The organism is Caldivirga sp. (genome assembly GCF_023256255.1).
In the GTDB taxonomy this organism is placed as follows: domain Archaea; phylum Thermoproteota; class Thermoprotei; order Thermoproteales; family Thermocladiaceae; genus Caldivirga.
Window position 1 is genome coordinate 1 of the sequence record NZ_JAGDXD010000015.1, and the last position, 55,990, is coordinate 55,990.

At 41.8% G+C, this 55,990-nt stretch carries 52 protein-coding genes, 1 tRNA gene and 2 pseudogenes; 31 read left to right on the plus strand and 24 right to left on the minus strand.

Features of this window, described 5'->3' with window-relative positions:
* Nucleotides 1–60: 60 nt before the first annotated feature.
* The 3 genes from Q0C29_RS02375 to Q0C29_RS02385 all read right to left on the minus strand — a co-directional run bounded on the left by Q0C29_RS02375 (nt 61) and on the right by Q0C29_RS02385 (nt 1,538).
* A complete protein-coding gene (locus Q0C29_RS02375; RefSeq protein WP_291999061.1) occupies nt 61–363 on the minus strand; it encodes a protein kinase in 303 nt (100 codons plus the stop codon).
* A 216-nt stretch (nt 364–579) separates the two neighbouring features.
* Nucleotides 580–658 (minus strand) — tRNA-Arg (locus Q0C29_RS02380).
* 91 nt (nt 659–749) lie between these two features.
* Nucleotides 750–1,538: a bifunctional 2-polyprenyl-6-hydroxyphenol methylase/3-demethylubiquinol 3-O-methyltransferase UbiG gene (locus Q0C29_RS02385; protein ID WP_291999062.1), complete on the minus strand. Its 789-nt coding sequence runs from the start codon at nt 1,536–1,538 to the stop codon at nt 750–752.
* 188 nt (nt 1,539–1,726) lie between these two features.
* On the opposite strand from Q0C29_RS02385, the pseudogene Q0C29_RS10820 reads away from it, so the two are divergent.
* The 3 genes and pseudogenes from Q0C29_RS10820 (at nt 1,727) to rpsJ (ending at nt 3,193) form a co-directional block, all read left to right on the plus strand.
* Nucleotides 1,727–1,980: pseudogene (locus tag Q0C29_RS10820) on the plus strand (VapB-type antitoxin).
* A complete protein-coding gene (locus Q0C29_RS02390; protein ID WP_291999063.1) occupies nt 1,968–2,345 on the plus strand; it encodes a type II toxin-antitoxin system VapC family toxin in 378 nt (125 codons plus the stop codon). Before Q0C29_RS10820 ends, Q0C29_RS02390 begins: the two are co-directional and overlap by 13 nt.
* Before the next feature lie 536 nt (nt 2,346–2,881).
* Complete coding sequence (gene rpsJ / locus Q0C29_RS02395; protein ID WP_291999064.1) at nt 2,882–3,193, plus strand: 30S ribosomal protein S10; 312 nt, start codon at nt 2,882–2,884, stop codon at nt 3,191–3,193.
* Nucleotides 3,194–3,225: 32 nt separating this feature from the next.
* Here rpsJ and Q0C29_RS02400 read toward each other — a convergent pair whose 3' ends face one another.
* Complete coding sequence (locus Q0C29_RS02400) at nt 3,226–3,507, minus strand: ATP cone domain-containing protein (protein WP_291999065.1); 282 nt, start codon at nt 3,505–3,507, stop codon at nt 3,226–3,228.
* 187 nt (nt 3,508–3,694) lie between these two features.
* Complete coding sequence (locus Q0C29_RS02405; RefSeq protein ID WP_291999066.1) at nt 3,695–6,475, minus strand: DEAD/DEAH box helicase; 2,781 nt, start codon at nt 6,473–6,475, stop codon at nt 3,695–3,697.
* Between the two features lie 47 nt (nt 6,476–6,522).
* Here Q0C29_RS02405 and Q0C29_RS02410 point away from each other — a divergent pair, with 47 nt between their 5' ends.
* From Q0C29_RS02410 to argF, 3 genes are all read left to right on the plus strand, one after another.
* Nucleotides 6,523–6,879 carry a hypothetical protein gene (locus Q0C29_RS02410; protein ID WP_291999067.1) on the plus strand — a complete coding sequence of 119 codons (357 nt, stop codon included), beginning with the start codon at nt 6,523–6,525 and terminating at the stop codon, nt 6,877–6,879.
* Between the two features lie 95 nt (nt 6,880–6,974).
* Nucleotides 6,975–8,042, plus strand: coding sequence for a radical SAM/SPASM domain-containing protein (locus tag Q0C29_RS02415; RefSeq protein WP_291999068.1), 1,068 nt, complete (start codon nt 6,975–6,977; stop codon nt 8,040–8,042).
* Nucleotides 8,043–8,088: 46 nt separating this feature from the next.
* On the plus strand, nt 8,089–9,030 hold the full coding sequence (gene argF, locus Q0C29_RS02420; protein ID WP_291999069.1) for an ornithine carbamoyltransferase: 942 nt from the start codon (nt 8,089–8,091) through the stop codon (nt 9,028–9,030).
* Between the two features lie 50 nt (nt 9,031–9,080).
* Here the strand turns inward: argF and Q0C29_RS02425 are convergent, their stop codons facing one another.
* Nucleotides 9,081–9,437: a hypothetical protein gene (locus tag Q0C29_RS02425; RefSeq protein WP_291999070.1), complete on the minus strand. Its 357-nt coding sequence runs from the start codon at nt 9,435–9,437 to the stop codon at nt 9,081–9,083.
* 216 nt (nt 9,438–9,653) lie between these two features.
* Between Q0C29_RS02425 and Q0C29_RS02430 the strand changes: the two genes are divergently transcribed.
* The 7 genes from Q0C29_RS02430 (at nt 9,654) to Q0C29_RS02460 (ending at nt 19,075) form a co-directional block, all read left to right on the plus strand.
* Complete coding sequence (locus Q0C29_RS02430; RefSeq protein WP_291999071.1) at nt 9,654–11,468, plus strand: glycoside hydrolase family 15 protein; 1,815 nt, start codon at nt 9,654–9,656, stop codon at nt 11,466–11,468.
* A gap of 61 nt (nt 11,469–11,529) precedes the next feature.
* Complete coding sequence (gene tes / locus Q0C29_RS02435) at nt 11,530–13,239, plus strand: tetraether lipid synthase Tes (protein WP_291999072.1); 1,710 nt, start codon at nt 11,530–11,532, stop codon at nt 13,237–13,239.
* Nucleotides 13,240–13,302: 63 nt separating this feature from the next.
* Nucleotides 13,303–13,542 carry a hypothetical protein gene (locus Q0C29_RS02440; RefSeq protein WP_291999073.1) on the plus strand — a complete coding sequence of 80 codons (240 nt, stop codon included), beginning with the start codon at nt 13,303–13,305 and terminating at the stop codon, nt 13,540–13,542.
* A complete protein-coding gene (locus Q0C29_RS02445; RefSeq protein ID WP_291999074.1) occupies nt 13,539–14,339 on the plus strand; it encodes a hypothetical protein in 801 nt (266 codons plus the stop codon). The genes Q0C29_RS02440 and Q0C29_RS02445 overlap by 4 nt, the downstream gene beginning before the upstream one ends.
* Before the next feature lie 32 nt (nt 14,340–14,371).
* Complete coding sequence (locus Q0C29_RS02450; RefSeq protein WP_291999075.1) at nt 14,372–16,054, plus strand: thermopsin family protease; 1,683 nt, start codon at nt 14,372–14,374, stop codon at nt 16,052–16,054.
* Nucleotides 16,055–16,112: 58 nt separating this feature from the next.
* On the plus strand, nt 16,113–17,279 hold the full coding sequence (locus Q0C29_RS02455) for a GNAT family N-acetyltransferase (protein WP_291999076.1): 1,167 nt from the start codon (nt 16,113–16,115) through the stop codon (nt 17,277–17,279).
* Between the two features lie 71 nt (nt 17,280–17,350).
* Nucleotides 17,351–19,075, plus strand: coding sequence for an MFS transporter (locus Q0C29_RS02460; RefSeq protein ID WP_291999077.1), 1,725 nt, complete (start codon nt 17,351–17,353; stop codon nt 19,073–19,075).
* Nucleotides 19,076–19,090: 15 nt separating this feature from the next.
* Here Q0C29_RS02460 and Q0C29_RS02465 read toward each other — a convergent pair whose 3' ends face one another.
* Together Q0C29_RS02465 and Q0C29_RS02470 are read right to left on the minus strand one after the other, a co-directional pair.
* The gene (locus Q0C29_RS02465) at nt 19,091–21,058 is read right to left on the minus strand and encodes a molybdopterin biosynthesis protein (protein ID WP_291999078.1); all 1,968 of its coding nucleotides are present in this window, start codon (nt 21,056–21,058) and stop codon (nt 19,091–19,093) included.
* 145 nt (nt 21,059–21,203) lie between these two features.
* Nucleotides 21,204–21,917 (minus strand): DUF973 family protein, encoded by a 714-nt coding sequence (locus Q0C29_RS02470; protein WP_291999079.1) that lies wholly within the window; start codon nt 21,915–21,917, stop codon nt 21,204–21,206.
* Between the two features lie 451 nt (nt 21,918–22,368).
* Here Q0C29_RS02470 and Q0C29_RS02475 point away from each other — a divergent pair, with 451 nt between their 5' ends.
* Complete coding sequence (locus Q0C29_RS02475) at nt 22,369–22,995, plus strand: hypothetical protein (RefSeq protein WP_291999080.1); 627 nt, start codon at nt 22,369–22,371, stop codon at nt 22,993–22,995.
* 150 nt (nt 22,996–23,145) lie between these two features.
* Here the strand turns inward: Q0C29_RS02475 and Q0C29_RS02480 are convergent, their stop codons facing one another.
* On the minus strand, nt 23,146–25,290 hold the full coding sequence (locus tag Q0C29_RS02480) for a beta-galactosidase (protein WP_291999081.1): 2,145 nt from the start codon (nt 25,288–25,290) through the stop codon (nt 23,146–23,148).
* Nucleotides 25,291–25,445: 155 nt separating this feature from the next.
* Between Q0C29_RS02480 and Q0C29_RS02485 the strand changes: the two genes are divergently transcribed.
* Together Q0C29_RS02485 and Q0C29_RS02490 are read left to right on the plus strand one after the other, a co-directional pair.
* A complete protein-coding gene (locus tag Q0C29_RS02485; protein WP_291999082.1) occupies nt 25,446–26,237 on the plus strand; it encodes a sugar isomerase domain-containing protein in 792 nt (263 codons plus the stop codon).
* 4 nt (nt 26,238–26,241) lie between these two features.
* Nucleotides 26,242–27,201, plus strand: coding sequence for an ROK family protein (locus tag Q0C29_RS02490; protein WP_291999083.1), 960 nt, complete (start codon nt 26,242–26,244; stop codon nt 27,199–27,201).
* Here Q0C29_RS02490 and Q0C29_RS02495 read toward each other — a convergent pair.
* The 3 genes from Q0C29_RS02495 to Q0C29_RS02505 form a co-directional block, all read right to left on the minus strand.
* Nucleotides 27,194–30,217, minus strand: coding sequence for a hypothetical protein (locus Q0C29_RS02495; protein WP_291999084.1), 3,024 nt, complete (start codon nt 30,215–30,217; stop codon nt 27,194–27,196). The two genes, Q0C29_RS02490 and Q0C29_RS02495, sit on opposite strands and share 8 nt — an antisense overlap.
* A 65-nt stretch (nt 30,218–30,282) precedes the next feature.
* Complete coding sequence (locus tag Q0C29_RS02500) at nt 30,283–30,636, minus strand: hypothetical protein (RefSeq protein WP_291999085.1); 354 nt, start codon at nt 30,634–30,636, stop codon at nt 30,283–30,285.
* 129 nt (nt 30,637–30,765) lie between these two features.
* Nucleotides 30,766–31,635: an SMP-30/gluconolactonase/LRE family protein gene (locus tag Q0C29_RS02505; RefSeq protein ID WP_291999086.1), complete on the minus strand. Its 870-nt coding sequence runs from the start codon at nt 31,633–31,635 to the stop codon at nt 30,766–30,768.
* Between the two features lie 204 nt (nt 31,636–31,839).
* Between Q0C29_RS02505 and Q0C29_RS02510 the strand changes: the two genes are divergently transcribed.
* From Q0C29_RS02510 to Q0C29_RS02530, 5 genes are all read left to right on the plus strand, one after another.
* On the plus strand, nt 31,840–32,130 hold the full coding sequence (locus tag Q0C29_RS02510; protein ID WP_291999087.1) for a hypothetical protein: 291 nt from the start codon (nt 31,840–31,842) through the stop codon (nt 32,128–32,130).
* 444 nt (nt 32,131–32,574) lie between these two features.
* Entirely contained in the window at nt 32,575–33,765 is a 1,191-nt protein-coding gene (locus Q0C29_RS02515) for a mandelate racemase/muconate lactonizing enzyme family protein (protein WP_291999088.1), read from the plus strand.
* A 77-nt stretch (nt 33,766–33,842) separates the two neighbouring features.
* Entirely contained in the window at nt 33,843–35,249 is a 1,407-nt protein-coding gene (locus Q0C29_RS02520; protein WP_291999089.1) for an aldehyde dehydrogenase family protein, read from the plus strand.
* A gap of 72 nt (nt 35,250–35,321) precedes the next feature.
* Nucleotides 35,322–35,930: a DUF2848 domain-containing protein gene (locus tag Q0C29_RS02525; RefSeq protein ID WP_291999090.1), complete on the plus strand. Its 609-nt coding sequence runs from the start codon at nt 35,322–35,324 to the stop codon at nt 35,928–35,930.
* 39 nt (nt 35,931–35,969) lie between these two features.
* The gene (locus Q0C29_RS02530) at nt 35,970–36,449 is read left to right on the plus strand and encodes a hypothetical protein (RefSeq protein ID WP_291999091.1); all 480 of its coding nucleotides are present in this window, start codon (nt 35,970–35,972) and stop codon (nt 36,447–36,449) included.
* Between the two features lie 5 nt (nt 36,450–36,454).
* On the opposite strand, the gene Q0C29_RS02535 is transcribed toward Q0C29_RS02530, so the two are convergent.
* From Q0C29_RS02535 to Q0C29_RS02555, 5 genes are all read right to left on the minus strand, one after another.
* Nucleotides 36,455–37,423, minus strand: coding sequence for a hypothetical protein (locus tag Q0C29_RS02535; RefSeq protein ID WP_291999092.1), 969 nt, complete (start codon nt 37,421–37,423; stop codon nt 36,455–36,457).
* The gene (locus Q0C29_RS02540) at nt 37,423–37,731 is read right to left on the minus strand and encodes a hypothetical protein (RefSeq protein ID WP_291999093.1); all 309 of its coding nucleotides are present in this window, start codon (nt 37,729–37,731) and stop codon (nt 37,423–37,425) included. The genes Q0C29_RS02535 and Q0C29_RS02540 overlap by 1 nt, the downstream gene beginning before the upstream one ends.
* A gap of 243 nt (nt 37,732–37,974) precedes the next feature.
* Nucleotides 37,975–38,997 carry an aldo/keto reductase gene (locus Q0C29_RS02545; protein WP_291999094.1) on the minus strand — a complete coding sequence of 341 codons (1,023 nt, stop codon included), beginning with the start codon at nt 38,995–38,997 and terminating at the stop codon, nt 37,975–37,977.
* Between the two features lie 246 nt (nt 38,998–39,243).
* Nucleotides 39,244–40,590, minus strand: coding sequence for an NfeD family protein (locus Q0C29_RS02550; protein ID WP_291999095.1), 1,347 nt, complete (start codon nt 40,588–40,590; stop codon nt 39,244–39,246).
* Nucleotides 40,591–40,630: 40 nt separating this feature from the next.
* A complete protein-coding gene (locus Q0C29_RS02555; protein WP_291999096.1) occupies nt 40,631–41,443 on the minus strand; it encodes an SPFH domain-containing protein in 813 nt (270 codons plus the stop codon).
* Between the two features lie 81 nt (nt 41,444–41,524).
* Between Q0C29_RS02555 and Q0C29_RS02560 the strand changes: the two genes are divergently transcribed.
* From Q0C29_RS02560 to thiE, 6 genes are all read left to right on the plus strand, one after another.
* Complete coding sequence (locus tag Q0C29_RS02560; RefSeq protein ID WP_291999097.1) at nt 41,525–41,857, plus strand: hypothetical protein; 333 nt, start codon at nt 41,525–41,527, stop codon at nt 41,855–41,857.
* A gap of 161 nt (nt 41,858–42,018) precedes the next feature.
* Nucleotides 42,019–43,230, plus strand: coding sequence for a redox-regulated ATPase YchF (locus Q0C29_RS02565; RefSeq protein WP_291999098.1), 1,212 nt, complete (start codon nt 42,019–42,021; stop codon nt 43,228–43,230).
* A gap of 164 nt (nt 43,231–43,394) precedes the next feature.
* Complete coding sequence (locus Q0C29_RS02570) at nt 43,395–44,441, plus strand: asparagine synthetase A (protein ID WP_291999099.1); 1,047 nt, start codon at nt 43,395–43,397, stop codon at nt 44,439–44,441.
* An 8-nt stretch (nt 44,442–44,449) separates the two neighbouring features.
* A complete protein-coding gene (locus tag Q0C29_RS02575) occupies nt 44,450–45,841 on the plus strand; it encodes a glutamate synthase-related protein (RefSeq protein WP_291999100.1) in 1,392 nt (463 codons plus the stop codon).
* A 78-nt stretch (nt 45,842–45,919) separates the two neighbouring features.
* Nucleotides 45,920–46,720, plus strand: a complete 801-nt coding sequence (gene thiM / locus Q0C29_RS02580; RefSeq protein WP_291999101.1) for a hydroxyethylthiazole kinase — start codon at nt 45,920–45,922, stop codon at nt 46,718–46,720.
* On the plus strand, nt 46,717–47,334 hold the full coding sequence (gene thiE, locus Q0C29_RS02585; RefSeq protein WP_291999102.1) for a thiamine phosphate synthase: 618 nt from the start codon (nt 46,717–46,719) through the stop codon (nt 47,332–47,334). The genes thiM and thiE overlap by 4 nt, the downstream gene beginning before the upstream one ends.
* Before the next feature lie 234 nt (nt 47,335–47,568).
* Here thiE and Q0C29_RS02590 read toward each other — a convergent pair whose 3' ends face one another.
* Genes Q0C29_RS02590 through Q0C29_RS02600 form a run of 3 tightly spaced genes read right to left on the minus strand, consistent with a single transcriptional unit; the run spans nt 47,569 to nt 49,118 of the window.
* Complete coding sequence (locus Q0C29_RS02590; protein WP_291999103.1) at nt 47,569–48,171, minus strand: DUF3501 family protein; 603 nt, start codon at nt 48,169–48,171, stop codon at nt 47,569–47,571.
* Between the two features lie 16 nt (nt 48,172–48,187).
* Nucleotides 48,188–48,658 carry a rubrerythrin family protein gene (locus tag Q0C29_RS02595; RefSeq protein ID WP_291999104.1) on the minus strand — a complete coding sequence of 157 codons (471 nt, stop codon included), beginning with the start codon at nt 48,656–48,658 and terminating at the stop codon, nt 48,188–48,190.
* Between the two features lie 58 nt (nt 48,659–48,716).
* On the minus strand, nt 48,717–49,118 hold the full coding sequence (locus Q0C29_RS02600) for a Fur family transcriptional regulator (RefSeq protein ID WP_291999105.1): 402 nt from the start codon (nt 49,116–49,118) through the stop codon (nt 48,717–48,719).
* A gap of 142 nt (nt 49,119–49,260) precedes the next feature.
* On the opposite strand from Q0C29_RS02600, the gene Q0C29_RS02605 reads away from it, so the two are divergent.
* Nucleotides 49,261–50,247 carry a hypothetical protein gene (locus Q0C29_RS02605; protein ID WP_291999106.1) on the plus strand — a complete coding sequence of 329 codons (987 nt, stop codon included), beginning with the start codon at nt 49,261–49,263 and terminating at the stop codon, nt 50,245–50,247.
* On the opposite strand, the gene Q0C29_RS02610 is transcribed toward Q0C29_RS02605, so the two are convergent.
* From Q0C29_RS02610 to Q0C29_RS02625, 4 genes are all read right to left on the minus strand, one after another.
* Nucleotides 50,240–51,031, minus strand: a complete 792-nt coding sequence (locus Q0C29_RS02610) for a nucleotidyltransferase family protein (RefSeq protein WP_291999107.1) — start codon at nt 51,029–51,031, stop codon at nt 50,240–50,242. The two genes, Q0C29_RS02605 and Q0C29_RS02610, sit on opposite strands and share 8 nt — an antisense overlap.
* 116 nt (nt 51,032–51,147) lie before the next feature.
* Nucleotides 51,148–51,348, minus strand: a complete 201-nt coding sequence (locus Q0C29_RS02615) for a hypothetical protein (protein WP_291999108.1) — start codon at nt 51,346–51,348, stop codon at nt 51,148–51,150.
* A gap of 149 nt (nt 51,349–51,497) precedes the next feature.
* Complete coding sequence (locus Q0C29_RS02620) at nt 51,498–51,731, minus strand: hypothetical protein (protein WP_291999109.1); 234 nt, start codon at nt 51,729–51,731, stop codon at nt 51,498–51,500.
* 239 nt (nt 51,732–51,970) lie between these two features.
* Nucleotides 51,971–52,828, minus strand: a complete 858-nt coding sequence (locus Q0C29_RS02625; RefSeq protein WP_291999110.1) for an SDR family oxidoreductase — start codon at nt 52,826–52,828, stop codon at nt 51,971–51,973.
* Between the two features lie 151 nt (nt 52,829–52,979).
* Between Q0C29_RS02625 and Q0C29_RS02630 the strand changes: the two genes are divergently transcribed.
* The 3 genes and pseudogenes from Q0C29_RS02630 to Q0C29_RS02640 form a co-directional block, all read left to right on the plus strand.
* The gene (locus tag Q0C29_RS02630) at nt 52,980–53,996 is read left to right on the plus strand and encodes a hypothetical protein (RefSeq protein ID WP_291999111.1); all 1,017 of its coding nucleotides are present in this window, start codon (nt 52,980–52,982) and stop codon (nt 53,994–53,996) included.
* A gap of 304 nt (nt 53,997–54,300) precedes the next feature.
* A complete protein-coding gene (locus Q0C29_RS02635) occupies nt 54,301–55,383 on the plus strand; it encodes an AAA family ATPase (protein WP_291999112.1) in 1,083 nt (360 codons plus the stop codon).
* 192 nt (nt 55,384–55,575) lie between these two features.
* A pseudogene (locus tag Q0C29_RS02640) lies at nt 55,576–55,990 on the plus strand (hypothetical protein); the annotation flags it as partial.

A 55,990-nucleotide genomic window follows, 5' to 3' on the forward strand; every position in this document is an offset into this window, starting at 1 on the left:
CCGTGTTGAAGTCTGAAACCTTCGGTATTGAGTCCCTTGTGAACAGTATGTTCTCAGGCTTCAAGTCACCGTGAACAATACCCTACTATGTATGAATCTTAAAGCCTCAGCAATACTTGACGCTAGTTTAATACATTCAGCTTCACTAATGCCTCTGTTCATTAAATCCCTTAATGTTAATTCACCATACTCATAGACGAGAACTGGGGGATCAATACCATAACCAATTAAACTAATAATATTTTTATGATTTAAGTTCAATAAGATGTTGAGTTCATTCTTAAAGGCATTAAGACCCCTGACGGCAGTAGGCTTAATGCCGCGTTCAACATAATCCCTGAGATTAATGGGAACCTTAAACACAAGCCTAGAGCCATTATAATCAATAACATAAGCGCAAGAAAAACCACCACAGGCAAGAAATCTTAAGCCTCTGTTCCTTAGTAATCTTGGCTAGGTCCAGTAGGCTGCAGTCAACCACGAAACCACAACAACGCAGGGGTATATACGCCTAACGTAACTATAGCCACGTCGAAATGTAACAAGTTGAAAGAAACATTCAATCCCAAGACCTTAATCTGGCGGGCCCGGTGGGATTTGAACCCACGACCTACGGCTTAGGAGGCCGCCGCTCTAATCCATGCTGAGCTACGGGCCCACTGAATCTAATCATCTGTGCAGGGGTTTATGAATATTTTCCTTCATAAGTGGCTTTTAAGCGCTCACCATGATTAACTGCGGCTTTACACTTAAGTGTAGGTAAACACCGCGAAAAGCCTGCCCCCAGGTTTATATGGTTTCTCACCAATGTCCGAGTACGTCTCGATGAGGCTCCATCCCGCTCTTAAGGCTAACTCTCTTAATTCACTCAGTGAATATATTCTTAGTAATAGTTGGGTATTGGTTATGAGTCTTAAGGTGTACTCATCCTTATCTCTAATGTAATAACTCCAGTCAACCTTAACACTACTCAATGCCTGATTTAGCTTAAACCTTTGTATGATTAAGTGATTCCCAATTTCATTAATAATGCTTTTTCCTGCATTATTAATGTAGTACTCCTTATCAACAGTATCTATTATTAGTAATGAACCTGGTTCTGAAACATCATGTACTTGTTTAAGTATTGAGATATCTGTTTCATAATCATAGTAGCCTATTACTGTTGTGAACATAAATAAGGTAACATTAAATGGAGCGTAATTCTTAACAACACTGCTTAACTCCCTAGCGTCTCCCAGTAGGAAAACCACGTTATCATTAATCCCCTCCCTGGCGGCCCTCTTAATGGCCTCATTAATGAAATCCAGCGATATGTCTAGGCCTATTACTTTGAAGCCTAACTTAGCTAAAGGTATAGCCACCCTACCTATCCCACTTCCAACATCCAGTATCCTGCAGTTCCTTAACCCCCTCCTACTTAAGTAATCGGCAAGTTTAACTGCCGTTTCCTCGCCCTCCTTTAGCATTGCCTCACTGCTTAATACCTTTACGTAAAGTTCAGCATTCCTTATGAAAAAGTCATTAACCCACTCCACCGGTTTAAGCTTGTTTAAGTTTAATTAATTTATTCCCTATTAACAGGGTTTCGGCTAGAGGAAGCCTTTAGATTTCAGAAACGCGTACTCAGCCGTGCATTATAAATCACTTTTAATAAGACCTTTCAGTGTGTAGTACATTTATTACATGGACGTAAGGTTATAATATACGACGAGAATAATGAAATATGCCAATAATTAGTATAAGATAAGAGTAGATGATGAGTTGAAGAAAAAGATGGACGAGCTCAGCTACATTAACTGGAGTGAGGTAATAAGGAGGAAAATTGAAGAGGTCATTGAAGAGGAAGAGAAAGAAAGAGAAGGATTATAAGAGAATTGCCGAAGCCTCACTTAAGTCATGCGAATTCTCTCTGAATTACGGGGAAAGAAGCCTGAGGAAGTTATAAGGGAATGGCGTGATAAGAATTGGCAGTTATAGATGCCTCAGTAGTGATAAAGTGGTTCGCTAACGAGAATTACAGTAAAGAAGCACTTTTACTAAAGGAGGCTTACGTTAAGGGTTTAGAGGACTTATCGGCACCATGTATCCTCCCCTTCGAGGTATTAAACGGGTTAAAATATACTTATAATCTGGGAGAAAAGGAATTACAAGAGGTAGGTAAGATCCTATCCGATTTTCAAATAACCTTCTATCCCCTTGATGAGATATTAAACGATACAGTCTCCCTATCCCTCAAGTACGGAATAACTATTTATGATTCGGCAGTTAATATAACAGTGGATGCAATTCAGGTTACACTTATAAGCCATGTTTCAAGTTATTACGGGTCTGAAAACGACTAAAATTACTGGGCTTATCCTTACCGTAGTCACCTTTAATCCTAAAGGAAACCATTCCTTCTCCAGATGCCATAACACTTATCGGTATCACAGTCTCATCTTCTCTTCATATGTAAAATTAATGATAACTAGATTAACAGAGTTAGTTAAAAAGTCGGACTTTCAGTGGGGTTTCATGAATTTGTATTCAACCTCTTGTCCTCATTCCCCTTGTCCGGCTCCCCAACCTAGGCATGGGGAAGAAGGAGGAGTGATGAGGCCAAGTGACTAATAGCCACGAAAAACAACTATTAATCGCAATGAAGGCTGAACTCTAATCCCTTACCGCTTTACATTTGATTATACATGCCTATTGAAGGTGTTCAACATTGATAAACTTCCAGCTTAATAATGCATCTAAGTTGAAAATTGAGGAAGGATAATTGACCGTAAACGTGGTTAAATGACTAGCATACTAAAAATAGGTTCTATGCCTCATGGTGTAGGTGTCATATCTTAGTGTTCAGAAATGTTTTAAAGGGGTTTCCTATCAGTGGCCTGTGCCTAGGATTGTGAGAATTAGGATTTGGGGGACTAACACTGATTCGGTTGATGGGTTGGCTAGGGATATTACCGGTATAGCTAAGAAGCTTGGAATTAGGGTTAGGGGACCAATACCATTACCCACTAGGCGACTTATGGTAACTGTGAGGAGGGCTCCAAGTGGTCAAGGCTACCACACGTATGATCATTGGGAAATGAGGATACATAAGAGGGTTGTGGACATGGATGCTGATGAGAGGGCCCTTAGGCAATTAATGAGACTTAGAATACCTGAGGATGTTAAGGTTGAGATTGAGTTAATAGGTTAATTTTAAATTTAAATTAAGCACTCCAAATTAACCTAGGTCTCAATCTCCTTCTCAGTTGCCCTCCTCTTAACAGCCCTATCAAAAACAATCCAATTCCTATACCATTCCTCATTAGCCTTTCTTAGCTCTGTTAATATTGCCTTTGTTAAATCCTTAGCCGATACCTTATCACTATCAATGAACCTACACTCAATTCGTCTAGCAATTTCCCTAGCTTTATCCAAGGGAGCCCCAGTCTTAAGTATACTGACAACTATCTTCTCCACTACGAAGGGTTCCTCAGTTCCATCCCTTTTAACCACTGTATTTACCATAATTCCGATAAACGCTATAAGCAAATATAAATATTTCTACTACATTAATTCATAAAGTATAATAGATATGCTGCTTCACTTTTAGTATTATCAATTCAATATCATGGTCCCCGGGATTACAGTGAAGGTATTTACTAAGCTAATTTGTGAACGGAGGTAGTTCAGTAACTTGGTTCAGTAACGCTCATTAATTAGCCCAGAATGCCTTTGTTCTAACGTAATCTCTTTCAGCCTCAAGAATGTTTAGGAATAATTCATCATCATTACTAATGTTGCTCAGTATTCTCTTAACAGTGGTTGTACCAACACCATAGGCTGAGAGCGCTATTAAGCCTCTGTAACCGTGATCCATTATTATCCTAGCCCTCTCCCTAAGTTCATTAAGGTACTCCTCCTCATCAGTGCTAAGTTGTAGACCCCTCCTAGCCCTCATTACTAGCTTAATGGCCTTATCCACATCCTCATCTCTATGCTTAAGTATTGTTAAGGTCTTCATACCGCATTTCGGGCATTTAAGCTCCATTCTAATTACACTACTTACCTTACCTGTCACGTGCCATCCGCATCGTAGGCATAGGAGCGTCACCTCCTTATTCATTATCCTCTTCTTAATAGAATCAACGATTATGTTCCTAGGAACCTCATCAGTGGTTATTGACCTAGTACCTAAGCCACCCATTACCATTAACGCTAGTTTAGATGGTTTCCTAGCCAGAAAGTTTAACTTAATCACCCCCTCCTTAACACCATTAATGAAGTGTTTGAGCGCGTTTAAGTCAAGCTTATCCACTTCAATCTCATTAATAACCTCATTATCCAGCAGTGATCCATTATAAACCCTAGTTAACCTATCAACATTAACGTCAATAGTACCCTTAGGTAATACCCCCATTCTTCTGGCTACATGAATGAACCTGTACCTATACAGGTTACTATTCTTAATAACATTCCTCAAAGTCTCCTCAACATTCTTAACATCCTCCTGAAGCGCACTCCTTATGACCTCAGGGTTAATTGGCCTGGGGGTTTTCATAATAACCCTATAGGGATCCCTAACGTAGGAGATTGAGAGGGCAAGCCTACCCGTTAGGTAGCCTGTTAAGTATAGGCCAAGGGCCTCATTACCCTTAGTGCCTAGGCAGGAGTGAATAACTATTAGGTTGCTTGAGTACTCTATTAATACTTCATTAGTGTCAGGGTATTTACCCCTTAGGTCATTTGACAGTTCCTTAACATCATTAAGGAGTTCATTGGTATCCATTAACTTAATTCTATTAATGTTAACTAAGGTACCATTAGATAATAGCCTTCTTCTCAATTTACAAACCTCCTGAGCCACTTCATAGGAGACTGGTATTTCATCACCAATCCACTCAGGTAACTCACCTTCGCCGCTCCTTAATTCATCCAATGTAACGATTCCCTCATCCTTATCAATAGCTATAACCCTCCATAATCTACCAGCTAGGACTATTACCTTATTCTGCTCTAGGGTTAAGGCGAAGTCCTCATCAAGTTCACCTATTGTTGACTTATCCATGTAGTTGATTGCCTTAAATCTCCTCTCATCAGGTATCATTGACACGTTTTGAAGATAATAAACCCTTAACCCCCTCCTATTCTTTAAGACACCATCGTAACTACCTATTAGTCTTAATTCCCTTGAGGAGAATTCAATGAGTTTCATTAAGTCACTTAGCGATAGTGAGGAGTAGGGATGCGCCCTCTTAATGATCCTGTAGGCATCATTAATTGTGACTGATCCCCCATGGTCAAGTATTATACCAGCGAGTTGATGAAGTAGAACATCCATAGCCCCTGCATGGTATGGGTAATCACCCTCCAATTCACCTTCAATAGCCCTCCTGGCTAATACCAGGGATTCGATGTAGTCATCAGGTGTTACAGTGAACACATGCCCCTTAGCAACCCCACCAACCTCATGACCACTCCTCCCAACCCTCTGAATTAACCTATCACTCTGCTTAGGACTCATGTACTGTACTACGGCTTCAATGCTACCAATGTCTATGCCTAACTCAAGGCTTGATGTTGATACAACCACCTTAATTCCCCCACTCCTAAGCCCCTCCTCTACCGCCTCCCTCCTTTCCCTACTTAAGGAGCCGTGGTAAACCTCCACGCCATTAATAATCTTCTTTAATTCAGTACCCAGGAGTTCAGCCATATCCCTAGTATTAGTGAAGAGGAGTACTGAGCCCTTATACCTATTAACTACTTCACTAATTCTTCTGGCTGCCTCCTCAACATCCCCATCAGGCCTTAGATAATGTATTGTTAACTCCATGGTTCTTGAAACATCATTAACATTAACAATCCTCACCCTCCTCCCAACTCCACCCACCAATGATGATGCCAACTCCAAGTCACCTATAGTTGCTGAGAGTGCAATCCTCTGAAACTCACCAGCCAACTCCACTAGCCTCTCAAGGCCAACTGACAATTGAATCCCCCTCTTACTGCCGAGGAGTTCATGAACCTCATCTATTATGACCCAGCCAACACCCCTAAGCCAATTCCTCATTACTGGTGAAACTAATAGTATTTGGAGGGTTTCAGGTGTTGTTATTAGTATTTGAGGTGGACTCCTCCTCTGCCTATTCCTCTCACTACTCGTTGTGTCCCCGTGCCTCACAGCTATGGTTAAGCCAAGTAACCCACTCAGTTTACGTATTCTCTGCTCCAAGTCCCTATTAAGTGACTTAGCTGGCGTAATGTAGAGGACCCTTACTCCCTCCCTCACCCCTGAGTTAAGCAGCATTGAGAGCACAGGCAGTAACGCTGCCTCAGTCTTCCCTGTACCAGTGGGTGATGATATTAACGTGTGTTCACCGGTTAAAACTATGGGTATGGCTAACTCCTGAACCTTAGTGGGCTTCACATAACCTAATTCCTTAACAGCCTCCTTAACCTTAGGATGCAGTAATTCGAATGAATTAAGCACCATGAGGTTAACCCAATATCCCTTAAAAAACCTACTCAGTTTAGGCAAATATGAAGATTGAGTTTAAGAGTGAGGAGTGGGGTAGGATCATAATTGTTAATGGGATTGAGGTTGGTAGAATTGTAGATAATGTTATTTCCCTAGACATATATTCCCCTCAATTCACCGAATCAGGGAACAGAATTGACTTAGGTTGGGCTGGCTCCCTAATGTACAGTAGGGTTAACATGGGTAATCACGTGGTTGAATTAATTGGCCATGAACATGATGGTTTAAGGGAATTAATAAGTGTAAGAGTAATATTAAATGGGGAGGTTAATGATGACGAATTATCATTAATTATCTTGAATATGATGAGGCAATACATGGATAAGGAATTACTAGGTATGATTGAGCGGCATTCATGATTGATTTCAGTAATGGGAATGATATCTCCTAATTATTTCACTTAATTTAATGCAGCCTCATTAAGATTTATATACAGTAATGTGTTCCACTGATGATGCTTTGGCTAGTATTCACCACGGGCGCATGCAACTTAAGGTGCAGCTACTGCGGTGGCTCCTTTAACCCAAAGGTAGTGCCCTGGAGGATCAATTATAATCCAGTTAAGCTGAAGGAGTTGATTGAGAAGGATAATAACGCCACTGTAATATTCTATGGTGGGGAACCACTACTTAATCCACGCTTCATAATGTGGATGATGGATAACGTTAAGGCTAATAGGTGGGGGATTCAAACCAATGGAACATTAACTGAATTACTGCCCAGTGAGTACTGGAGAAGGATGAGTGTCGTGCTTCTATCAATAGATGGTAGAAGGGAGGTTACTGACGCTCACAGGGGCTTCGGCGTGTATAATCGTGTTGTTAAGGCCTTAATGAGGCTTAAGTCAATGGGCGTTAATAGGTTAATAGCTAGAATGGCGGTAACGCGATTAACGGACATATACATTGATGTAACGCATTTACTTAATGTTGGCTTCAACTTGGTTCACTGGCAACTGGACGTTATATGGGATGGTAAGTGGGATGTATTAACGTGGGCTAAGTCAAGTTACCTACCTGGGGTGAGGAGGCTTGTTGAATTATTTCTAAGTAACCTAAGGGAAGGCAGGGTCATCGGTATAGTACCCATACTTGGGGTTTTATCAGCATACCTACATAAACCATACAGGGGACCACCCTGTGGTGCAGGGTATAGTTCAATTGCTGTTTCGACTGATGGTAGGGTTTTATCATGCCCAATTGCTGTTCATGAGGATTGGGCAGTGTTAGGTAATGTTAACACGGGCTTTAATTTAATTGGCATTGAGTCTCAGTTACCTGAAATGTGTAAGACATGTGAGTATAGGCAATACTGCGGTGGTAGATGCCTATACGCCATTAAGGAGGGTGAGAGGTACTGGGGTTTAGATGGCGTATTGACTGTTGATTACGTCACTAAGGAGACCATAAGAACCATACTTGAGATTGGGCCTGAGGTTAAGGAACTAGTAAATAGGGGTGTGGTTAAATTAAGTGACCTATACTATGACCCAATCCTGGACTCCACCGAAGTCATACCGTAGGCATTAAGGAATAACACTTAATAGTGTGGGTGGATTTAATTAAGGCATGTTGAATCAATTAAAGGGTAGGAGTCTACTCAGTTGGCTTGACTACACACCACAGGAGGTGTTAATGTTACTTAACCTGTCTAAAAGCATGAAGGAGAGGTATTACTTGGGTGAAAGGTACATTGGTGTTCACCATGGTAAGACACTTCTCATGATATTTGAGAAGCCTAGTACAAGGACAAGGATTAGTTTCGAAACAGCCGCGTGGCAACTCGGCATGAAGACTATTTACAGTAATCCCCAGGAGCTTCAATTAGGTAGGGGAGAGACTGTTGAGGATACCGCTAGGGTGGTTTCAAGGATTGTTGATGGTATAGCAGCCAGAGTCTTCAGCCACTCAACATTAATTAAATTTACCCAGTACTCTCAAGTACCTGTTGTGAATGCCTTAAGTGATGAATGCCACCCAACCCAAGTATTGGCTGATGCGTTAACTTTATGGGAAGTTAAAGGTAAGGTTAATGGAATTAAATTAGCTTTCGTAGGTGATGGGGATAATAACATGGCCCATAGCTTAATTGCAATAGGGGCTAGGTTGGGATGGGATATTAGGATAGTGTCGCCTAAGAGGTATTGGCCAAGTAGAAGGTATGTTGAGGATGCTGAGGATTTAAGTAAGAGAACCGGTACAGTACTTACTGTGACGGAATCCATTGAGGAGGGGGTTAAGGGTGTTGATGCAGTTTACACTGACGTATGGGTATCAATGGGTATGGAAAAGGAGACTGAGGAGAGAATGAAACTGTTTAAACCATACCAGGTTAACCAAGGTTTAATGAGTATTGCAGGGGAGAAAGCCGTATTCATGCATTGTTTACCAGCTCATAGGGGTCTTGAGGTTACTGATGATGTAATTGACTCGCCTAAGAGTGTCGTGTGGCAGCAGGCCGAGAATAGGCTTCACACAGCTAAGGCTATATTAGCTGCCTTGATTAGGTAAGGTAGGATGAGGTTATTTTAAAGGAAATGCCCTAACTTAAATTTAAAACATTAAATTAATTTATAGGCCTTAACCATGAACTGCCTAATCTTCGGCATTGCATTCTCCACATGCCAAACAGGATTCACGAAAACTATTAACCAACCCTTATCAGTCATGTTGAAGAAGGCGATTTTGAAGTTTGAGTATTTTATGAGAATGTAGTTAAAGGAGCCGAGGAGGTCATCGGAAAGCTTTCGAGATCTTTGAGCAACCTCTAGGAGGCTCATGACGTTTCTAAGGGATTTTAATGTTAATGTTGTTGGTAAATGATGTATTATTGGAATATTATTGGAATCTATTATGGCTGCTCCAACAATCATTTCTCCATCTATAAGCTCACTGAGCATAAGCTTCTTAAGCTCCATCTGCGGTGTAGTCTGCTCCGCAGATTTAGCATCTGGTGATACATATATTACAATACTTCACCACCTCTACTAAATATTTTACACACGCAGCTTAATAAACTTTTAGCTCAATGAACCGCCATGACGCCGCCCAACAATAATCCAGCGTATATTTAACGTGTAGTTCAATAAAATAACTAAAGAACATTTAATAAGCTTACGCTTAATAGCTGGTTAATGACTGAGGTTGTTTATGAGCAAAGCATTATAGGTAACGGTAACATGCTTGCTGTTATCGGTGGTAAAGGCGAGTTAAGGTACTTATTTTACCCAAGTAAGTCATTTCCACAGAACATTCACTCATCATTACCTGGAATATATAGGAGAGGTTACTTCAGTTGGTTGACGGATTGGGGTGATATTAGACAGAGATACGCTGCCCCAGGGGTTTTGGAGACCGTGTTCAGGAGTGGGGATGCTTCAGTTAAGGTTACTGACTTCGTGCTTCATAGTGAAAGTGTCCTTATCAGGAGGTTTGAATTCAGCATACCGGGTGAATTCAACTTCATATACTACACTTCCCCTCAATTATGGGAAACCCACACCGCTGATGCAGCATACTTTGATGAGAGGTATGGTGCAGTTGTTGACTATAAGAGGGGTCTTACCCTAGTTGTCTCAGGGGATAAGATACCTAATGGGTATCAGATTGGTCAATTAGGTTCAGGTTCAGATGCGTTCACTGATGCCTATGATGGTGAACTCAATATGAATAAGCTAAGCATATATGAGGGTTTTAGGGGAGTCAACTTCGCGTTAATGTGGAGGCTTAGGGATGAGGAAACATTAACAATGTACTTCGTCCTAGATAATAGTGAGGAAGCTGCATTAAGGGAGTTAGCTAAAGTTAAGGCCATGGATTGCTGCGTACTAGGCCATAGTGTCGCTGATCACTGGAATAATTGGGTTAGTAAGATTAGGCTGAGTGGTGTTGTTAATGAAGATATGGTAAAGCAGTCCGCATACGTAATTAAGATGCTTCAAGACTCAGGAGGAGCCTTCATAGCAGCACCAACCGTGTGGCCAGATTATAGGTATTGTTGGCCTAGGGATGCTGCTTACTCGGCAATGGCACTAGACGTACTTGGTTACCATGATGAGGCTGTTAAGTTCATTAATTGGGCTGTTAAGTCCCAGGGCGAGAATGGAGCCTTCTACCAGAGGTATTACGCTGAGCCAGGGCTTAAGGCCCCCTCATGGTCATTTCAAATAGATGAAACAGCTTCAGTAGTGCTTGCCACTTATGTTCACTTCAAGTTAACCCTAGATAGGCAGCTTCTCAAGAATGCTTGGATAATGATTAGGAAGGCTACGGAGTATTTAGCAGCTAATGTGAGTGATGATGGGTTAACAACCCCCACCGTTGGGCCTTGGGAGGAGCACTTAGGTGTTCATACATATACTAATGCATCAGTATACGCTGCGTTATCGGCAGCTTCTTATTTAGCCAGTGAAATGGGTGATAGGAATAGGGCAGTTGAGTGGGGTAGGTACGCTTCAGTTATTCGTTCAGCTACACTTAATCAAGCCTGGAATGGTAGATTCTTCGCTAAGATGATTAAGCCAAAGTTTAATATACCTGACTCAGCAACACTTGGGTTAATTTTTCCATTCAACATGATTAATGTTAATGATGATAGGATGAAGATGAATGTTGATACTATTGAGAAATCATTCAAGTATAAGGCTGGTGGCATAGGTAGAAACCCTGAAGATAAGTACTATGGTGGCAACCCATGGATAATAACAACCCTTTGGCTAGCCATATACCATAAGCTAGCTGGTAACGTTGATAAAGCCCATGAATTGATAAAGTGGGCTTCAACTCACAGTACTAGTACGGGTATGCTTCCGGAGCAGGTTGATAAGGATTCAGGGAGGCCTATCTCAGCGGTGCCTCTAGCCTGGTCACATGCAATGTACATAGTAGCCGAGGTGATCAACAATGATTTATTCAATAAAATCACTCCACCACCTATTAATAGTAAGTGATACTTCTCAGAGTGTTAGTGGTGTGTAAAGCTTATTAATAACCCAGGGCTTGATGCAGTTAATGCAGGAACTAGTAACCAAGAAGGCTACTGAGGAGCTTACTGTCAAGCCCCTTGTTAATCTAAGCCGTTTCAAGCTTCCTAAGGCGTTCACTAGGATTATTAATGACCAGAGCCTTCAGACAATGTATAAGAAGAGGTTTAACCTTCCTGAGCCATCTAGAGTAATTAAGTTATCAACCTCAGTATGCCCAGTCTGCAATAAGCAAATACCAATGGTCGTGTATGAGCATGATAATGTGATTTGGCTTAAGAAAAATTGTCCAGAGCATGGGCAATTCCTTGACATTTACTGGGGGGATGCTGAAATGTACTACTACTTCCTTCAGTGGGATGACCCAAATTACATTGGTAAGGGTTTAATTAACCCTAACACTGATATAACCTACTACGAGGAGGCTGGAGGTTGCCCCTTCGGCTGTGGCTTATGCCCAGTACATAAGACTAATACTGCATTGGCTATAATTGACGTGACTAACAGATGCAATATGAAGTGCCCAGTGTGCTTTGCTAACGCAGGGGTAGCTGGTTACGTATACGAGCCATCATTAGCCGATATAGAACGTATGATGAGGATACTGAGAAGTCAAGGACCATGGGCTCCTAATGCACTTCAATTAAGTGGTGGGGAACCAACTCTTAGAAATGACCTACCTGAGATAGTTAGGATGGCTAAGAAGCTTGGTTTCGATCATGTTGAGGTTAATACTAATGGTATTAGGATAGCTAATGATATTAACTTCTATAAGGCATTACTTGATGCAGGAATGTCCACCATATACCTTCAATTCGATACAATAGATCCTAGCAATAAGGGTGTGTGGAGGCATAGGCTTTATGACCCAAGGGCGTATGCTGAATTGAAGAAGAGGGTTATTGAGAACGCTAGGAAGCTTGGCCATAGATCAATAGTGTTGGTTGTGACGATGGCTAGGAATTATAATGAAAATGACATGGGTAAGATAATTGACTTCGCTGTGCGGAATAGGGATGTGGTTAGGTGGATTAACATACAGCCAGTGGCCTTCGCGGGTAGAGCTAAGGAGTATTCACCAGAGGAGCTTAGGCAATACAGGATAACAATACCTGATGTGATAATAAATACTGAGAAGCAGACTGGAGGTAAGATCAGTAGGTGGGATTGGAGGCCAGTTAATTGGCCAGTAGCCCTCGGTAAGTTAGTTGAGGTACTCACTGATTCGCCTAAGCCACTCTTCACCAATAATCCAGTCTGTGGGGCTTCAACATTCATATATTATGATGAGGATACTAAGGACATAATTCCAATAACAAGGCTTGTTGATGTAGATGGGTTTGAGGCTGAAATATGGAGGATATATAATGAAGTAAGCAAGGGTGGGGTTCATAAGGCCATTGGAAGCGTAAAGGTTCTTAAGTTACTTAAATATGTTAAGCATAAGGCGGTTAAGGACCTGCTTCAGGAGGTCCTACTTAAGAGGAGTTATGATGCCTTAGGTAAGTTCATGTTCAACGTAGTTGGAATAGGCATAATGCACTTCATGGATACAATGAATTTCGATGTTCAACGTGTACAAAGATGCGACATTCATTATGCAGTACCTGATGGGAGGATAATACCATTCTGCACCCTCAACAACTTCCATAGGGATAGGATTGAGAGGAACCTTAAGATGGATGCTAAGGATTGGTTAAAGCTGAATCCAGGTAAATTCGTAACAGGCTTCGCCTAATATCCAGCAATTGCCTCAGTTTATTAAAGGTAATTTTTTAATACCAGATGCATATTCTTAACTATGGATGCCAAAATAATGCTTATGATTGGTGCAGTGATTAATGTAATTGGGTATGCCGCATCAATGCTAGGTTACGTAATAATTGGCCCTGTAGTTTATGGATTAGGCATTATAATATTAGTGTTAAGTGCCTTTGCTTCACCTAAGGGTAAGAGTAGTGAAGGTAATACGACTTCAAGTGAGCCTGGGCCAAGTGATATTAAGAATAGGGGTATTAGGAAGCCGGGTGAGGACTATTGACCATTATTACCACTATAGTCAGCGGCTCCAAGGGAGGTACCGGTAAGACTACGATAGCCGTTAATACGGCTACACTAGCCGCATATAGGCTTAGGGGTTCTTCACCATACCCAGTCGTGCTTCTTGACTTGGGTGTTGACAATGGTTCAGCATCTAAGGTTCTACTAGGTTCATTAACCAAGGTTAATTACACTATCTCAGATTACTTAACAGGTAAGATAAATAGTCCACTTTACGCACTGTACCTTAAATCATGGGTGATCAATAATGATGAAATGAGGCTTGTCTTCTCAGTACCAGGCAGCATAGTGGAGGGTTTACCACTATTTAAACTAAGGTACATAGTAAGGGTTATTACGGAATACTTGAAACCAATAATGCTGGTTATTGATACACCCTCAGTTGGCTTCACAAGGCAATTCCTCGAGCCTGTAATAAGTGAATCAACACATGTTATACCAGTCACTACAGTTGACCATAGTTCCATCGAGTCCCTATCATCAATAGTGAGCTTCATTAAGGGTATTAAGAGTGACTTAACCATACTACCACCAGTACTAAACATGTTTGACTACAAGTACCCGGTGGATCCAACAACAGGTAAGGAATGGGTTAAGGTAGTTGAGGAGATTATTGGTATAAAGCCATACACCATCGCCTACGATAGATTACTTTACATCACTAGGCAAGCCATGGATGTTGAGGTTCTTAAATTATCGCCGAGTGAATCACCAGCATTAAGGGATATAATCAAATACTTTAATGATGTTGTGTGGCCGCTTACTGCTAATCGTTAAAGTAATTTAAACTCAACTTAACACGGTTAGTAATGATTATAATGTTGCTGATAGCCGCATTAATGCAGCCCCAGTTAATTAACGTGATCCCAGTATCATTCAATATGACTATTGGTTCAGGAACACCAATGTATGGTTTAGTAATTAACCCTAACTCATCATACGTAACGTACGTTAATGGGCCAGGGTTACTTTACGTAATTGCTAATGCATCATTAACAATAGTGGCTCAAGGCGTGAAACAAGAGAGTAACGGCAGTGCCTTACTATTTATTAAGCAGGGTGAGTCACGTATATCGTTTATCAATGAGAATAATTACACGGTTTACGTATTCTACATGTTTCAGCATAACAGTTCAGGTGGGGTATTCTACTCCTATAATCCAATCGGGGTTGCTGACTATGGCGTAGCGTTGTATTATGATGAACCATTGCTGGCTTACTCATATGAAACAAGCGAAGTAGTGGGCGTGGCCTCCATTAGGAGTCTTAGTGCAGTCGATGTTAAGAGTGGATGCGGAGTTAAGGCTAGTGATGGGTATATTGATATTCAATTAAATTCAATAGTTAAGGCTGGTTATGGATACTATATAGTTCAGGACGTTGTAGTATTTAATGGAACAGCAGCATCAATTATTGATAATGTGTGGAACATAACGTTACCCAATGCTACCCTAAGTAATTTAGTGGGTTTAGGATCAATTAGTAGCTTTAACGGTGAACAATACTACGCATACAATAAGGATATAGGTGAATTAAAACCACCCTTTAACTTAACGCTAGCCATAATGGTTAATGGGGATGATTCAGCACACTTAAGTTTCGGTTATGGTATTCAGGGATCATTAAAGTGGTTTGATAATGTTACGATTATTAATGCAGGTAAGCCAAGCATTATAGTTAATGGTTCAAGCTATGTCAAATACGGAGTACCCATTGACACTGAATTAGTAATAACTGGGCCAGTGTGTGGAATAGGTGCTGTGGTTAAAAGCATTAATGCAACCTTTACACTACTTCACAAGGTTAATGAATCATACTACCCAGCACCTTACACTTGGGGTATTGGTACACTGACAGGTGAAGCAGTGGCTAATGCATCATCGTCAGTAGGTAAGAGTATTAATATTAAGATTACCAGTAACACCTACGAGTACCCTGGACCATTATACCACTATGTGCCTGTCATCATAACGACTATTAATGGTTCAGAATCAATGATGGTTCCTAATGGATATGTACTTAACTTAACCTTAAGTGGATTATTTGCTAATGGTTCATCAATAATTAAGCCTATTGGGTTCATAATTAATGAAACTCAGGTTATTAAATCAAGCAATATAAGCGTTATTATTAATGGACCAACTGAGGTAAGTACTATGTATAGTCAATTATTTAAAGTGACTTTAATTGGATTAAAGGGTAATGAAACACCATTAGTGTACTGGTATCCTAAAGGATACGTACTTAGGCTTAAGGAGCCAAGGTACATGGGGTTAATGATGCTTAGAGGCTACTTACTTAATAATAATACGCTAGTTAAGTACCCTGAGGCTACATTAGTCATCAATGGTTCATTAACGATTAAGGTTTTGTGGAGTAATGAGGTAAGCATGGGAGCCTTAATGGTAATGTACATAGTATTACCTTTATTATCATTATTAGTGACAATGATATTGTTTACGCTTACTTTAAGTGATGCGAATTGGTCATAATTATGTTAACTATAATGCTATGTTAAATTTTAAATTACTGTACACCTATGGGATATTGATGATTATTAGGAATGTTAGGGAGGAAGAGTGGGATGACTTCATGAAGCTACTTGAAAGAAGTTATGGCTTCTCAAGCGGTTTCTTTCCAAGGTACTATCCTTATATTTATGGTGCTGAGTGTAGGGATTTATCATCATTCTATGTCGTTGAAGATAATGGTAAGTTGGTTTCGCATGTTGGCTTATTTAAAATGAAGGCCATCAGCTTCGGCCACAGTATCATAATGGGTGGTATTGGAGGTGTTGCAACACTACCTGAAGAGAGAGGGAAGGGATACATGACAGTCCTACTTAACCACGTGATTAACGTGATGAAGAGGGATGGGATACCATTATCAGTACTATGGGGTGATAGGCAAAGGTATGGTGCCTTTGGATGGGAAGTTGCCGGTCAAAAACAGGCTTTATACATTACATCACGTTCATTATCTAGGTCAGGAATTAGGCCTATTGAGCTTAACAGTGTTGAGTGGGATTATGCAGTACCATTAATGAGCAAACACTATGAATCAGTGCCAGTAAGAGTTGAGAGGAGGTGGGAGTGTTATAAGGATTATAGAAGCCTGGACCCCGCATCACTGGGTGATCCACCATTAAAGGTTTGGGTTAGTGAGCATGGTTATGTAATTAGCCAAGGTAGTGGTACCGTAAGGGGAGTATTAAGTAAACCAAACATAGTTGAGGTAGCTTCCTTAAGTAACCATGAGGCAGAGTTAGTGGGTGGATTCATGAAGTCTGCATCAGTTAATGAGGCTGTGGTTCATGTTAATGCATTTGATGAAGCTAGGCTTGGGAGGTTACTTAAGATCGTATCATACTACGTAACGCTCCCTGAGGGGGTATTTAGGATAAATAATGTCTATGCACTGCTTAAGAGCTTCGAGCCTTTGTTGAGTAATAGGGCTCAGGAGCTTGGGTTAAAGGACTATGAAGTCACCTTAGGACTTATATTCAATAATGAAGTGGATAAGGCCACGGTATTTATAAGGGGTGGTTCAGTTTACATTAGTTCAAGCGAGGAGAGTAGGAACTATGTTGAATTAGGTGAAAGGGATGGAGTTAGGTTAATTTTAGGTGGACCAATGAGTTACGTGGCTAAGGGGCTTAAGCCACTGGCTGCACTATTACCAATCCCTATTCACGTACCATTTCTTAACTACGTTTAATCCCACACTATATAGGTTATTATTTAAGAAGAGAAAGGTTTTTAAATGACAGTGGATTAGACGTTAATCATATGTCTAATGACCCTTCAGAGCTAATTAGTGATGAGAGGCGAAGAGCAATCTTAGTTAATTCATTCCTAGGGTCATTGATGGCATCAATGACGATGTCTGCAATAATAATAGCATTACCCGATATATTGAGGGGTATTGGTGTTGATCCAATGTCACCACTTGGCTTCACATCAATGCTTTGGTTAATGTTCTCATACCCACTAATGGTTGCTGTGGCTGTACCAATAGTGGGTAGGTTATCTGACATGTATGGTAGGGGCAAGATGTTCACAATAGGTGATGCTGTTTTCACAATACTCTCAACGCTATTAGGCATAGTGCCAGGATATGGGTTAATAGCGGCATTGCAAATGATCATCTACAGGTTCATTCAAGGCTTAGGCGGATCCATGATGTTCACTAATAGTGCTGCAATAATAACTGACGTTTACCCACCTCACAGGAGGGGTGTGGCAATGGGTATTGTGAGTATAGCCTTCAGTGCAGGTAGTATAATAGGCTTAGTAATAGGTGGTGTGTTGGCTGTAATCAACTGGAGGCTCGTCTTTCTCGTCAACACACCGATAGGCATAATCAGCACCATATGGGCTTACTTAACAGTATATAAACTACCGTTGGGTATTAGGAGAGTTAAGGTTGATTACCTAGGCGCATCAATGCTTGCGGCATCGCTTGTTCTTCTTCTCCTAGGCATAACATTCGGTATGTTACCTTCAGGCAATTCATCAATGAGTTGGGGGAACCCAACCGTGTGGGGGTTAATAGGCGGTGGCTTACTTCTCCTAGCATTACTGATACCAATCGAAATGAGGGTTGAAGAACCCATACTTAAGATTAACCTATTCAAGATAAGGCCATTCACATTCGGAGTATTAAGTGCATTATTCCTATTCCTAGCCCAAGGTGCAAATGTGTTTGTACTATCATTGTTATTACAGGCAATATACCTCCCAATGCATGGCATACCCTACTCTGAAACCCCATTACTAGCCGGCATATACCTAATACCAAGTAGTGTAGCTAATGCAATATTTGCTCCAGTTGGTGGTAGATTAATTAACAGGTTTGGAGCCAGGATTGTTTCAACAATTGGTGCATTATTACTGGGGATTAGCTTCGAATTATTAACTACGCTCTCAATGAACTTCAACTATACGTTATTTGCAGCTGACCTATTCCTAATGGGTGCTGGTTCAGGCTTATTCCAATCCCCCAACTTAGTCTCAATAATGAGCTCAGTACCCCAGGAGGATAGGTCAGCCGCATCCGGGTTAAGATCAAGCATGCAGAACATAGGGTTATTAATGAGTTTCGCCATATTCCTAACACTTATATTATCTGGTTCAGCATCATCATTATCGTTAGCACTAAGTAAAGCTTTAATCAGTGTTGGTGTTCCTCAGAGTGATGTGGCTGCATTATCAAGGATACCTCCAGCCTACGCGTTATTCGCCGCCTTCATGGGTTATGATCCAATAAAGGTGATGCTTAATGAGGCAGGCATTAAATTGCCTGGGACCATTTACGCTGCGGTGACTCACCCATCATTCTTCCCAAGCGCTATAGCTCCAGCCATGGCCATGGGTTTCGAGTATGCTTACCACATAGCCGCAGTAATGGCTTTTGCAGCCGCAGTGTTCTCATACTTAAGGGGCAGGGAGCATATTGTTCACCAGGTTAAGCTGCTTGAAGGTCAAAATGGTAAAAGGCACTTCACTGAGTAGTATTGGCAAGCTTACTTAAACTATGAATTCACCCGTATTATCCAGTACCTTATAACCCGGTATTAAGCTTAACCTTCTTCTAAATTCTTCATCCTTAAGGATGCTTATGAATACCCTTACGCTATCCTTACTTAGTTTACTTAATGGCACAGCGAAATCATACCTTTCCCAAGCCAATGGTATGAAGTCTAAGCCGTACATTTCCGCTGCCGCCCTTATTCCTACTCCAGCCTCTGCCCTACCCTGCGCAATGGCTGCTGCTACAGCCGTATGCGTCTTAGCCTCATGGTAATAACCCGGTATTGACTTAGCCAGTTCCTCGAAGTTTACTCCATTCCTCACTGCGTATTCCCTAAGCAATTTATCGAACAGGAACCTAGTCCCAGCACCCTTATTCCTATTCACAACCCTGAGCTTAAGCCTAATTAAATCTTCGAAATCCCTAACCCCTCTTGGATTACCCTTAGGCAGTATTATGCCTTGCTCCCTCATGTAGCCGGCCACTAGCCTTACCTTACCTTCACCATACTTCCTCACGAAGGGTTCATTATACTCACCCGTTTCCTCATCAATCAAGTGAATACCGGCCACGTCAGCCTCCCCCCTAATAGCCGCCTTAAGCCCCTCTAAGGAACCTATGTTAATGACCTTAGACGTAACCCAGTTAGGTAATAGGGGTATTAGGGATGAGTCTAGGGCCACATCATGACTACCCATAATGTAGAGGTTCGCTGGCCTATATTGATGAGTAAATAACTTAACCTCAATCCATTCCCCCTCCTCTAGGAATTCCCTATTTTCAGGAACTTCAATGTAACCCTCCGCGTAGGCTAAGGTTGTTATTGCACCTGACTCGGCAGGTAGAGGGTATGCCTTAATACCGTTCTCAGTCTCAACTAGGCTAACTGGGTTAAGCCCCCTCCTTCCTCTTGCCCCCTCAACCCTAATAGCCATTTGAGCTCTAATTACTGATTGAGTTAGACTCAAGCACTGCATTTTAGCCAGTACTGGTTTAACAATTATGTTAAATATCATTAGGGCACTGCTTGGATAACCAGGTAATCCGATTACAAGCTTCCCTTCACGGCTGACGGCAGCAATGGTAGGTTTACCTGGCTTAACATTAAGACCATGAACAATTACACCCGGTGGACCAATCTTATCAAGCACCCTGTAACTTATGTCCAATGCACCTGCCGACGTACCCCCTGAAAGCAGGACAAGATCGGCCTTACTTAGTGCCTTCCTAATGGCCTCCTCCATCTCTAATTCATCATCTTTAACAATACCCATCAGCAATGGTTCACCCCCAGCCTCCCTAATACCGTGAGCTATAGTGTATGTGTTTATATCGTATATCTTACCCATGCTTAAGGGTGAACCTGGTTTAACTAACTCATTCCCACTTGATATTATGGCAACCTTAGGTTTCTTAAACACAGGTACCTTATCAATACCCACAGCAGCCAATACACCAACCTCCCTTTCCTTAATCAGTGTGCATCTTCTAAGGATCATTTCCCCCATCATTATGTCTGAACCGGCTGACATTACATTATCCATTGGCGTCACTGATCTATATACCGTTAAGGTATTATCCTCTACCTTAGTATACTCAACAGGTATTACGGCATTAGCCCCTGGGGGCAATGGAGCTCCTGTCGCTATTTCCACTGCACTGCCCTTCTCAACAAATGGTAAAGTGGAGTCACCTGCATTTATGCCTAAACCACTTAACCTAAGCTTAACTGGGTGTAGCTCATCAGCACCGAACGTATCCTCAGCCCTAAGGGCGTAACCATCCATGGTGGCTCTATCGAATGGTGGAACATCAACCTTAGCATAAACATCCTCAGCTAAAACCCTCATGTAGGAGTCCTCTAGATTAACGTACTCTACTTCACTATTTTTAATGAACTTACTTACTATTGTTAAAGCCTCCTCAGGAGTCTTTAACTCGTGAAAAATCACTCTCTTAGGCATGTTATGCATCAATCTAGGACGCTTTATAAATCATTCCAGCTAAACTACGTGTTGTTAATCTACGTTACCGTAATTCCACGCATTTAAATTAGTTAATATGACCTGCTCCTTAGGGCAGTACAGGATAGGGGAACTATCTATGAAATTAGCGCGTAATTGTCCTTGCAAGTGATGTTAAACCTACTAGGAGCATTATAATGCCTATAAATACTATTAAACCCCCTATAACAAGGAACATAAATAATAGTAGTATGAAGGTAGTATTAATTGCATTGTAGGAACTGTAAATCATGGGTACATATGAAACTACACTAATTGCTAATATTAATCCAATTATGGTTGCTAATGAGCCAGTCTTTACAATACTATTTCCATTATCAGAACCTAACTTATAGAGCACCACGAACACTAATAGCCAACCAACCAGGTTAATTAATGAACCAGCAGCGCCTAGGTATGTTAGTGAATTAACCTTAACAGGTAATGCCTGCATCATGAATCCTGGGATGTTACTTACTTTATATGAGTTCTCTAAAGTTTGAATGTAGTACACAGCTCCAACTATTGAGAAAGGCAGTGAGACTAACTGAAGCACTGCACCGTAAACTCCAAACCTATAGACGCTCCCCAAGTTAGATAATTGCCTGAATCCAATATACTCCAGTATGGATACTATTACTACTAGTAGTGAATTGACGGCTAATGCAACGTAAAGTGGCCCCTCTATGTTAATGTAATATTGAGGTTTATTGACTATGGAGCTAGCAATATATCCTACAAGTACGATTACTAATAATATTGTGCCAAGTAGGTAAATTAATATGGCATTCCTAACCATGATTACGCCATTTCCTACCATTTCCATTTATAGTACGGAATTAATTTATAAGTTTTTTCCACCGAACGTACATTCTTTCCTCAGCAAAGCTTAGCCAATATGGGAACCATTAAATAAGAGATAATGCCAGCACTTAGAACTTAACCCTCATCTTGACCAATAGTCACTTCGCTTCATTACCCTTGTTTTTCTTCACGCCTGGATTTAAGTATTCTCCCTAACCTCGTGATTGCTTCGTAGCCAGCCATATGCCTCTTGTTTTTCTGACTTAAGAGGATCTACGACCAACAAGCTATGAGCTAACCCCCAAGATACAGCTAATGTCAATGATTCTTTACCACCAGTGGTTACAATTATTCCACTTAATTGAGTTAAAATAACTCATCACAGCATCTCTACCATAAACAACAGTATTAGCTCCTTAAGGTATCATGGGTTAAAATTTAAATTCGCTATGTCTTAAGGTTGGCTTATGAATGTGGGCATATTTCTGGCGGCACTAGGAATAAGTATGCTTGAGCTTTCTGAGGCTGGTGCTGTAACTGCTGTTTATCAAGGTATATATAAGGGTATTAAACCTACACTTTACGCAGTAGCTGGTGCATTACTGGTTCTTGTACCTACTTTTACGGTAGGAAGATACATAGTGTACTTACCACTTGACTATGTCCTAGCAGTTTCAGCAGTAATACTATTTTACTTTGGCTATAGGCTACTTAGGAGCGCTAGAAGGTACTTTAAGGGAATTAGGAGGGGTAGTACTGAGGAGGAGAAGGGGGATTTGGTCGTTGTTTTCACTGTTTCTGCTGTTGAGGCCTTTGAGGCTGCATTAGTATTGATAGCATTGATACCTAAGGGTTACCTATCAGCATTAACTGGAACGCTCATTGCAGCTATAGCCGTTGTAGCCTTAACCGTGGCGCTTAAGGACCAGATATCTAGGATAAGGCTACCACACCTTAAGTACGTGTTATCAGCATTACTGTTTAGCCTTGGGACACTCTGGGCAGTGGAAATATTCATGCCGATAAGTGATTTATTCCTCCTAGCATTCTTCTTCATTTATCTAACCGTTAATTATGGATTATTAAAAATCTAAATCCAAGCTTAAGTGTAGGGGAAAGTTTAAAAATCGTGAAGAATCAAGAAGCCGAGACCTGAGGACTAGGCTCCGCATAAGCCTCGCACGCGGGAGATCCCGGGTTCAAATCCCGGCCGGTCCACCATGTTTTATTACAATCAGTAATGCTTATCTTACCAAGCCTACTACAACTTGTCTACCCTTCAGGGTTAATTGAACTTCATTATTAATGATGTTTATTGATGCTCCAGTTACAAGGTCCTTAATTAATGCGTTACCTACGTTAAGTACGTTTTCATTGATTCTCACCTTAACTAGTTGATCATTATAGGAATGATTAATTATAAAGAGTAGGTGATCAATCCCGCTCTTCAATACTCTTACCTCAACGTAACCCTGTTTAGTTGACTTAACATCAACAGGTGGTTGAGCCATGGCCATCCCTATAATTCCATTCACTAGCTTTCCAACTCCACTATCTGGCCCATTAACCTCATAAGATAGGCCAATACTTGTACCAACGTAAACTGCTTTCCCATTACCATAATCGTTAATCGTTATTGAAGGTTTATCTAAGTTAAGTTCACTAACCCCCACCTCATGGGCTTTTGAGTTAAGCCAACTAACGTAATTAGAGCTAATTATCAAGTCACCCACCTTTAAACCTGGTATTAAATCGCTTGTAATCCTTAGGCTCACTTTATCAACGCTTACATAACCATCCTCGCATCCTCCAATAACTTCACTTAAGCCGTATGCTGGGGTACATGAATCAATGTAGCCATCATTCCTAATTGCGGCGAATCTTGAATCAACCAGTAGTAACCCACCATTACTTACAAAGTCCCTTAGGCTTAAGGCGGCCTTAGGAGTCATCACTAGTGATAATGGAGCCACAAGTACCTTGTACCTACTAATTAATCCATTTTCAACCTGCCTAATGGATACTAAGTCTACATTATGATTACTGTTAAAGAGAATCCTATAGACACCCAGTATTGATTTTGATAATACATCACTACTATGCCTTTGAGCAATCCAAAGCCACTTATATGACTCAATATTATAGAGTATGGCTATACTTGAGTTAATTAACTTAGCCTTTAGGAATAGGTCACTATATTCGTAAATCACCCTGGCTGTTTCCCCAGCTTTCCTAGCCCTATCGGTTAATGAACCATCAGGGTTAATTAACCCGTATCCACCTGACTCGAAGCCAAGCATCATGGGGTACCAATGATATATGTTTATTGCCTTAGCTTCATGGGCGATGGCCTGCCACATCCAAAGAGCCACATCATCTGGTGTTACTGGTTCAGTAGCCTTAAAACCACCGACACCTTGACCAGCCTGAAGTTCCCCTATCCAGTAAGGCTTACCACTGGCTGATGCGGCTGACCTAGCTGCATCAAGTACTAGGGCATCAAGGACATGGTCAGGCTTAACCCTACCAGCGTGCTTAGGGTAAAACGATGTACCCCATGCATCAACAACACTGGCCATCTCCCAGTCATCAGGTTCACCGAAGAGTGGATTACTGAATACTGATGTACCACCGTGACTATGGCTAACTACTGGATGGCTACTATCAATGCTCCTAATTACCTTAACCCTCCACTCAAGGTCCTCCCTGAGTTTAATGATGTTGAATGTTAACCAGTCTATGTTATCCCTAGCGAAGTGAAGGGAAACGAAACGTGGTGGTTCAACATCATTAAACTCAAGGTAACTCCTATGCCAAGCCTTATTTAATTCATTAATGCTACTGTACATGGTCCTTAACCAGTCCCTGAACCTACCCTTAGAGTAATTGCAGTAGCAGAATAGCCCACGCCAACCAGTGGGTTGGTAAATCCACTGTATAACATTAGGCTCACTCCAAAGGTCCCAAGCATAGAAGTTAGGGTACTTGACCACTACCTGGGCTAGTCTCCTCAGGAATTCCTCAGCCCTTGCTCTAACGCCAGGATTATCAAGGCATACGCCTGGACTGCCCTGAGGCATTATGGTGCTTCCTGACTCTGAGACGTACAGTGAATCAGGGTGAAGCTTAGGCAACCAATCAGGGGCGAATTCAAGGTAAACTTGAAGAATGACCTTTAAACCAATGTCCCCAGCAACCCTAAGTAGGTTCTCAACATTGTTGAAATCATACTCCCCAGGTCTCGGTTCAGTATCCCTCCAATTCACCCAGCCTCTAACGTACTTGAACCCAGCATCCTTAATGTTATTTAAATCCCTCTTAATGGTCTCCTCATTAAACGGTGGTGTAACACTACCTATGCCATACCATACAGAAACTGGGAATGACATTAGCCCACTGATGAGGGTAGAAATTAATATGTATTAACTACAATATGTTGCAATTACTACTTAAATATTCAGGACTCAATTAGGAGTATGATGCATGCGGGCGTTGGTTTTGAAGGTGAGAACCTTAAACCCTGCTTCAGTTCAGGTGATCACTCATGAGTATTCCTAATGAGTATTGGCGTAGCTGGATAAGTAATGTTAAAGGAATTATTGATCACATTACCGGTACTCAATTACAGAACATTAATAAGGCCAGTGGCATAATTACTAGCGCCATTGAGAGTGGGCATGCGTGTTTCCTCTTCGGTTCTGGGCATGCTGCAATACCGGTGATGGAAATGTTCCCCCGGTATGGTTCAACCTTAGGCTTTATACCAATAGTGGATTTACCTCTAGTATCATTCCTAAGGATGGTTGGGGACTTAGGTTATCCTCAATTCGACTTCATAGAGAATTCACCTGAATATGGGCGTAGGATAATGGAGAACTACAGTGTGCATAAGGAGGATTGCGTCATAGTATTCTCCCACTCAGGTACAACACCGATATCCGTTGAGATTGCTATACAGTTTAAGAATAGGGGTGCCCCAGTGATTGGCGTAACTTCACTTACTCATGCTAGGTCAGCTAAGCCCCGTCACCCATCAAACTTAAGGCTACATGAAGTAGCTGACGTAATTATCGACACTGGTGTACCAGCCGGTGACGTGTCCTTAACTATAGATTTAGAGGGTAAGAGACTACGCATTGGGCCGCTTTCAACTGTCGCATTCACCATAGTGGCCAACATGCTTCTTTTAAATACCATTGAGAAACTAATCAATAGTGGTCATGAAATCCCCATCTTCCCGGTTAGGGGCTTTGATGCAGACGCGGACGCTAGGATGAGTCTAATTCTTAGTAAGCATAGGGAACTATACATTAAGCATATAGCCACTGGTGATTAGTTAAGTGGCTAAGGCAACTATAGTTATTGACATTGGTGGATCCAAGATTGCGTCAGCGTTGATTTACCAAGATGGTAATGTTGAGGATTATAGGGTTGAGGACATTGATAGGAGGGGAGGTGAATATGTTGTGGACCAGGTTATTAAGGTGATTCAACACTACTATAGTAATGTTAACGGAGTTGACCTAGTAGGTGTGGGAATCAGCATACCTGGAATAGTGAAGGGAAATGGGCTAGTTTGGGCACCTAACATAAGGGGTTGGAGAAACATTAATGTTGCCTCAATAATTAGAAGAAGGTTAAGCCTAAGCAACTTAGTCATGGTTGATGATAGGGTTGCTAACATTATAGGTGAGTATTGGCAGGGTGAAGCTAAGGGGGCAAGTAATGCAGCATCATTAATGATTGGTACTGGCGTAGCGACTGGATTATTGATCAATGGTAAGCCATTAAGGGGGAGTAGTGGCGCATCAGGTGCAGTGGGTTGGTGGCTATTAGGTAAGAGGGTGCCTAAGCATAAGTCCTACAGGGGATTCCTAGAGAATGAAGTCTCAGGCCCAGCAATATTCAGGAAAACATACCTGCACTGCCTACGTGCACGCAGTGAGTCTTGTCTCAGCACTCTTAGGAACTGCAATCCACCCAATGCGTACTGTGTTTTTCAAATGCTTGACCAAGGATTAACATTAATTAAACCCGTGTTAGAAGGAGCAGCAGTCATAGTGGGTATTACTGTGGCTAACTTAATTAGCTTGATAAATCCTGAGGTGGTAGTATTAAGTGGTGGTGTAGGTGTGGAAATTGGGAGAAGATTCATGGACATAATTATTGAAACTACCAGGAAAATCGCGCAACCGTATTCACTCAAGAGGTGTAGGACAACCGTGTCTAGGCTGGGTTACTTATCAAACCTATATGGAGTGGCTAAGTTAGTACTCGATAATTCATCATTGGTTAACTAGGCGTATTATGCCTTGATGAGCGCATTAATGCCGTAATAATGATCACTATTACTACCACCGCTATCAATAAGCTTAGTACCACAATGCTCATAGTGGGAAGTTGTGGTTTTAAGTATATTGCAGTGATTGTTACATTACCGTTAACCATTACTTTAACGGTATCATTACTTACAAATAGTACATTGCCACCATTAATAATCCATCCACTGAACCTGTAATCACCCACGGCTTCAGGTACCTTAATTAATGCCAGTGAGCCATTGTAGAGTTTAAGCCTAGCCGCATCCATGGTAGTCTTGTTGATTACATCGATAAATTCATTGGCGTAGATGCTTATGGGCACAGTCTCATTGCCGGCGGAGACTATTACGCTTAATGTGTAGAGGGGTTGAGGCCTTATCGCCATTTCTAACCTATACCAAGCCTGGTAAACCCAGGTTGGTACATCACCTGTTGCGCAGGCCTTTAGGGTTGCTGGACCCCAGTACTTAACCACGTAGTCCTCATCTAGGAAACTTGAGTAGTAGTGGTCACTATCTATAATGTGCATTATCATCCACTCCACTATTGTTGAATTAGTCCCAAGCCTACTCTTGTTCTGGAGCCAGCAGTTGAGGGCCTCATTAGCAATACTCCACATTAACTGTTGGGTTGGCGTCGAGTCCCATATTGCTGCCGTCCCAGCCCAGGTTTGAGGTGGGATGTAGGTTAAATTATATGTTGCCCTGGCATGCTCAATGGCTTGACTAACAGTTACAGTCTCAAGCACCCCAATTGACTGGGTTTGATTCAGGTAGTTGAGTAGGTAGTTGAAGAATAGTGCAGCCAAGGGCGGTGACTTAGACATTATTATCCAATTCTCCCCATCAGTAGCAACAGTAACTATACCGTTGGGGTTTTCAATACCCTTAAGCACTAGGTCAACTACCATTAACCTGGCGTTTAACTCGGCCTGTCCTGGATTATCCTCGTTATTAACCGTGAAGGACAGTAGGTTACTGATGAATGTGTCCCTGAAGAGTACTATCAACCTGGAACCATTGACCATTATGTAGTAGGGGACGTATATGCCATGAAGTTCACCCACAGCACCGCTGTACTCATACTGCTGGTCAAGCACAATAACCTTAACACCAACCTTAGCCAGCATCGGTACTAACTCATCACTCCACCACATCTCCGGGACCCAGAAGACAGTTGAGTTAACCCCCATGACAAGCCTAGTTACCTCAACCCCAAGCCCAGCATCATCGCTGAGTAAGCCAAGCCACTGGGGGCCGAAGTAGGTCACTAGGAATCCCGCTATTGGGTGGTCGAAGAAGCTTGTGGCTAACTCAACTTGCCCCCTATTGGCCATGAGTTTAAACATCCATATGGTCTCATTAACCAATTGCATATATGGATTCATGGGGCCTAGGGGTGGTATGTAGAGTAATCCGTTTGGCGTCTGCTCATAGATTCCGTAGTTTAACCCATACCACCATTGCCAAAGCAATGGTGGTGATAACTCAATTGTCCAATGCACCAATGGATACTGCGAGAGTAGATACGCCTGAACGTAGTAGACCCCATAGTTGAAGTACGGCTCAAGTTCACTGGCCCAAACATGGTAAAAGGCGTATGGTGTGCCCATGTATATACCGTTGGGTGTGTAACCAGTGCCCTGGTGATCATGGAAGACGAAGACTACGTAAACCCTATCAACTGGTGTCGAAATAGCCATTAGGCTAAGTGATCGTGTTGAGGCACCGTTGACATTTAGGAATGCATCAACTACGTAGGCACCCAGCCTAGTTGGTGCCGTGAAGTTAACCTTAAACGTGTTAACGCCTGGATTCAACAACACACTGAGGCTCCTTGACCAAACAACCTCACCACTGGAGTATAATTGCCCTATGCTGCTTATTAATTCATCACCCAAATACAGTATTGTTACGTTAAGCATTGCCTCGGTGGGTTGCCTCAGGTTGCTTGATGCATTAATGTATATTGAACCAGCCATACCGGGTAAGTAAACTACCCTATCCGTGTATACACTTAGGCTAAACTGGGATTGTTGAATCAAGTCCTCGCAGGTATCATAGAGTGATGTTAGGTTAACTTCAGTTAGCTGGCTACTGTTGAATGGGCCACCGTAGACAAGCGCCACGAAGGTCACTGAACCCCCGGGCCTAAGTAGGAATTGGGGATACTCAATCCTAACCTCAAGGCCATTAAAATCTGACTCAAGCCACACACTGTACGTTGTGTTGAATGGTTTAATAGCTAATACCAATCCCCCTGGGTGAACTGGGTTTATTAAGGCAACCCATTGAACGTCCTGGGCCATGTACCTGACCCAATTCTGCCAATTACCAGGACCCCATAAGTACACTTGACTACCATTAGCGTACGCTTGGTAATCATTATTAACCGTGGTCCCAACAACGCCAGTATCGGCTAGGGTATAGCCTATGGGCGCCCATGTGGGTGCTGGGTTAAGCGTAGTTGAGCCATTATTAATTATCTCAGATACCCACAGGAAGTAGTACTTTCCCCAGCAGAAGACTAGGTATTTAATGACTGTTAGGTTAACACCGCCCAACTGCTGATCTCTAGTAACGTTAAGTGTGAATTTAACCACAGCCACTGAACCATTATTGAAAACCACGTTGTAGCCCCATAGGCTAGTCGTTAAGGTACCAGGCCAATCCTCAGCAGGTATCCAGTCGTACAGTGGATAGGAGTGGTTAAGGGTGCCCCTAGGTGGTGAGTAGGCAGCTAATTGCCCATTATTATTGTATATAAGCCAATTAGACACCCTCACACCCCTAAGGTCTATGATCAATGAGGCTACACCCACGTTAACGCTTAAGGAATCCGCATCTTGAGTGATGCTTATTGATCCACCACTTGTACACTGCATTAACTGTAGGTATTGGTTAACCCAACTGGGTAATTCCTGGGCATGAGTGATGAGATTGGGTAATGTAATTATTAATACTAATGCAAGTAGTATTAGTTTAACGATTTCCACGACTTAACAAATACGTGTTAAGACTTTTAAGTTTTATCATTAACATTAAGGTATAGGTTACTCCCCTACTGGGCCCCAAGCATCTTTGCAACATCATATATGATCTGTGGCCTCCAGTAAATCGAATTACGCTCCCTGACTATTCCTATTATCCAAACTATTATGAAGACAAGCCCTACTAATATATTTAATGCCCTAATGATTATGAATAGGGGTAATAGAATCATTGTTGCTAGAGATAGTAAATCTAATATCACTGAGACTACTATTATTACTATGCCGAATGAAATGCTTAAATATGACCAATGTTTAACGTAGTTAGAGTTCGGCTTCATTACAAATCCCAGTATTCCACCAACTAATGGTATTATCCAAGCTACTAAACCCCAGTTAAGTTCATCGATGCTAACTTGAGACATAGTCTAGATTGTAAAATATGTATTTATAAATTTTCCTACTACATAGTAAAAATACCATAATGCATTAAATCATTAATCATCACTAATAAGTATTACCATTAATCTACGTAGCAATGTTAACAATAAGTGTCAATAATTACACGTATACTGCCTAACACCACTGACTTTCAAGTCAACTCTAAACAAGTAGCCCTCATACTCAAGGGGTGTTTCACCCATTGCCGTAGATATAAATAATGTTGATAAGTCCCCTCCACCAAAGGTACATGAACTAGTGTACCTTGCATTAACAGCCACTGAGCCTGCAATGGTTTTATTAACCGGGTTAACTCTAATGACCCTACCACCACCCCACAATGCAACCCATAGGTAACCCTCCGAGTCAATAGTCATACCATCTGGGTTACCCTGCATACTAGATAAGTCAATCACGTCCCTAAGGCCCATTAACTCACCACCCTTAACATCATAATTATAGATTGCAATTCTCCTTGTTGGGCTATCTATGTAGTACATTGTTGAGCCGTCGCCGGACCATGTTAAGCCATTTGAAACCATAACCCCACTTAACAGTCTCCTAACCTTCAAGTCATGGTCAATAATGTACAGTGATGCCTGGGGCTTCCTGGGCATAGGCATGTACATTGTTCCAGCAACCAAACGCCCAAGTGGATCACACCTACAGTCATTGAACCTATTATCAGGTCCCTCATCAATGGTTACCAGCGTCCTCACCACTGAACCATTATCTGGATTAAGAACTATGACCCTATCCTTAACGGTGACTATTACATTACCATCATTATTAAGTGCTATGCAACTGGGCATTTGATCAATTTTAATAGATCTAGTGAATCCATCCATTGGCCTAAACATGTGGACATAACCCCCATTAATGTCAACCCAGTACAACACACCCCTAGTGTAATCCCAAATGGGTCCCTCACCAAGCCTAGAGCGAGGTAAGTTAACCAGCGGTATTGCTGATTCCGAATTCATCTTAATCCACTAAGGCTATGCATCCTTAGTTTTTAAATTGTATACCCGCATGTATTAATTAAGGCTAAACAGCATGCTAGTGCCTCTTAGGCATATTCACATCAGTAAGCATCTAAGTTTCGCTTCAATAAACCAACATAAAGTACTTGAATTCTACAGCAAAGCATATTAGGATCCTCAAGTAGATTAAGACAGCAGCGAGATATGTTTAATGAGGTGGTATTATCGATAATTGGACTGGCTGTGACTGTAGTTGGTATGCTGGGTGGTTCACTTTATTGGCTTGGTGGGAAGTTTAAAGAGATAGATAAAGGGTTTGAGAAGGTGGATAGGAGGTTTGATGAAATGGACAGGAAACTAACAATCTTTGCGGATTCAGTAAGGTCAGCCGCAGTGGCTATGAATTCGGCAATCATAGAGTTCCTGGGAGTTAAGGGTTTAATAAGCCCCAGTGAGGCGGCATTCCTAACAAATGAGGTTGCTAGGATATCCTAATCAATTAGGGCTGATTCAATTAGTAAGGAGGAGGTTGAGTATATACGGGCAGTATTCTCCAAGGGTGATATTGATAAGATAAGCGTTGAGGAGCTTGAGAGGGTTGCTGAGACCGCTAAGCGTTGGTGGTATGAGGACGGGTCTGAAATAGCCTATAAGCTATTCATATACACGTGGATGCTCAGGGCGTATAAGCTATATGGTAAGAGAGGTTGAGGATAATAGGGAACAAGGAACTTACATAAAAGGATAGGGATCAGTAGTGCTACTAGTTAGTACACTTAAGTTCTTATTAGTTCACGGTGGGCCTATGGATTTACCTTCACGTGTTTAAAAGGTAATGTTAATTCAATTGTATAAAGGTAGGTGTTAATGGTTAGATGAGGAGAATCATTTATGTATGCGCTCAATGAATGTTTAAAAATACTACTCAGTATACGATTCATGACTACGATTTCCGAGGTGGAACCGTATATAGTTTATAAGCCTGGCGAGGAAGGGTCAGCTCCCTGGGCTTCCTATGTAATGCTCGTTAAGGTTATTACTAAGGATGGTAGGGTTGGTTGGGGTGAGACTCTCAGTTCCATTAGGGTTAATGCAGTGGCTCAAATGGTTAAAGTTTTAGCATCAGTAATGAGGGGTAGGGATGTTTTTAACCTTGAGGGTAATAGACTTGAGTGGTATAGGCAGGACTTCAACATGCCGATTTCCCTGGAATCCACGGCCGCCTATAGTGCATTTGATATTGCCTCCTGGGACATAATAGGTAAGGAACTTGGTGCACCAGTGCATAAGCTACTCGGGGGCTTAACTAGGGATAGGATTAGGGTTTACGCTAATGGATGGTACGAAGGCGCCAGAAAACCCGAGGACTTCGCAGAGAAGGCTAGGGAAACTACTAGGAGAGGTTACACTGCCCTTAAGTTCGACCCATTTGGTCAATACTTCGACACAATTGATGCCGTAGGTATTAGGGAGGCTACTGAGAGGGTTAGGGCTGTTAGGGAGGCTGTGGGTGATTCCGTTGATATACTGATCGAGGCCCATGGTAGGTTTAATGCGGAGTCTGCTATTAGAGTGGCGTTAGCCCTTGAGGATTATAACCCATTATTCATTGAAGAACCAGTTCACCCGGAGGATATTGAGGGGTTACTTAGGTTTAAAGCCAGCACGAGGATTAGGGTTGCCTTAGGTGAACGCGTCATCAATAAGGGCCACCTACTGCAGTACCTTAAACTTGGCCTTGTTGATTACCTGCAGACTGACCTTGGGCGCTTCGGTGGGTTAACTGAGGCTAGGAAAGCATCAGCTATAGCTGAAGCCTTCAGTGTACCAATGGCATTCCATAATGCTAATGGTCCAATACTACACTCAGCAACGCTTCAATTGGATGCCGCTGTACCTAACTTTGCTGTGCAGGAGTCATTCTATGACTATTGGCCTCAATGGAAGAGGAACCTTATAAGTGACCCAATACCCGTGGAGAATGGTTATGTTAAGGTTCCTACTAAGCCTGGATTAGGGGTTGATGTTAATGAGAAGCTTATTGAGGAGCTTAAAGTAAGTGAGGCTGAGGTTATTACTAAGGGTGGTTTATCATGGGCTGTAAAGGGTACTGTTGGAGGTTATTCGTGAACCATGTGGGCCTAATTGTATACGATTTGGAATTAAATGAAGTTAATGTTATTAAACCTAGGTAAGCGCTTAATGTGATGAAGCGTCAAATTCCTGTATACGAACCAGCAACCGGTGAGGTTCTGGCCTACGTACCAGACATGAGTATTAATGAAGTGAGGGATGCCATAGATAAGGCGTATGACGCATTACCTAGAATTCAATCAATACCAGCCTACGAGAGGGCTAGATTACTTATGAAGGTCGCTCAAGCTATCAGGGCGCGTAAGGAGGAGTTGGCTAGATTACTAACAAGGGAGATTGGTAGACCAATTAAGAGCACTAGGTTAATAATGGAGAGGACAGCTAGGATTTACGAATTAGCAGCCCAGGAGTTACCCCATGTTCTGACAGGTGAGTTCATTCCCCTTGAGGCTTACGATTACCCTGCCGGTAACGAGAATAGAATAGCCTTCATTAGGAGGGAACCGGTGGGTGTAGTGGGGGCCATAACACCCTTTAACTTCCCACCAGATAGTATGGCTCATAAGGTTGCCCCAGCCTTAGCAATGGGCAACACTGTTGTGCTTAAGCCAAGTAGAAACTCACCATTAACGGAAACTGAGATTGCCAAGGTTATTACTGAGGTAGGGTTCCCAGATGGTTCAATTAACGTGGTTACTGGTGACTCATCAATGATTGGTGATGAATTCATCAATAACCCTAAGGTTTCATTAATAACATTCACGGGTTCATCTAAGGTTGGCCTTGATTTAGCCAGTAAGGCAATATTAAGGGGTAAGAGGGTTATAATGGAGCTTGGCGGTAGCGACGCAATGATAATTCTTGAGGATGCCGACTTAAATAAGGCTGCTCAAGCAGCAACAGTGGGTAGGTTTGATTATGCCGGCCAATTCTGTAATGCCACCAAGAGGTTAATAGTCAGGAATGAGGTTTACGACGAATTCATCAGGAGGTTTATTGAAAATGTTTCAAGACTTAAGATAGGGGATCCACTAAGTGAGGATACTGACGTTGGCCCATTAATAAGTAAGGAGGCTGTGGAGTCCATGGAATCCTACGTTAATGATGCCTTAAGTAAAGGTGGAAGAATCATCTATAGAGCTAGTAGAATTCCTGAGAGGGGGTTCTATTACCCACCAACAATACTAGAGGCCCCCTTTGATGCGGCAGTGTGGGTTGAGGAGGTTTTTGGCCCAGTGTTACCTGTGGCTCGGGTTAAGGATGATGAGGAGGCGGTTGAGATAGCTAACAGGACTGAGTATGGTCTTGATGCATCAATATTCACTAGGGATTTCTCAAGGGCATATAGGTTAGCCACTAGGATTAAGGCGGGGACTATTTTCATTAATGATACCACTAGGCTTAGGTTTGATAACCTACCATTTGGTGGATTTAAGAAGTCTGGTATTGGACGTGAGAGCGTTAAGGATACGATGATGGAGATGAGTGAAGTTAAGGTAATATCGTATGCATTAAAGTGAACATAAGTCGCGGAGTCCTTAACGCGTTAAATTAGCATTATAGTTTATAAACCAGACTGCGTCTGTGTATTGATGCATAGAGTAAACATTATTGCAGAGTACGGTAATAGGACTGAGAAGGATATTGAGATAACTGTTGGTTCCCTCCTACTGGTTCAGCAGGATTCAGGAAGCATATCAACAATAGCTCTTCAACCGTACTTAATAACCACGAGTAATTACGTTAAGAAGATTACAGCATCATACGGTAGTAACATTGCTTACGCCTTACTTATTAAGAATAGGGAGGACGTATTCGTAACAGTGGCTAGTGATCACACGGATCCTGACGCGGAGAGGTGTAACGTAATTTCCGGTAAGCACACTTACCCTAAGGTTATTGCCCGTAGGGCTTGGTCCCTTGAAAACATTGAGGATCATTGGGACTTGGTGGAATTAAGAAACATGGCTATAATTAATGATGAAAAGAAGATTGCTCAGCAATTCACTGGGAGGGAATTACCCCAGCCCAGTATTGTGCTTGAGATGATTGAGGATACTATGGAGGAACCTAGAAACATGGTTATTGTTGTTGAACGTAGAATAATGCCCGAGGAGTACGTGGTTAGTAACTACTATGAAATATCGATGATTGATAATTCCAGTAAGAGAAGTATTGAGCATTATTACTGGGTTGATTAATCCCAGAAATGCTTATTAGCCCTAGTTAAGCTAACCACTATGGTTAGTAAAATTGTAGTATCTGGAGTGGTTGTATTAGTATTAGGCATTATATTAGCAGTAGTGGGTGCTGTTACGGCAACTAATAATGCCTTAAGCCTATTTAATCAATTAAAGAGCGTGCCTTTATCATCCTTAAGTCCAGGCAGCTTCATTAGCCTTTCAATTTACCCAACCTCAGTACTAATAATAGAGTCCAGTAATCCATCATGTATTTCACCAAGTCCAGCACCATATGCCTCTAAGACAACTGCTAACATAACTATTATAGTGTATAATAAAACCTCAGCAGTCAACATAATTAATAATTGCACATTTAATATAATGCTTAGGTATAAGGCCTTTTCAGTTTCAGCAGCAAGTAGTCCATTCATAACTTCAGGCTACTTAATACTCCTCGGTGGTGTGCTGTTCATAGTAGGTATAATAACAGTGGTGGTTGGATTCGTGCTTGGCCGTAGGCGTAGGGTTAAGGCATGATTAACTCACGTGAAGTGTATTGATGCGTATTCATTAACGTCAAGGTAAAGTTCACCACAGTCTCTAGTTTCATAATCCTTAGCCTTAACTATGCATTCGTTCTTTACCCTGGGTTCATAAGTAATGGGGCTATTAGTGTTGTTGGCTATGAAGACTACACCCCAGTTACTTGATTTCATCATTAGTTCAACAGTTAATGGTTTAATACTTAACCTTGGCTTATTAGTATCAACAACTAATCTACCACCCTCAACCTGTACAGTGCAGTTGGAGACCGTGTATGGTGATTCAAGGCTCTTAAATTGAACGACAATACAAGTATTATTCCTATACCTAACAGTTACTAATGCCCAGTCTGAGACATTTAGTATACCGGTGGTTAATATGAGGCCCCTATGCCATGGTGTAATATTCATGAATCCCCTCAGTAGTATTCTAAGCACCATTAATGGGTAATTCACGACTTCAGACACCTTAAGCCTAAGTAATCTAAGAGCCCTATCGTATAATCCATAAACCGCAAGTGCGTAAATTAACCTAGGTAAGTCTGATTCACTAAGTTTGTTAATAATGGCTGCATGGTATAGTTTATTAAGGAGTTTAACTGCATCACCATGTTTAATTAGCCTTAGCTGTAGTTTATCGAGTTCATTACTACATTCCTTCATTGCCCTCTCTCGTATTAACCTTAGTTCACTTAAACTAGAGTTAGTAGGCCAGTTCAATAGGAGTATTTTAGCTAATTGGTAGGAGTCACAGGGATTTAGTGAGTCAAGATTGATTTCAGGCATTGAACCAGGCCACATGATGGCGTTTGCAAGTTCACTTCCATTAATTGCCCCAATCATGCTTAACATTAGTTCATCCACTGCATTAAGTGGCTTAATTTCATTGATTTTCCTAGCTATGAGTAGGGCGTACTGGTTCAATAACTCATTACTAAACATTAATATGCCTGGTTCAGGAATAGACATCAGCGTTTACCAATACCCCTAGTTGTCACCAGTAGGTAGGCTAATGCGGCGATTATTATGATAACTATGGTCACTATTATTAATATATTCTCAGGGTAAGGTACAACAAGTAACGAGGATCTGCTTGTTAAGGCGTAACCCAGGAAACTGAATATGAGTGAGTATGATCCGAGGATGAAAATTATCAATAAGCTCAACTTAACTATAGTGTAGTATGATTCCTTATCAGGCTTCTTAGCTCTCCTAAATATCCATGCCGTATCCTTAAGCAATCCACGCAGTTTCTTGCCTAAATCACTGAACGCCACATGAGGACTTCACGCTTAGGTTAAATAAGCTTTATGCATTCAAGCGGGACTGGAGCCACCGTTAAGTGAGGATCACTAAATCTTTAACTTACCTTGGATTCAATATCAATGCAGTTTACAGTTACCTTTTAATTTGGTGGATATTACTGATGTATTATACCTTATACAATCAGGGGTGATTAGACGCTTGAGGATTACATACATGTTATGGAGGTAACTAACATCAAAATTAACCTAATTACTTCATTGAGGTGGTGTTATGTGGAGTATTGGTTTTGGTTTATATGGTTCCTCAAGGTACTTCACTTCATCATCAGTTAAATTAACTGTTAGCGCATCAACAGCTTCCTCAAGGTGTTCCACTTTGCTTGTACCTATTATTGGCAATATACCTTTCCTAAATATCCATGCTAAGGCTACTTGAGTTGGGGTTACGCCCTTATTCTTAGCAACCTCAATTACCCTCCTCACTATTTCAATGTTCTCAGGAAACCTTCCAGTATCCATATATATCCTAGCCGCATAGAAGCCTGTACTTAACTGTAAGCGTGGGTTATCGCTAGGTTCAATAAGCTTACCATCCTTATAGTACCTACCTGAAAGCACTCCAACTGCCGTTGGGCTATACGCCATGTAGGCTATGTTATGTGCCTTGCAGAATGGTATCATTTCCCTTTCCTCCTCCCTATAAAGTAGGTTATACGGTGTCTGCGTGCTTACCGGCTTCTCATAATCCTTGAACTCAGCAATATAGTACATCTTAGTGAATTGCCATGTCCACATGCTTGATGCTCCAATGTATCTTACTTTTCCTTGGTGTACTAGGTCTGTTAGTGTGGATAGTGTCTCCTCAATTGGCGTCTCATAATCCCACCTATGAATCTGATACAAGTCAACATAATCAGTACCAAGCCTCCTAAGAGAATCACTAATCTGCCTCATAACATGCTTCCTAGACAAACCCCTATCATTAGGACCATTACCAGTGGGGAAGAATACTTTAGTAGCAAGTACAGCATCTTCTCTAATCCCCCGTAGGAACTCGCCGATTATTTCTTCACTCTTGCCTTGTGAATAAACATTAGCTGTGTCAATAAAGTTAATCCCAAGATCCCAAGCTCTCTTAAGTACCTTAAAGGCCTGCTCCTTAGTAGCAACCCATGAACTAGTACCATGAGATTGAAGTGATGGTTCCCCAAAAGACATTCCACCAAGAACTATCTTAGAAACCTTAAGACCGGACCAGCCAAGGTGGACATACTCCATAAGCAAGTATTAAATACTTAGTTTATAAATACTATGCCGTAATTAGTTCTAGTTAATTATATAATGTTGCATAATTATATTGATTTAAGCTGAATATACATTAGAAAAATATTTATGGCTTTGAATTATTAAGACCATTAATATATTTTATATAATATATTTTATACAACTTAAAACAGTAAAGTAATGATAAACCAATTCCTCAGCGCATGGTAATATTAGATTCGAATCATCATTAACTTATTATTAGGTGGCTTTCCTTACCTTTATTATGTTTCCTTCGTATGACACTACGGTAACTCTATCGCCTTCCTTAATATCCTCTAGGGCTATTGCTTTCCAATACTCACCCCTAATCTTAACAATGCCCATTTGCCCAGTTTTAATATCCTCAGTGGCTACTCCGATTAATCCTGCTGTTGGGTAGTACATCACTGTCGATATTGGTTTAGCCCTAATAGCCCTAGCTATCAGCATTACTATCCAGGCAGATAAGCCACCAATACCTGCTATTTCACTGTACAGTATTACCCTAAGCGTGGTTGGGTTATACTTAAGCGCGTATTGGGGTGGTGAAACACTTGGTATAAGTAGTGTTAAACCCACCGCAATAAGCACTGCACCAACCGCTATCAATACTCCATGCAGCTTACCTCCACTATGCCATTCAAAGGCCATTAATAGGGCACCCACTACCATTAAGCCTAAGCCAGCGTAGTTTATTGGCAAGCCAAGAAGAGCCAATACTACCAGTAACACGGCACCTATGCCGGCTAAATATACGTGAGCTGTTAGTAACCCTGCTAGGATAAGCAATACCCCTAGTATGGAGATTATGTTCTCCATTACGGAGCTCTGTAACGCATCATAAAGTTGGTAACTGATTGGCGGAGTTAATTGAGTCACCACTGGATTCTCCATGACGAGTGTGTAGTTGACGCCGTTCACGTTAACCACTGTGCCATTCATCACGGATAATAATTGATCAATACTGCTTGCCACGTAGTTGATCACGTGATACTTAAGGGCCTCCTCCGGTCCAAGGTTAGTGTCATTATATACACAGGATGCTGCAAAGGTAGTGTTCCTACCCCTAAACTCAGCAGCCTCAACGAAGTACTTAGCCACTGCGTTAAGTATCTTAGGCTCAGTTATGAAGATCTCTTGCCCAGTAACCTCATTAATCTCCACCGGCTGACATGAACCAATCACGGTTCCCGGCGCCATTGCTGCTACGGTTGTTGAGAGGAGAACTAACGTACCTCCAGACCAGGCGTAGGAGCCTGTTGGGTAAACGAACCCAACTGTCACTATACTTGACGTTTCAAAGAGGCTAACTATGTTTAGGGCAGCGTCAAGCAAACCACCAGGTGTCTTCATGTATATGACCAATACGCTACCAGGTGGGAGTTGGTCAATGACACTCTTCAATTCATAGTAAGTATTCTCAGTTATTTCCCCATTTAAACTATATGTGTAAACTTGAGTTACCTTAATGATACCGTTAGATGCCGCGTGAACAACCATTGGTAACATTAAGGTAAATGCAATTAATACAAGCAATAACATCCTCATTTTTACCCACACAATCATTATTTTTATCTCACCTATTTAACCCTTTTCCAAAAGACCACTAGCCCGTGCCTGAGGAACCCTGGCCCTCCTGTCCTCCCTTAGTCCTTAATGCTAATGCTGCTGCGGTAATTGGCTCTAGGTTACTTGGGACGACTAGTACTAGGTTATGCTCCTTAGCCACCTCAAGGAGTGTATCAAGCTGCCTGAGGGTTAGGGCTGCTGGATTCTTAACGTACGTATCAGCTGCCTTAAGGTACATTTGTGATGCTTCATAGTCCGCTTGAGCTAATATCACCTTAGCCCTCCTCATCCTCTCAGCCTCAGCTTGGGCAGCCATGGCTCTAACTAAAGTATCAGGCAACTTAATGTCCTTTATTGCCACACTAGATATCTTAAGGCCCCAAGGCTCCACATGTTCATCAACAATTGACGCTATCCTCTTAGCCACCTCCTCCCTTTGTGTTAGCAGTGTGTCTAAATCCACCATACCAACCACATCCCTTAGCGTCGCTGCGGCTATGGTAGCTGCAGCACTCCTATACTCCTGTATTGATAATACTACATTCTTGGCGTCGAGAACCCTTAGGTAAACTGATGCATCCACTGAGACTTCAACATTATCCCTAGTTAATGCCCTTTGTGAAGGCATGTCAAGCATTATAGTCCTTAAGTCTATGGTGATCACCCTGTCTATGAAAGGTATAACTAGCACTAAGCCAGGTCCGTAAACCCCCTTAAATTTACCCAACCTAAGTTTAACGAGTCTTTGATATTCCGGAACAATCCTTATTGCAGAGGCCAATATGGGTATAACTATTATGAGCACTATTATTGCAATAACTACATCCACTATCAGAGAAACTACGCTCATAGGTTAATGTAATTACTAGGGTTTTAAAACTTTTAGTCAATATACGTAAATTATTTTAGCAATAATAGTAAGTAACGTTACATGGCTAGGGGCATAGTTGATCTTCTTGATAATATTAGGGGAATAAAGAGGGATAAGGTAATGGTTAACCGTGAACTACTGAGGGCGCTGGAGTATGTTAATTCCTCATCAAAGGGTAATGTAGTTTACATAAGCTATAGGCGCATAGTAAACATTATGCAGGGCCATAGGAGGTTAAGTAATGGGGATAAATCAATCATTAAGAGTGTGCTCAGTAGTATGATTGTTGATGTTAACGCAAGGAGGATTAGCAGGGATAAGTGTGTTTACGTAGTGAGTAGGGAAGACTTAGCCTTAATGATTATGAGACTTAAGGAAGCCTTAAATGAATAAATATACTGGTAATGCGAGGCAATGTTTAATAATGAGCACTGGCTAATTCGAAGTAATCATGCAGAGAAGGCTGGGGCTGAACTAATGATGATTATTCAGCCGGCTTAGTTTAATGTTAATTAACAGCAAAGCTTTAATTAAACCTAAACCATAGCTCAATAGTGCTCACTCAAACGCACGTGCAGGTTGGTATTGTTGGGAAGCCTAATGCCGGTAAGTCGACATTCTTCGCAGCATCAACGTTAATAGACGTTAAGATTGCACCTTACCCCTTCACCACTATTGAGCCTAACATTGGTGTAGGCTACGTCACAATACCCTGCGTCTGCAGGGACTTGGGGGTTAAGGATAATCCAAGGAATTCAATATGCATGGATGGGACTAGGTTAATACCAGTGGAGTTAATTGATGTTGCCGGCTTAGTGCCTGGGGCATGGCAGGGTAGGGGCCTTGGTAATCAATTCCTAGATCACCTAAGGAGGGCGCCAGTCCTTATTCATGTCGTGGACGCTTCAGGGGGTACTGACGAGGAGGGTAGGATTCTTAAGCCTGGTTCCCATGATCCAATACTTGACGTTAAGTTCCTTGAGAATGAGGTTGACATGTGGATGCTTCAGATAGTTAAGAAGGAGTGGGATAAGTTGATTAGGCAGGTGGAGTACTCTAAGCAGAAGATTGAGGATGTACTCTACAGCATGTTAAGTGGCTTAGGCTTAACGAGGGCTGTTATTGAGGAGGCATTAAATCAACTATCACTGGTGAATAAACCACCCCACCTATGGAGTGAGGATGTGATTATGGGTTTCGTTAAGTACATTAGATCCATTGGAAAACCCATGGTTATTGCCGCTAATAAAGCTGATATACCTGAAGCTGAGGATAACATAAGGAGGATGATTAAGGAGCTTAAGGGGTATAGGGTAATACCGACGAGCGCTGACGCTGAGTTAGCATTAAGGAAGGCCGCGAATAAGGGCTTAATAAAGTACATACCTGGTAGTCAAGACTTCACAATAGTGGGTAATCTAAAGCCTGAACAGGTTAATGCACTTGAACGGATTCGAGCAGTGATGAAGAAGTGGGGTGGAACAGGTGTTGTTAAGGCACTCAACACCGCTGTATTTGACGTACTAGGCATGATAGCTGTCTATCCGGTGGCTGATGAAAAGAGACTAACAGACACTGAGGGTAGGGTTCTACCAGACGTATACCTATTACCCAGGAACGCCACGGTACTTGACTTAGCGTCAGCAATACACAGTGATATTGCTAAAAGGGCAATGTTCGCCATCGATGCCTTAAGCGGTAGGAGAATTGGGCTTAATGAAAGGCTTCAGCATAGGTCCATTGTTAGAATTGTGGTAACTAGATAGGCGTATTAGGTGTAGGACTAAGTGACTGAAATTAACCCTAGCAGTATGGTAAATATTCCACATATTACCTGAGTTACTAGGCTAGTTGCCCATTAATTGACGTTAATATATTGTCAAATTGATGATAAGGTGTATAAGTAGGCTACGGCAATGGGCATGAAAGTATGAGTAAGGTTCATCCAGCGGTACTTGAGTTTGAGAAGATGGTTAAGGATAAGGAATCATACGTCAAATTCATTGATGAATGGGTTAAGTACTCCTGGAAGTGGGCTAGGGAGAGTAAATACGTCACGGTGTTTAAGATTCAAGCCTCCATACTTCATGCAATCCGAGAATACTTAGATTCCCAAGGCTTCACTGAGGTTTTACCACCAATAATAGGTCCAGTGACGGATCCAGGCATTAGGGGGGCTAAGCAGGCTACAGTGGATTTCTATGGTCATGAGTACAAGGTAATGTCAAGCGCAATACTGTATAAGCAGTACATGGCTGCAGTCCTCGGTAAAATATACTTCATCTCACCTAACATTAGGCTTGAGCCTAATGATAGTGTTTTCACTGGGAGACACCTTGTTGAATTCTTCCAGGTAGACTTAGAGATACTTAACGGTACACTTGATGACGCGATGAATGTTGCTGAGGGTTTATTCATGTACGTTACTAGGTATATTAGGGATACTCACGGTAAGGATCTTGAGAAAATGGGGAGGGATCTACCACACTATAAGACCCCCTTCAACCGCTATACCCACGCAGAGGCTGTTGAACTAGTTAATAAGCTTGGGTGCAGTAACCCAAGGAACACTGAGATATTGTGGGAGTGTGAGAAGGTTCTCTCAGCTCACCACGATAGTCCAATCTTCATTTACGAGTACCCTAAGGGATCAAGGGGATTCTACAACAGGGAGGATCCAAGTAAGCCAGGGTACCTGAGGGATTTCGATATGCTTTACCCGGAGGGTTTTGGTGAATCTATTTCAGGTGGTGAACGTGAGTATGAGCCGGTTAAGGTTATTGCAAGGATTAGGGAGGCTGGTGAGGATCCTAACAAGTACAGGTGGTTCCTTGAGATGCTTAAGGACTTCTACCCATTAAAGACAGCTGGCTTCGGTATAGGCGTTGAGAGGTTAACCAGGTATATTTGCGGCCTTAGAGCCGTCTGGGAGGCTAGACCATACCCTAAGGTGGCTGGTGTAGGTCCAGCACCATAGGTGGTTTAATGTTTGAGTGGCTTGCGTTAAAGATAAGTGAACTAGCCCTCAGGGTGAAGGCAGGCTTAATTATGCTTAGGGGCATTAATGACTTCATTAATGATTACCCACTGGACGAGATACTGCTTAAGGCAATTAAAGGTAAGGAGGGTGTCTACCCCTTCGGTGAATTAGCCTCATATGGGGCAGCAATACTAGGGGCACCGATTAATCGAAGGTCCTACCCAAGGTTCCTAACCATTGATGACTTAATACTGGTTCCACCAGCCTTCACCCCAAGGAGGCTTGAGAAAATGGCTGAGCTACTTAGGGAACCAGTGTTTACAGATGTTAATCTTGAAACTAACATAGGTGGTTTAAAGTCATCAATGCCCCTTGTGGTGGCATCAATGGGGTCAACGGACATAGCCAGCAGGTACAGTATAGTAATTGCTAAGGCTGCTGCAGAGGAGGGTATCCCGTATGGTATTGGGGAGAACGTACACACGGTTAGGGGGTATGATAAAAGGTTAACTCATGGCCACCCAAGTTTCAAGGAGAGGGTTATGGCTTACTTAACTAATATTGATAAGTACGGTGGAGTGTTCATTCAGCAGAATGTTGAGGATGCTTATGATGAGCATTGGAATAAGGTGTATAGTGATAAGGATCTTGAACCATACATTAATGAAGGTAGGATTGCATTTGAAATTAAGATTGGGCAAGGAGCTAAGCCAGGCTTAGGTGGGGTAATACGGATGAGGAGGGAGGAGGCAGTTAAGGTTAAGGAGAAGTACCACTTCCTGGAGGATCCTGAGAAAACGAGCAGGAAGGAGGTTGAAAGGTATTCCGTACCAGGAACCTATACAGCGGACATATTAAGGGGGATGATTAGGTTAATGAGGACTAGTTACCCAAGGGCTAAGGTGTGGGTTAAGGTTGGCCCCTATAGGGATGTGTTAGACGTCATTAAGGTTTCCTATGAAGAGGGGGCTGATGCAGTAATAATTGATGGAAAGGAGGGTGGAACAGGTATGGCGCCCTCTGTGGCCATGAAGGAACTTGGTTACCCAACCATAGTGGGTTTAATTAAGATTAGGAGGGCTAGGTTAATGGGTATTAACGAGAAGGTTAGTTTAATGATTGCGGGTAGACTATTTAATGGTGCCCACATAGCTAAGTCAAGGGCCTTAGGAGCAACAGCCATTTACGCTGGTAGACCATTCATAGTGGCAGCCATGGCTAAGGGTGAAGTAGGTGTTAGGAACCTTATTGAGGCTACTCGTGTGGAAACCCAGATGGTTGTCTCCGCATTAGGTAAGTATGATGTTAAGGACCTGTCTCCTGAAGATGTGGCGTCACTTAATAAAGACTTAGCTTCCGCCTTAGGCATACCTTACGTTTACTCAAGTGAGTACTAGGGTACGTTAATTATAATTGAGTTATTGAATATTAATAACCTGAGAATGATTTAAAAAGGGGCATGAGCTGGGCTCATAATGTGGCTTAGTGATGAATTCCCAAGGGACCTAAACACCCTTAGGACCAAGAGACCACTGGTTCATCACTTCATGAATTTCGTAGTCATGAATGATGCAGCTAACGTTACATTAGCCATAGGGGCTTCGCCAATAATGGCTCATGCTAAGGAGGAGGTTGAGGAGTTGGCCAGTAAGGCTAATGTGCTCTACATAAACATAGGTACTCTTGACGAGTATTGGGTTGAATCAATGATAATTGCCGGTAAGGCAGCCAGTAGGAACAATGTGCCAATCCTCCTTGATCCAGTGGGGGCTGGGGCAACTAGGTATAGGACTGAGGTTGTTAAGAGAATACTAAGTGAGGTGGAGGTCTCAGTGGTTAAGGGTAATGGTGGTGAAATGCTGTCGTTAGCTGGTGTTACAGGTGGCGTTAAGGGTGTTGACTCTGTAGCTAACGCAACCATGGAGACTGCGGTCAGGGTTGCTGAAGAATATGGTGTAACAGCAGTGGTTACTGGGCCATGGGACTACGTCTCAGATGGAGGGAGAAGAATCATTGTTAAGAATGGTACACCACTCCTTCAATACGTAACTGGGTCAGGTTGCATGGTTGGATCAGTGATAGCAAGCTTCATGGGTGTTAACAGGGATTTCGTTAAAGCATCAGTGGAGGGTTTAGTGGCTTTCGAGATAGCTGCGGAGAAGGCTGAGTTGAAGAGTAAGGCACCTGGTACGTTTAAGCAGTACTTAATTGATGAATTATATAACTTAACTGGAGATGACTACGTTAAGATGGCTAAGATTGAGGTGATTCAGTGAAACTACCCAGAGGCATATACGGCATAACTGATGACTCATACACCGTTAAAAGCCATGTTGAGGCAGCTAAAGTATTCCTGGAGGGTGGGGTTAGGATTATTCAATATAGGCGTAAGGAGGGTAGTATAAGGCAAATGCTTAATGAAGCTAGGGAGATTAGGAAGCTTTGTAATCAATATGGGGCAGTGTTCATAGTTGATGATAGGGTTGACATAGCCATCCTCAGTGATGCAGATGGCGTTCACGTGGGCTTAGAGGATGCACCCGTGGATGAAGTTAAGAGGAGGTTTAGTGGTATCATAATTGGGGCTAGTGCAAGCACCGTTGATGAGGCTAAGGCTGGTGAAGCAGCTGGGGCAGATTACTTAGGTGCCGGTTCCATATTCCCAAGCCCCACTAAGCCTGATTACAAGATACTTGGACTTAATGGGCTTAAGAATGTTGTTCAATCAGTAAGCATACCAGTCTACGCAATAGGTGGTGTAACCCTACAATCCATACCGGCAATAAAGGCTACTGGAGCCTGGGGTGCTGCTGTTATATCAGGTATACTGGCTGCTAAGGATCCTGTTAAAATGGCTAAAGCATTCGTTGAAACATGGGAGAACTCGTAACTTAAGTCCATGAATTAAGTATGGAGAAACCTCAATAGTGCTTTTTAAAATTTCCTATCATTTGGAGAGCCGTAAAGGCTCTAGTTAACTTATGGGTTAATGCCCGTAAATGAGGACAACTCAAGCAGTAAAACCCGCACTTAAGGGTTGGGGCAACTCACCATCAGTGAATAAGGATAAGTACCCTTCAGTGTAGTCATGGTTTGATTAATGACTTATGTGGGTAATTTCATGCTAAATGTTCCAAGTTATGTTCTTTAATGATGCCTTAATAGCCTCTAGTGTATCTCTGCTTAAGGTAACTTCCCTGTTAACCATTGGGTGTGTAACCTTAAGCTTAACATTACTACTAGTCCTAATTAGCTCATCGAGTCCCTGGCTAGCCACTTTAAGGTAATGTATGCTCCTTGGTAATGCCCCTGGCGCATAGTCTTCCGGGTAAATTGGCGTTGCCCCTAACTCAACATTATTAATCACTAGTTTAATTGACTTCTCAATGCCAGTGTACTTTGGCAGTAGGTTTCTTAACTCATCATAGTTGTTCACATTTACGAAAACAGTAAGTGTTAGCTCATTAATCTTCGGCACCATAGGAGCATATGTCTTCACAGCCTCCTTGACTACGCTAATGTCATCCACCCCCTCTAGGTAGGCTGTTTCCTCTATCTGAAACCAGACTGTTGCAGCATCCTCAAAAAGCACTGTTACCCTATCATCGATTGGAACATATCTACTCCTCTTATAATCCGAGATAAGCCTATAGACTTCTTCCCTTATTGGGGAATATTGGGAGGGAGTGTAGATTTTTGAAGTAAGGTTCATTAACTTACTCTGCATTTTAAACTACCCTTAATTACAGTTTACCTAGTGTTTCATCCTCTACCTCCGTTTTAACCCCAGCTGACTTATAGTACTTCTCAAGCGCCTCATTAAACCTATTCGCGTGGAACCTCTCAACCTTAGCAACAGCCTCAAGCCACTCTGCAACCTCCAGTAATCCCTCTTCCCTAGCAGTCTTGGCGAAGGCTGGGTACATTTGCGTCCACTCGTAGGTTTCACCGTATATTGAGGCCTTTAAGGCATCCTCAATGGTGTTTATCTCTATCTCAGCCACAGGATCCACACCCAGATACATTAAGTGTCCAAAGGCATGCCCAGTCTCGGCATTTGCGGTCTTTTCGAAAACTTCAGCAATATCATTGAGCCCCTTCTGTCTAGCTAACCTGGCATAATACAAGTATCTTCTATTAGCCATTGATTCACCCTGGAACGCAACTTTCAGGTTCTCGTAGGTTTTCGTACCCTTGGGAATTTTACCGGCCATGATAGAGTAGCTGAACCTAGTTTATAAATATTTCGGGTTAGAAATAATTCACGTATTATCAACTCCTCATCTTAGAGCAGTTTCCATTAACAATGACGTTTAGATCCTTAACCTCAATCCCCCTATTCATTAATTCATTTATAATCCACGTTAAGTCAACATCAACGTCAATTATTTGCCCAGTGTCCTCACACACCACGTTTAAGTGCGGGTGCTTAGCGATCTCATACCAAGTCTTACCATTAACCTCAAAGGATCTCAAGATCCCAAGTCTAGTTAATGCACTTAAGTTATTGTAGACCGTGGAGATGCTTATGCCAGGTTCAATGTTCTTCAACTCATCATGAACACGCTCAATAGTGTAATGTCCACCACTACTCAGTAACCTGAGTATTGCAATTCTCTGCGGCGTTATCTTCAATCCCTTGCTTCGTAAAAGATCTACAGTATCCTCGCTCATATGGTATAGTTCTTACTTGCACTGGAATATAAGTATTTCTACCTAGGAATATCTTTCACATAGGTATTAGGTTAAGCAGTAAGGAAGCGTAGATTAACCTAATGTGAGTTACGTTCTTAAAGGGTAGGGATTACTCAGCAATGTGTTTAACGTAATTAATGATAATGTCTACTCTATGTTGGTTGGAGTACAGAGATTCAGCTTACTCTACGCTACATTGTACATACCTTTAGCCTTTAAGGAATTAACCTACCTGTGGGTTTCATTAGGGTATGCATCATTAGCCATTGGTGGTTTCATAGGTTACTTGTTCGGTTTCAAGAAATGGTTCGTAATACCGACAGTCATACTGTCCGTATTGGCATTACTATTTAAGCAAGCGCTGGTACCATTACTTATCTTCTTAGGGGCACTTCACTCAGTTATAGTACCGAACGCCTACTCGCTTTTCGGTAATCGTGGGGTTGCTAAATCCTATACTGCATCTTCAGTAGCATATTTAATATCCGGCTTAGTCATATACTTTACGAAAACCCCAATACCACTACTGGCAACAGTACTGTTAACCCTACTACCTTCCATTAACCGTGAAGCTAAAGAGGTGACGAGGTACATGGTTAATTTCATAGTTAAACTAGACTTCGTAAGCATTATACCTTACACAATGGTTACATTCATAGTGGGTGGCTTATACACGGTCTACTTATCAACAATACCAAGCTTCGGTGATTATGGGAGGGTAATATTAGCATTATCAGCTGGTTTAATGGGTGTACTTAGATGGATCTCAGATAAATACGTTGATAATGCACTATGGGTAAGCGTGGCTTTAACTGGTGTAGCCTTCATAATCTACGCCCTCTACCCAAGTATTGCCACTGCACTAATCTTCATTGCGCCTTACTCACTTGTCTACCCACTGGTGACAATGACTGCTGGAAGGGGGAGTAAGGACCCTGTTACCAGCATTAATGCTGCCTTCGCAGGCACATCAACAGGTGAGTCTATTATGCCATTCATCTTCCACTACAACAAGTACCTTGTCCTAACCATTTCTGCATTTCTTGTTACCTTACCATTATTGACTAGGCTACGGCAAAAAGGAAGGAGACTAATTACTGCTACGTAATCTCCAGTAAATCCTTATCACGCACCACTTCATGAACAATACTGTACTCGTTTGGTGTACCTATACTGAACCATGTCTTTGACCCAATCTCCATGGCCATTACTCTGGCTTTACCCTGCACAGTTAACTTAATGGCATCAGTAAACTCGATGATTGGCCTACCCTCATCCTCAATCTTCCTTAAGGCTTCAGTCAACACACCATATTTAAATAAGTACACTGCAGTTAAGGCTAGGTTTGACCTAGGTACCCTAGGCTTCTCCTCAACCTCAGTAACCCTGTATAGGCCGGGCTTCTCCTCAACGAAACCCTGCAATACACCATACCTGCTTGGGTCATTAACCCTCCTGACGAAGACTAAGCCATCAACATCATTATTATTAACGAATTTAACAGCGTTCATGAGTATTGAGCTTTCATTAATCATGAAACCATCATCAGAATGTACTATAACCCAGTCAACATCATTAAGACACCCTAATCCCCTATAGACCGCATCACCAAAGCCTCTTGGTTCATCTTGAATCACGAAATCTACGTTAAAAGCACCCCAAAGAGCCTTAGTATACTTGACTATAGCATCATCATCACTCCTCCTCGTTATGCATATTTTGCTGCAACCAACCCTAGCTAAGGTTGTTATTATTAAGTCAAGCATAGGCCTTATGTTGGTAATCCCATTCACCTTAACAACAAGGGGAAGCAACGCCTTTGGAAAAACCAGAGTCCAAGGCCCATCCCTAGTACCTAAGCCTGCGGCCGTAACCACAGCACCAATATTCATTCAAGGTAGTCCATAACTTAGCTAGAATATAAACTGCACTCACCTGTGGTGAGTAATTCCCTTTACAGGTGGCAATGCAATTAATGAAGTTAAGCCAACTCATAGGGAGACGTAGATTAAGCATAATAGAGTTCTACACTTGCAAAAAGAATGAAAATTTCACTTTCAGAGTGAGTGTTGTTTATGTTATTGAGAATAATTATGGTCTCCTCTTCCTCACTTTGATGCAGAGTTTTAGCCCTGGATCTATCATACTTGGCATCGTAAGGAATAAGTGCCCTAGGCCTAATTGTATGTAGTGGCTTAGGATTAGGCATAAGTTGACCTGAGGAGATTATTAAACAGATGTTCAAAATTCATATTCAAAAATATGAAGATTTCGTAGTTAATCTCACTAAAAATAAGGGAATCACTATACGCTCGATGAAGGATACAGCAGGAACTAGTCCACGTAAGGGGATTAGAATTAACGTTGACGGCCTCCCTTTATTAATTCATCAACATAAATGTTTAATGCAGCGAAAACCACCGTCAGTATTGATATTACCATTACTGCAAGTGTAATTGGACTCATACCGGCACCATAGTGGTAACCATTTGCCAATAACATTATGAACCAGGCTAGGAAACCCACCATAGCTCCAGCATACACTACATTGTAATACTTGGTTATGGTTACGATTACCTTAAGGTAATCCATGCTTAGCCCATGCATCTAAATCTTTTAAACATTACTCATTAAGTTTAATCTAAGATCCTCTGGAAGCCGAGAATTAACTTTTACTGCAGTATCAGTGAAGGAAAGAGGTAACGCTCATAAAAGAAGCATGATCCACAGGACTTAAGAGAACACTGTTCTTAAGTTAATGATTAGTGGAATTTATGAACCTTGAATATTTAAGAAATTGTGGGCCTTTAAGGAAGGAGGCATTATGATTACTACGCTTGGGTTAATTGCCTTGCAGCATCCTGGATTTGCCTAAGTAACCGTTCCCAACCACCGTAGATTGTCCAACCACCGTCAACAACTATTAATGAACCTGTTACGTATGATGATAATTCTGATGCTAGGAAGGCTGCCACATAGGCAACTTCCCTAGCATCACCATACCTACCCATGGGTACTCTACCCTCAATGTCCTGTTTAGTGTACTCCCCTCTAGCTATGTTAACTTCCTGGGCTGAGGACCATATGTAACCTGGGGCTATTGCATTAACCCTAATGCCTAATGGAGCCCATTCCACTGCTAAAACCCTAGTTAAACCAACCAAACCAGCCTTGGCTGCCGCGTAGGCTGCACGCTTAGGTAAGGCCACTATTGGGCCAACCATGGAAGCTATGTTAACTATTGATCCCTTAACCTTCTTAGACACCATTATCCTCGCGACTAGTTGCGACATGTAGAAGGCGCTGAATAAGTCTATTCTGAGGGTCTTCTCCCAATCATCAATGCTTAGGCTTAGGCTATCGCGGATCATGTTTATGCCGGCGTTATTTACGAGTACATCTATCTTGTTAAACTTCTCCACAGTCTCATTAACTATTCTTTCGCAGTCATCATACTTACTGACATCACCAGCCACACCAATTGCTTCACCATCACTTACCTCATCATTTAGCTTCTTAACCGTAGTCTGAACCTCCTCGGCATTCCTAGCATTAATCACTACCCTAGAGCCCACTTCCTTAAACAATTTAGCTATCTCATAACCTATCCCCCTAGTGGACCCGGTAACCACCACTACCTTGCCCTTTAAGTCCGGGAAAGCCACCTTGTGTTGTGTTTCGTAACCCATAGTTACCTTTCATGAATCAACACTAATAAGTTTTGCATCGTATACGTAAGGGGTATTGATTAAGCCTAGTTCACTTTTATTAATGCAATTACACGCAGGTTGCCGCATACATGTGAATAATGCTTAAATTCAGTGTTAAGCAGCCAGGGTGATGAGGCAGTACATTTACGTTGCAGTAATGGTAGCAGTTTTGGCTGTAGTTGTTTTCCTTGCCTACATGTATCTTACCACTAAGACCAGCCTAAATACAGTTAACTCAAGGTACAGTAGTTTACTCGAATCCTTAACTAACCTTCAACTTGTTAAGAATAAGTATGGGTCATTACCTATAATCAATGTTTCAGCGGTTTACGCTACTGAGGATGGGTATGTTGTAGTGTTTACAATAAGTAACCCTGAGAATTACACTCAATTCCTATACGACCTAGACATAACAATGTTACCCTACTCCGCCCGCACGTACTACGTAGGGACTGTATCAATACCACCCTTAAGCACAATAACTTATCCCGTGTTCGTCTACTTCAATAGTACCGTGTTGGCTGTAAGCACTATTTATAATTTCAATCAGGTGGCAGGTGGTTCAGAATCCATTAGGAATACTGTTGTTGGGCCTGTGTACTATGCATTAAGTACATTACCTGGTTCAATAATAATGTTGAGTTATACCTTAGTTAATGGGTCAATGCGCACTTACTCCTACATGATTACTAATTTTACTATACTTAAAAACTCCATTTACGCTAATGCCGCAGCTAGTGACTCATGGCCCTCTGAGGTACTTTTAACCTACTTGGCTCCATCACCCTTCTCCGTAATTGGCTATAGACTTATTGCACCTAATGGAACTGCAGTATTAACCTGCTCCTCAATTTCAAAATCAACTTTCCCCAACGGAACCAGCATTAATAACATACCTACACCTATTGGTCAAGTATACCTACCCCTCTATAATGCATCAGCAACGACTACAATACATTACTGGCTAGGCAGTTATTGGGACACGTTCATATATAATGTGACAGCCGCATGTGAAGGTTCCTTCGTACTCTTCTCAATGCCCATGATTCATTATCAATTGCAGGTAATATACACTATTAATGGGACACAGGAAAGTATAACAATCCCAATAACGTATGTAACCACATCAATGCTGATTTGGAGCTAAGAATCTCATTATTACAGTTTATAAATCAAAGCCATGCACCTTAAATCATCATTATTCAAATTATATACGGAACATTAACTTTGCACTGAATTAACTGTGTGTTTAACATAGTGAGAAAGGCAATAAATGTAGTAGTTTCAGCGATTAAATTACATCATTCATTTAAGTCATAACGGAGTAGCACCCGTGAAGGGGGTGTAGTACCAAGACTCAGGAAACCCTAACCTATTAAGGGTGGGAAAGAGGTCAAAGTGCGGTATCTTAACGTGCTAATACTTTAAACTAAGCTTAGGCAGCGTCATTGATGATAATTGAGGCATGTGTAGGTAACTTCAAGGCAATTAAAAGTGCGTGCATGGAGTTCAGTAAGGGCCTAAACGTAGTGCTTGGTCCCCCTTCTAGTGGGAAGTCATCGATACTTGAGGCGATTACACTCATAATGCAGTCAAGGGGTGAGGATGCATTGATAATTGAGGGTAGGTTACTAATGATACATGATATAGTGGATGTTTTGAGAAACATGGATACTAGTAGTAAGGTGACTGTTAGCCTAAAGTTCAGTATTGATGACCAGGTTTCAAGTTTCCTTAAGGATACTGGGGTTAACGTTAACTCAGGAAGTATAACATACAGTTACAGTTTCATTCACTCCCTGGGCAATGTTGAACAGGAGGTTTGGCTTAATGATAATCTTCTAGTCGCCTTCGGTAGGGTGAATGATAAGAATCTTATTTTTAAGCCTGAGCCCCTTGATTTATGCATAACCCCATACCACGTTATGCATGAGGATGCCTTAGAGACCTGTAGTGATCCACCTGATTCAGTTAAGGTGGCTAAGGCCGTTTTATTCTCACTAAGACAGGGATTGAGAGATAGATTCTTCTTCATAGGGGAGAATAGGCTAGCATGGTGGAAGAGAACATTTGAAACAACAGTAGACCTACTGCCCGACTATTCAGTTGGTGGTGATGCACAGTACACTGTCCACCAATTATCAAGAATGCTTACAGTACCAAGTTATAGGGAGCAGGTTAAGGAAATTTTAAGTGGAATGAAGTCATTAAACGTTGAGGATATAACAGCCGGCTTCATAGCTCCAAATAGGTTAATGGGCTTCATAAAGGCTAAGGGATCATGGGGAGTATTATATAATGCTGGGTTGGGAGTAAGGTCAATACTGCCATTAATAGTTCAATTGGTCTTAGCCCCTAAGGGCTCTACAATAATAATTGATGGAGTAGACATAGGGCTTAATGAAGAATCATTGGATAACATATTAGGCGTGGTAAGTAACTATGCTGAAACCAAGAATCTTCAAGTAATAGCCTCAAGTAGGCTAAGGCCAAGAGTAAGCAACGCAAGGATCATTGAGTTAACCGAAGCCTAATTAACGCATAGTTTTAATCCATTAGGCTTCATGCATACATACGCCTTCAAAATTTCCAGTTACAAGCTTCCTATAGAATAGCATGTATTAAATTATTAAATATATTTTTACCCCATGTTGAGAATAAGGTGGGTCACATTAATAATGGGGTCAGAATAAAATTTATTTAGCCTTAATAATTAGGGTACGTTAATGAACAACAAGGTAATAATCATAGTGGTAGCGGTAGTGGTTGCTGCAGTAGCAGTGGTGTTAGTAACATCAGCATTAGGTATAATTCCTCTAAGTATTCCCGGATTAAGTTTTGGTAAATCATTACCCAGTAACGGTTTCGTCTACGTAATTGGCGCTTACCCTAATGTACCTACCCTGGTTCGTGATGTTGTCTATGGTCATGAGTTACGTGGCCTAGGTAGTAGCGAGGGTGTTGGTTCCCTAACTCCTAGTGCGGTGCAGTATATTTTAAAACTTGTTAAGAACGGTAATGACTATGTTATAACTTACGGTAATCCTAAGGCTTCTGTTTGGCTTCTTGAGTTTCTTGATCCAGTCTGCCCTTATTGTTCAATATTTGATGTTTATAATTTTAGTCAGATAGCTCCATTGA

Excerpts from the sequence above, each read along its gene's own strand:
- Q0C29_RS02400 (WP_291999065.1), bottom strand. The coding sequence starts at position 3,507 with ATGGTAAATACAGTGGTTAAAAGGGATGGAACTGAGGAACCCTTCGTA.
- Q0C29_RS02405 (WP_291999066.1), bottom strand. The coding sequence starts at position 6,475 with ATGGTGCTTAATTCATTCGAATTACTGCATCCTAAGGTTAAGGAGGCT.
- Q0C29_RS02410 (WP_291999067.1), top strand. The coding sequence starts at position 6,523 with ATGAAGATTGAGTTTAAGAGTGAGGAGTGGGGTAGGATCATAATTGTT.
- Q0C29_RS02415 (WP_291999068.1), top strand. The coding sequence starts at position 6,975 with ATGCTTTGGCTAGTATTCACCACGGGCGCATGCAACTTAAGGTGCAGC.
- argF (WP_291999069.1), top strand. The coding sequence starts at position 8,089 with ATGTTGAATCAATTAAAGGGTAGGAGTCTACTCAGTTGGCTTGACTAC.
- Q0C29_RS02425 (WP_291999070.1), bottom strand. The coding sequence starts at position 9,437 with ATGGAGCTTAAGAAGCTTATGCTCAGTGAGCTTATAGATGGAGAAATG.
- Q0C29_RS02430 (WP_291999071.1), top strand. The coding sequence starts at position 9,654 with ATGACTGAGGTTGTTTATGAGCAAAGCATTATAGGTAACGGTAACATG.
- tes (WP_291999072.1), top strand. The coding sequence starts at position 11,530 with ATGCAGGAACTAGTAACCAAGAAGGCTACTGAGGAGCTTACTGTCAAG.
- Q0C29_RS02440 (WP_291999073.1), top strand. The coding sequence starts at position 13,303 with ATGGATGCCAAAATAATGCTTATGATTGGTGCAGTGATTAATGTAATT.
- Q0C29_RS02450 (WP_291999075.1), top strand. The coding sequence starts at position 14,372 with ATGATTATAATGTTGCTGATAGCCGCATTAATGCAGCCCCAGTTAATT.
- Q0C29_RS02455 (WP_291999076.1), top strand. The coding sequence starts at position 16,113 with ATGATTATTAGGAATGTTAGGGAGGAAGAGTGGGATGACTTCATGAAG.
- Q0C29_RS02460 (WP_291999077.1), top strand. The coding sequence starts at position 17,351 with ATGTCTAATGACCCTTCAGAGCTAATTAGTGATGAGAGGCGAAGAGCA.
- Q0C29_RS02465 (WP_291999078.1), bottom strand. The coding sequence starts at position 21,058 with ATGCCTAAGAGAGTGATTTTTCACGAGTTAAAGACTCCTGAGGAGGCT.
- Q0C29_RS02470 (WP_291999079.1), bottom strand. The coding sequence starts at position 21,917 with ATGGTAGGAAATGGCGTAATCATGGTTAGGAATGCCATATTAATTTAC.
- Q0C29_RS02475 (WP_291999080.1), top strand. The coding sequence starts at position 22,369 with ATGAATGTGGGCATATTTCTGGCGGCACTAGGAATAAGTATGCTTGAG.
- Q0C29_RS02480 (WP_291999081.1), bottom strand. The coding sequence starts at position 25,290 with ATGTCATTCCCAGTTTCTGTATGGTATGGCATAGGTAGTGTTACACCA.
- Q0C29_RS02485 (WP_291999082.1), top strand. The coding sequence starts at position 25,446 with ATGAGTATTCCTAATGAGTATTGGCGTAGCTGGATAAGTAATGTTAAA.
- Q0C29_RS02500 (WP_291999085.1), bottom strand. The coding sequence starts at position 30,636 with ATGTCTCAAGTTAGCATCGATGAACTTAACTGGGGTTTAGTAGCTTGG.
- Q0C29_RS02505 (WP_291999086.1), bottom strand. The coding sequence starts at position 31,635 with ATGAATTCGGAATCAGCAATACCGCTGGTTAACTTACCTCGCTCTAGG.
- Q0C29_RS02510 (WP_291999087.1), top strand. The coding sequence starts at position 31,840 with ATGTTTAATGAGGTGGTATTATCGATAATTGGACTGGCTGTGACTGTA.
- Q0C29_RS02515 (WP_291999088.1), top strand. The coding sequence starts at position 32,575 with ATGACTACGATTTCCGAGGTGGAACCGTATATAGTTTATAAGCCTGGC.
- Q0C29_RS02520 (WP_291999089.1), top strand. The coding sequence starts at position 33,843 with ATGAAGCGTCAAATTCCTGTATACGAACCAGCAACCGGTGAGGTTCTG.
- Q0C29_RS02525 (WP_291999090.1), top strand. The coding sequence starts at position 35,322 with ATGCATAGAGTAAACATTATTGCAGAGTACGGTAATAGGACTGAGAAG.
- Q0C29_RS02530 (WP_291999091.1), top strand. The coding sequence starts at position 35,970 with ATGGTTAGTAAAATTGTAGTATCTGGAGTGGTTGTATTAGTATTAGGC.
- Q0C29_RS02535 (WP_291999092.1), bottom strand. The coding sequence starts at position 37,423 with ATGTCTATTCCTGAACCAGGCATATTAATGTTTAGTAATGAGTTATTG.
- Q0C29_RS02545 (WP_291999094.1), bottom strand. The coding sequence starts at position 38,997 with ATGGAGTATGTCCACCTTGGCTGGTCCGGTCTTAAGGTTTCTAAGATA.
- Q0C29_RS02550 (WP_291999095.1), bottom strand. The coding sequence starts at position 40,590 with ATGATTGTGTGGGTAAAAATGAGGATGTTATTGCTTGTATTAATTGCA.
- Q0C29_RS02555 (WP_291999096.1), bottom strand. The coding sequence starts at position 41,443 with ATGAGCGTAGTTTCTCTGATAGTGGATGTAGTTATTGCAATAATAGTG.
- Q0C29_RS02560 (WP_291999097.1), top strand. The coding sequence starts at position 41,525 with ATGGCTAGGGGCATAGTTGATCTTCTTGATAATATTAGGGGAATAAAG.
- Q0C29_RS02570 (WP_291999099.1), top strand. The coding sequence starts at position 43,395 with ATGAGTAAGGTTCATCCAGCGGTACTTGAGTTTGAGAAGATGGTTAAG.
- Q0C29_RS02575 (WP_291999100.1), top strand. The coding sequence starts at position 44,450 with ATGTTTGAGTGGCTTGCGTTAAAGATAAGTGAACTAGCCCTCAGGGTG.
- thiM (WP_291999101.1), top strand. The coding sequence starts at position 45,920 with ATGTGGCTTAGTGATGAATTCCCAAGGGACCTAAACACCCTTAGGACC.
- Q0C29_RS02590 (WP_291999103.1), bottom strand. The coding sequence starts at position 48,171 with ATGCAGAGTAAGTTAATGAACCTTACTTCAAAAATCTACACTCCCTCC.
- Q0C29_RS02595 (WP_291999104.1), bottom strand. The coding sequence starts at position 48,658 with ATGGCCGGTAAAATTCCCAAGGGTACGAAAACCTACGAGAACCTGAAA.
- Q0C29_RS02600 (WP_291999105.1), bottom strand. The coding sequence starts at position 49,118 with ATGAGCGAGGATACTGTAGATCTTTTACGAAGCAAGGGATTGAAGATA.
- Q0C29_RS02610 (WP_291999107.1), bottom strand. The coding sequence starts at position 51,031 with ATGAATATTGGTGCTGTGGTTACGGCCGCAGGCTTAGGTACTAGGGAT.
- Q0C29_RS02615 (WP_291999108.1), bottom strand. The coding sequence starts at position 51,348 with ATGCCTAATCCTAAGCCACTACATACAATTAGGCCTAGGGCACTTATT.
- Q0C29_RS02620 (WP_291999109.1), bottom strand. The coding sequence starts at position 51,731 with ATGGATTACCTTAAGGTAATCGTAACCATAACCAAGTATTACAATGTA.
- Q0C29_RS02625 (WP_291999110.1), bottom strand. The coding sequence starts at position 52,828 with ATGGGTTACGAAACACAACACAAGGTGGCTTTCCCGGACTTAAAGGGC.
- Q0C29_RS02630 (WP_291999111.1), top strand. The coding sequence starts at position 52,980 with ATGAGGCAGTACATTTACGTTGCAGTAATGGTAGCAGTTTTGGCTGTA.
- Q0C29_RS02635 (WP_291999112.1), top strand. The coding sequence starts at position 54,301 with ATGATAATTGAGGCATGTGTAGGTAACTTCAAGGCAATTAAAAGTGCG.